This is a genomic window from Stenotrophomonas sp. MYb238 (assembly GCF_009496535.1).
In the GTDB taxonomy this organism is placed as follows: Bacteria; Pseudomonadota; Gammaproteobacteria; order Xanthomonadales; family Xanthomonadaceae; genus Stenotrophomonas.
Genome location: NZ_WIDL01000004.1, coordinates 171,996 through 228,802, shown reverse-complemented (window position 1 = coordinate 228,802; position 56,807 = coordinate 171,996). Strand labels below are relative to the sequence as shown.

General features: G+C 68.3%; 49 protein-coding genes (1 of these 49 only partly in view). 19 read left to right on the top strand and 30 right to left on the bottom strand.

Translation table 11 applies throughout. The annotated features are described in order from the left end of the window. Both CQ393_RS18165 and CQ393_RS04625 read left to right on the top strand, forming a co-directional pair. A partial coding sequence (locus CQ393_RS18165) for a hypothetical protein (RefSeq protein WP_228114258.1) occupies positions 1–222 on the top strand: 222 nt, incomplete at its 5' end. Between the two features lie 248 nt (positions 223–470). Next, positions 471–1,649: a benzoate/H(+) symporter BenE family transporter gene (locus CQ393_RS04625; protein ID WP_153190450.1), complete on the top strand. Its 1,179-nt coding sequence runs from the start codon at positions 471–473 to the stop codon at positions 1,647–1,649. A 151-nt stretch (positions 1,650–1,800) separates the two neighbouring features. On the opposite strand, the gene CQ393_RS04620 is transcribed toward CQ393_RS04625, so the two are convergent. From CQ393_RS04620 to CQ393_RS04605, 4 genes are all read right to left on the bottom strand, one after another. Next, positions 1,801–3,960 (bottom strand): lytic murein transglycosylase, encoded by a 2,160-nt coding sequence (locus CQ393_RS04620; protein WP_306767948.1) that lies wholly within the window; start codon positions 3,958–3,960, stop codon positions 1,801–1,803. 72 nt (positions 3,961–4,032) lie between these two features. After that, a complete protein-coding gene (egtD, locus tag CQ393_RS04615; protein ID WP_343199544.1) occupies positions 4,033–5,004 on the bottom strand; it encodes an L-histidine N(alpha)-methyltransferase in 972 nt (323 codons plus the stop codon). Continuing rightward, entirely contained in the window at positions 5,005–6,306 is a 1,302-nt protein-coding gene (gene egtB, locus CQ393_RS04610; protein ID WP_153190449.1) for an ergothioneine biosynthesis protein EgtB, read from the bottom strand. A 54-nt stretch (positions 6,307–6,360) separates the two neighbouring features. Further along, positions 6,361–6,756, bottom strand: a complete 396-nt coding sequence (locus CQ393_RS04605) for a YchJ family metal-binding protein (RefSeq protein ID WP_153190448.1) — start codon at positions 6,754–6,756, stop codon at positions 6,361–6,363. Positions 6,757–6,837: 81 nt separating this feature from the next. Between CQ393_RS04605 and CQ393_RS04600 the strand changes: the two genes are divergently transcribed. Further along, entirely contained in the window at positions 6,838–7,614 is a 777-nt protein-coding gene (locus CQ393_RS04600) for a TSUP family transporter (protein ID WP_153190447.1), read from the top strand. A 100-nt stretch (positions 7,615–7,714) separates the two neighbouring features. Then, complete coding sequence (locus CQ393_RS04595; protein ID WP_153190446.1) at positions 7,715–8,458, top strand: SDR family NAD(P)-dependent oxidoreductase; 744 nt, start codon at positions 7,715–7,717, stop codon at positions 8,456–8,458. Positions 8,459–8,556: 98 nt separating this feature from the next. Here the strand turns inward: CQ393_RS04595 and CQ393_RS04590 are convergent, their stop codons facing one another. The 10 genes from CQ393_RS04590 to CQ393_RS04545 all read right to left on the bottom strand — a co-directional run bounded on the left by CQ393_RS04590 (position 8,557) and on the right by CQ393_RS04545 (position 16,631). Continuing rightward, positions 8,557–8,700, bottom strand: a complete 144-nt coding sequence (locus CQ393_RS04590; RefSeq protein ID WP_153190445.1) for a hypothetical protein — start codon at positions 8,698–8,700, stop codon at positions 8,557–8,559. An 86-nt stretch (positions 8,701–8,786) separates the two neighbouring features. Then, on the bottom strand, positions 8,787–9,164 hold the full coding sequence (locus tag CQ393_RS04585; RefSeq protein WP_153190444.1) for an MAPEG family protein: 378 nt from the start codon (positions 9,162–9,164) through the stop codon (positions 8,787–8,789). 159 nt (positions 9,165–9,323) lie between these two features. Further along, positions 9,324–9,923, bottom strand: a complete 600-nt coding sequence (gene folE / locus CQ393_RS04580; protein ID WP_153190461.1) for a GTP cyclohydrolase I FolE — start codon at positions 9,921–9,923, stop codon at positions 9,324–9,326. A 135-nt stretch (positions 9,924–10,058) separates the two neighbouring features. After that, complete coding sequence (locus tag CQ393_RS04575) at positions 10,059–10,697, bottom strand: RpiB/LacA/LacB family sugar-phosphate isomerase (protein ID WP_153190443.1); 639 nt, start codon at positions 10,695–10,697, stop codon at positions 10,059–10,061. 31 nt (positions 10,698–10,728) lie between these two features. Beyond that, positions 10,729–11,484 (bottom strand): 2-dehydro-3-deoxy-D-gluconate 5-dehydrogenase KduD, encoded by a 756-nt coding sequence (gene kduD, locus CQ393_RS04570; RefSeq protein WP_153190442.1) that lies wholly within the window; start codon positions 11,482–11,484, stop codon positions 10,729–10,731. Positions 11,485–11,686: 202 nt separating this feature from the next. Continuing rightward, a complete protein-coding gene (locus CQ393_RS04565; RefSeq protein WP_153190441.1) occupies positions 11,687–12,745 on the bottom strand; it encodes a LacI family DNA-binding transcriptional regulator in 1,059 nt (352 codons plus the stop codon). 202 nt (positions 12,746–12,947) lie between these two features. After that, the gene (locus tag CQ393_RS04560; protein ID WP_153190440.1) at positions 12,948–14,231 is read right to left on the bottom strand and encodes a TRAP transporter large permease; all 1,284 of its coding nucleotides are present in this window, start codon (positions 14,229–14,231) and stop codon (positions 12,948–12,950) included. A 3-nt stretch (positions 14,232–14,234) separates the two neighbouring features. After that, positions 14,235–14,753 carry a TRAP transporter small permease gene (locus CQ393_RS04555; protein WP_153190439.1) on the bottom strand — a complete coding sequence of 173 codons (519 nt, stop codon included), beginning with the start codon at positions 14,751–14,753 and terminating at the stop codon, positions 14,235–14,237. 12 nt (positions 14,754–14,765) lie between these two features. Further along, a complete protein-coding gene (locus tag CQ393_RS04550) occupies positions 14,766–15,770 on the bottom strand; it encodes a TRAP transporter substrate-binding protein (RefSeq protein ID WP_153190438.1) in 1,005 nt (334 codons plus the stop codon). A 36-nt stretch (positions 15,771–15,806) separates the two neighbouring features. After that, positions 15,807–16,631, bottom strand: coding sequence for a 2-keto-4-pentenoate hydratase (locus CQ393_RS04545; RefSeq protein ID WP_194269592.1), 825 nt, complete (start codon positions 16,629–16,631; stop codon positions 15,807–15,809). A gap of 165 nt (positions 16,632–16,796) precedes the next feature. On the opposite strand from CQ393_RS04545, the gene CQ393_RS04540 reads away from it, so the two are divergent. The 3 genes from CQ393_RS04540 (at position 16,797) to CQ393_RS04530 (ending at position 20,028) form a co-directional block, all read left to right on the top strand. Beyond that, positions 16,797–17,759 (top strand): alpha/beta hydrolase, encoded by a 963-nt coding sequence (locus CQ393_RS04540; protein ID WP_306767947.1) that lies wholly within the window; start codon positions 16,797–16,799, stop codon positions 17,757–17,759. After that, complete coding sequence (locus CQ393_RS04535; protein WP_153190436.1) at positions 17,756–19,363, top strand: carboxylesterase/lipase family protein; 1,608 nt, start codon at positions 17,756–17,758, stop codon at positions 19,361–19,363. The genes CQ393_RS04540 and CQ393_RS04535 overlap by 4 nt, the downstream gene beginning before the upstream one ends. A gap of 68 nt (positions 19,364–19,431) precedes the next feature. Continuing rightward, the gene (locus tag CQ393_RS04530; protein WP_153190435.1) at positions 19,432–20,028 is read left to right on the top strand and encodes a cysteine dioxygenase family protein; all 597 of its coding nucleotides are present in this window, start codon (positions 19,432–19,434) and stop codon (positions 20,026–20,028) included. A 233-nt stretch (positions 20,029–20,261) separates the two neighbouring features. On the opposite strand, the gene CQ393_RS04525 is transcribed toward CQ393_RS04530, so the two are convergent. Together CQ393_RS04525 and CQ393_RS04520 are read right to left on the bottom strand one after the other, a co-directional pair. Continuing rightward, positions 20,262–24,068 carry a LamG-like jellyroll fold domain-containing protein gene (locus tag CQ393_RS04525; protein ID WP_153190434.1) on the bottom strand — a complete coding sequence of 1,269 codons (3,807 nt, stop codon included), beginning with the start codon at positions 24,066–24,068 and terminating at the stop codon, positions 20,262–20,264. Positions 24,069–24,206: 138 nt separating this feature from the next. Beyond that, a complete protein-coding gene (locus tag CQ393_RS04520; RefSeq protein WP_153190433.1) occupies positions 24,207–26,960 on the bottom strand; it encodes a TonB-dependent receptor in 2,754 nt (917 codons plus the stop codon). A gap of 272 nt (positions 26,961–27,232) precedes the next feature. Between CQ393_RS04520 and CQ393_RS04515 the strand changes: the two genes are divergently transcribed. After that, positions 27,233–28,255: a sugar kinase gene (locus tag CQ393_RS04515; protein ID WP_153190432.1), complete on the top strand. Its 1,023-nt coding sequence runs from the start codon at positions 27,233–27,235 to the stop codon at positions 28,253–28,255. Further along, a complete protein-coding gene (eda, locus tag CQ393_RS04510) occupies positions 28,242–28,880 on the top strand; it encodes a bifunctional 4-hydroxy-2-oxoglutarate aldolase/2-dehydro-3-deoxy-phosphogluconate aldolase (RefSeq protein WP_153190431.1) in 639 nt (212 codons plus the stop codon). Before CQ393_RS04515 ends, eda begins: the two co-directional genes overlap by 14 nt. Positions 28,881–29,123: 243 nt before the next feature. Here eda and CQ393_RS04505 read toward each other — a convergent pair whose 3' ends face one another. Beyond that, a complete protein-coding gene (locus tag CQ393_RS04505; RefSeq protein ID WP_228114278.1) occupies positions 29,124–31,226 on the bottom strand; it encodes a TonB-dependent receptor in 2,103 nt (700 codons plus the stop codon). Positions 31,227–31,428: 202 nt separating this feature from the next. Between CQ393_RS04505 and CQ393_RS04500 the strand changes: the two genes are divergently transcribed. The 3 genes from CQ393_RS04500 to CQ393_RS04490 all read left to right on the top strand — a co-directional run bounded on the left by CQ393_RS04500 (position 31,429) and on the right by CQ393_RS04490 (position 34,453). Continuing rightward, a complete protein-coding gene (locus CQ393_RS04500; protein WP_343199539.1) occupies positions 31,429–32,631 on the top strand; it encodes an amino acid aminotransferase in 1,203 nt (400 codons plus the stop codon). A 270-nt stretch (positions 32,632–32,901) separates the two neighbouring features. Next, on the top strand, positions 32,902–33,915 hold the full coding sequence (locus CQ393_RS04495) for a class 1 fructose-bisphosphatase (protein ID WP_153190428.1): 1,014 nt from the start codon (positions 32,902–32,904) through the stop codon (positions 33,913–33,915). A 112-nt stretch (positions 33,916–34,027) separates the two neighbouring features. Next, complete coding sequence (locus CQ393_RS04490; RefSeq protein WP_194269590.1) at positions 34,028–34,453, top strand: nuclear transport factor 2 family protein; 426 nt, start codon at positions 34,028–34,030, stop codon at positions 34,451–34,453. Positions 34,454–34,468: 15 nt separating this feature from the next. On the opposite strand, the gene CQ393_RS04485 is transcribed toward CQ393_RS04490, so the two are convergent. Continuing rightward, positions 34,469–35,560: a PA0069 family radical SAM protein gene (locus CQ393_RS04485; protein ID WP_153190426.1), complete on the bottom strand. Its 1,092-nt coding sequence runs from the start codon at positions 35,558–35,560 to the stop codon at positions 34,469–34,471. A 113-nt stretch (positions 35,561–35,673) separates the two neighbouring features. Between CQ393_RS04485 and cls the strand changes: the two genes are divergently transcribed. The 3 genes from cls (at position 35,674) to CQ393_RS04470 (ending at position 38,321) form a co-directional block, all read left to right on the top strand. After that, positions 35,674–37,134: a cardiolipin synthase gene (cls, locus tag CQ393_RS04480; protein WP_153190425.1), complete on the top strand. Its 1,461-nt coding sequence runs from the start codon at positions 35,674–35,676 to the stop codon at positions 37,132–37,134. Positions 37,135–37,290: 156 nt separating this feature from the next. Further along, on the top strand, positions 37,291–37,569 hold the full coding sequence (locus CQ393_RS04475) for a hypothetical protein (protein WP_228114257.1): 279 nt from the start codon (positions 37,291–37,293) through the stop codon (positions 37,567–37,569). Next, a complete protein-coding gene (locus tag CQ393_RS04470; protein WP_153190424.1) occupies positions 37,566–38,321 on the top strand; it encodes a pyridoxine 5'-phosphate synthase in 756 nt (251 codons plus the stop codon). Before CQ393_RS04475 ends, CQ393_RS04470 begins: the two co-directional genes overlap by 4 nt. Positions 38,322–38,537: 216 nt before the next feature. Here the strand turns inward: CQ393_RS04470 and CQ393_RS04465 are convergent, their stop codons facing one another. The 12 genes from CQ393_RS04465 to dnaA all read right to left on the bottom strand — a co-directional run bounded on the left by CQ393_RS04465 (position 38,538) and on the right by dnaA (position 51,607). Next, positions 38,538–38,933, bottom strand: coding sequence for a biopolymer transporter ExbD (locus CQ393_RS04465; protein ID WP_153190423.1), 396 nt, complete (start codon positions 38,931–38,933; stop codon positions 38,538–38,540). A gap of 126 nt (positions 38,934–39,059) precedes the next feature. Further along, positions 39,060–39,470 (bottom strand): biopolymer transporter ExbD, encoded by a 411-nt coding sequence (locus CQ393_RS04460; RefSeq protein WP_055768671.1) that lies wholly within the window; start codon positions 39,468–39,470, stop codon positions 39,060–39,062. 3 nt (positions 39,471–39,473) lie between these two features. Next, entirely contained in the window at positions 39,474–39,899 is a 426-nt protein-coding gene (locus CQ393_RS04455) for a biopolymer transporter ExbD (protein ID WP_153190422.1), read from the bottom strand. 45 nt (positions 39,900–39,944) lie between these two features. Further along, positions 39,945–40,688 (bottom strand): TonB-system energizer ExbB, encoded by a 744-nt coding sequence (gene exbB / locus CQ393_RS04450; RefSeq protein ID WP_153190421.1) that lies wholly within the window; start codon positions 40,686–40,688, stop codon positions 39,945–39,947. Positions 40,689–40,772: 84 nt separating this feature from the next. Further along, positions 40,773–41,294: an energy transducer TonB gene (locus tag CQ393_RS04445; protein ID WP_153190420.1), complete on the bottom strand. Its 522-nt coding sequence runs from the start codon at positions 41,292–41,294 to the stop codon at positions 40,773–40,775. A gap of 146 nt (positions 41,295–41,440) precedes the next feature. Beyond that, positions 41,441–42,634 (bottom strand): tetratricopeptide repeat protein, encoded by a 1,194-nt coding sequence (locus CQ393_RS04440; protein ID WP_153190419.1) that lies wholly within the window; start codon positions 42,632–42,634, stop codon positions 41,441–41,443. A gap of 153 nt (positions 42,635–42,787) precedes the next feature. Further along, positions 42,788–43,594: a M48 family metallopeptidase gene (locus CQ393_RS04435; RefSeq protein ID WP_153190418.1), complete on the bottom strand. Its 807-nt coding sequence runs from the start codon at positions 43,592–43,594 to the stop codon at positions 42,788–42,790. A 74-nt stretch (positions 43,595–43,668) separates the two neighbouring features. Continuing rightward, entirely contained in the window at positions 43,669–44,511 is an 843-nt protein-coding gene (locus CQ393_RS04430; RefSeq protein ID WP_153190417.1) for a CPBP family intramembrane glutamic endopeptidase, read from the bottom strand. A gap of 73 nt (positions 44,512–44,584) precedes the next feature. Next, positions 44,585–47,044, bottom strand: a complete 2,460-nt coding sequence (gene gyrB / locus CQ393_RS04425) for a DNA topoisomerase (ATP-hydrolyzing) subunit B (protein WP_153190416.1) — start codon at positions 47,042–47,044, stop codon at positions 44,585–44,587. 110 nt (positions 47,045–47,154) lie between these two features. After that, positions 47,155–48,255 carry a DNA replication/repair protein RecF gene (gene recF, locus CQ393_RS04420; protein WP_153190415.1) on the bottom strand — a complete coding sequence of 367 codons (1,101 nt, stop codon included), beginning with the start codon at positions 48,253–48,255 and terminating at the stop codon, positions 47,155–47,157. A gap of 597 nt (positions 48,256–48,852) precedes the next feature. Next, on the bottom strand, positions 48,853–49,953 hold the full coding sequence (dnaN, locus tag CQ393_RS04415; RefSeq protein ID WP_153190414.1) for a DNA polymerase III subunit beta: 1,101 nt from the start codon (positions 49,951–49,953) through the stop codon (positions 48,853–48,855). Positions 49,954–50,275: 322 nt separating this feature from the next. Then, positions 50,276–51,607, bottom strand: coding sequence for a chromosomal replication initiator protein DnaA (gene dnaA / locus CQ393_RS04410; protein WP_153190413.1), 1,332 nt, complete (start codon positions 51,605–51,607; stop codon positions 50,276–50,278). Positions 51,608–51,860: 253 nt separating this feature from the next. Between dnaA and rpmH the strand changes: the two genes are divergently transcribed. From rpmH to CQ393_RS04390, 4 genes are all read left to right on the top strand, one after another. Next, positions 51,861–52,001: a 50S ribosomal protein L34 gene (gene rpmH, locus CQ393_RS04405; RefSeq protein ID WP_006404565.1), complete on the top strand. Its 141-nt coding sequence runs from the start codon at positions 51,861–51,863 to the stop codon at positions 51,999–52,001. Positions 52,002–52,039: 38 nt separating this feature from the next. After that, entirely contained in the window at positions 52,040–52,501 is a 462-nt protein-coding gene (gene rnpA, locus CQ393_RS04400) for a ribonuclease P protein component (RefSeq protein ID WP_343199534.1), read from the top strand. Beyond that, entirely contained in the window at positions 52,501–54,213 is a 1,713-nt protein-coding gene (yidC, locus tag CQ393_RS04395) for a membrane protein insertase YidC (protein WP_153190411.1), read from the top strand. The genes rnpA and yidC overlap by 1 nt, the downstream gene beginning before the upstream one ends. 203 nt (positions 54,214–54,416) lie before the next feature. Then, positions 54,417–56,807 carry the 5' portion of a polysaccharide deacetylase family protein gene (locus CQ393_RS04390; protein WP_153190410.1) on the top strand. It continues 270 nt past the right edge of the window, so 2,391 of the gene's 2,661 nt are visible here — the first part of the coding sequence; it begins with the start codon at positions 54,417–54,419; its stop codon lies beyond the right edge, outside the window.

The window sequence follows — 56,807 nt, the reverse complement described above, 5'->3', positions numbered from 1 at the left end:
GCCTTCTTCGTAGGCTGCGACGTTTCCGTCCAGCGAGCCGCCCATTATAGCCGGCTTTTCCGCTTCGTCAACACCTCTTTCGAGGCCGACTCCGCTCCTTCATCCTCAACCCCGAAGGGCTTCCGGCGAAGCGAGCCGCCTATTATGGCAGGCTTTTCATTCACGTCAACACCTTCTTTCGAGGGAGTTGCCGCCGCTTCGTGGTCCCTGTCACCGAAGTGACCGGCGCCGTGAAGCGAGGGAGCGAATTCTAGACATCTTTGTGAAATGTGCAATCACTTTTTGCGGCTCCGCCGCAAAAAGTCCGTTGGCGCCAGAATCGGCAAGGCCTGGGGCCGGGCAGCGCCGGTCGGCCGTTCCCCGGGACGCCGCAACGAGGACGCCGCTTCCCCTATATAAGCGGCGAGTGCAGGCGACTGGCGGTATCGCTGGGCCACAATGCGGGCTCTTCCCCCGCTTCCGACCGCACGATGGCCGATCCCGCACCGCGCTCGTTCTTCCGTGATCTTTCCCTACCGGCCATCGTGGCCGGTTTCATCACGGTGCTCGTGGGTTTCGCCAGTTCGGCGGTGATCGTGTTCCAGGCGGCGCAGTCGCTCGGGGCAGGGCAGGCCGAGATCGCCTCGTGGATGTGGGCGCTGGGCCTCGGCATGGGCGTGACCTGCATCGGCCTGTCGCTGCGCTACCGGATGCCGGTGGTGACGGCCTGGTCCACACCCGGCGCGGCGATGCTGGTGGTCGGCGCCACGGCGCTGCCGCTGTCCGATGCGATCGGCGCTTTCGTGCTGGCGGCGCTGATGGGCGCGCTGGCCGGCTTTTCCGGCGTGTTCGAGAAGGCGATGCGGCGCATCCCGGTGTCGCTGGCCTCGGGCATGCTGGCCGGCGTGCTGCTGCGTTTCGGGCTGGACGTGTTCGTCTCGGTCGGCACGCAGCCGCTGCTGGTCCTGGCGATGTTCGCCACTTATCTGGCAGGACGCCGGCTGTTCCCGCGTTACGCGGTGATCGCGACCCTGCTGGTCGGCGTGGCGATCGCCGGCAGCCAGGGGTTGATGCATACCGAGCAAGTGCGGCTGCAGCTGGCGCGGCCGCTGTTCACCGTGCCCACGCTGTCGTGGGCGGCGGTGTTCGGCATCGCGTTGCCGCTGTTCATCGTGACCATGGCCTCGCAGAACGTGCCGGGCGTAGCGGTGTTGAAGGCCTCCGGCTACGACGCGCCGATATCGCCGGTGGTGGGCTGGATCGGCGTGGTCAATACGATGCTGGCGCCGTTCGGCGGCTACGCGCTGAACCTGGCGGCGATCACCGCGGCGATCTGCATGGGCCGCGATGTGCACGAGGACCCGGCACGCCGTTATCCCGCCGCGGTGAGCGCGGGCGTGTTCTATATCGTGATCGGGCTGTTCGGCGCGACGGTGGCCGCCGTGTTCGCCGCATTCCCGAAGGAGCTGATCGCCACGCTGGCCGGTATCGCGCTGCTGGGCACCATCGGCAACAGCCTGGCGGTGGCGTTGAAGGACGAAGGCGAGCGCGAACCGGCGCTGGTGACGTTCCTGGTGACCGCTTCGGGGCTGTCGATGGCCGGGATCGGGTCGGCGTTCTGGGGGCTGGTAGCGGGCGCGGTGACCTTGCTGGTGCTACGGCGGCGGTGAGGATTTCCTGCGTTTGAAACCCTGCCCTCACCCCAACTCCTGCTCCGCGCCCAACCCCACACCAGCGGCGTGGGCGCTCAACCGCACGCGCTAGTGCGCGCAAGCCGTGCGGTTTCGCGCCGGTGAGAGAGGGGGCTCGGGAGCAACGGCGTTATAGCGGCTTGACCTCGAACACCTGCTTCAGGGTGTGGCGGCCGCCCGGCGCCAGTTCGATCACGTCCGGGCCGACGTTGCCGGCTTCGACGCAGACGTAGTTGCGCCAGCCGGGGCCGATGTCCTCCATCTTCGCGGCGGCCGCTTCGCCGGCGTTCCAGACGACGGCGGTACGGCTGCCGCCGGTGGTGATGTCGATGCTGCGGCCGAAGCCCGGATCGCGCAGCACGTAGTGGCCGCGCGCCTGCGTATAGATGCGGTCGCTGCGGCCGGGATCGCGCGGGTCGCGCAGGTTCCAGTCGCCCTGCTGGACGTGGGTGTTGCCGCCGTCGAGCTTGTCCAGGTAGGTCAGGCCATCCAGCCCGGTTACGTCGACCTTCAGCGCGTCGCTGACGTCGAAGTAGTTGTGCAGCGCCTGGGTGAAGACGACCGGCTCGCTGCCGGTGTTCTCGGTTAGCAGTTCCTGTTCCAGCGTGCGGCCGATGCGCAGCTTCATGGTCAGGCGCAGCGACAGGCCTTCCAGCACCGGCGGCGCCAGCGTCAGCACCACGGTGCCGTCGGCCTCGCGCTGCGCGTCGCGCAGTTCCCACGGCACGGTGCGTACGAAACCGTGCGACGGCACATCGTTGCCCTGCCCCTGTTTGGCGAAATACGGCCAGCACACCGGACTGCCGCCGCGGATCGGCGTGGGCGGCTGCTTCGCGGCGGGCGAAAGCCACATCACGTCGCGGCCACCCCTGGGCACGAACGACAGCAGCTGGCCGCCGAACACGCTGATGGCAGCGGTGGAGAACGGCGTTTCCACCTTCCAGGCGGTAAAGCCGTTGAAGTCGCCTGTGCTCAGGCCCTGCACATCCTTCATCGAAACTCCGCTCCGTACGATTGCTGACTGGACGAACTGTGGGTAATCGGCGGGCAGCCGGAAGACCGTGGGCGCCGCCGGCTTCGCATCGCGCAGCGCCTGCAGGATGCGGGTACCGGCGCGCCCGTCGGCGGCCTGCCAGCCCAGCCGCTGCTGTTCGGCACGGATGGCGCGCCGGGTGGCGTCGCCGACCATGCCGTCGGCGGCGCCGATGTCGTGGCCGCGCGCGAGCAGCAGGGTCTGCAGTTCGCGCCGCTCGCCGCGGCCCAGGCCGGGATCGTCGGTGGGCCAGGCCGCCACCAGGCCGTTGCCGCCGCGCAGGCGGTCGGCCAGGGTGGCGATGGCCAGCGCGTAGCTCTCGGCCGCGTTGTAGGAATAGATCGCGTCGTAATTGCGGAACACCAGCAATGCCGGGCCCTTCGCACCCGCCGGCAGCAGCAGCGCGGCGGCGCTGTCGTCGGCCACCGCCGCGACCTGCAGCGCGCCGCCATCGGCCTGCGTGACGCCCAGCGCGCGCCATGCCGCCAGCGTCCTGCGCTTGGTGCGCCCGGCCAGGGTGGCGTCGAAGCCGGCGGGAATGCGCACTTCCACGCCCCATGGCTGGCCGCTGCGCCAGCCCGACTGCTTGAGGTAGTTGGCGGTGGAGGCCAGTGCATCGGGGATGCTGGCGACCAGGTCGCGACGGCCGTCGCCGTCGCCATCGACCGCGATGCGCGCATAGGTGGACGGCATGAACTGGGTCTGGCCGAAGGCGCCGGCCCAGGAACCGGTGAGGCCGTTGGCCACGAGGTCGCCGCGGTCGATGAGCTTGAGCAGCGCCAGCAGTTCGCCGCGGAAGAACGGCTGGCGCCGGCCATTGCAGGACAGCGTGGCCAGCGACTGCAGCAGCGGGCGCTTGCCGGCGATGCGGCCGTAGTCGCTCTCCACGCCCCACACCGCGACCACGGTGGCCGGATCGACGCCGTACTCCGCGGCGACGCGGTCGAGCAGGCCGTGATGGGTGGCGAGCATGGCGCGGCCATCGGCCACACGCTGCGCATCCACCAGGACGGCGAGGTAATCCCAGATCGGCGTGGTGAACTCGGGCTGCGCGTCGAGCAGGGGCAGCACGCTCATGTCCGGCGCGACGTCTGCGAAAAGACCGTCGATGCGTTCGCCGGCCATGCCCTGGGCGATGGCCGCGTCGCGCAGGCGCGTGCCGCAGCTGCCGAAATCGGCGAGGGCGGCGTGCGCCGGCGCCGCCACGGCGAGCGCGCAGGCCAGGCCCAGTGCCGGCATCATCCGGATCGATTTCATGCAACGGCTCCTGCGACGCCACACCCTGGAACGAAGCCCGATGATAAGAGGCACCGGGCCCGGCGTGGGAGTTCAGGCGGGCTGCAGCAGGCGCAGGCCGAACATGCGCCCGGCCGCATCCCACGCGCCGCGCACCCGCAGGCCGGCCGCCGCCGCCATCGCGGCGAACTGCGCGTCGTCGTACTTGTGGCTGTATTCGACGTGCATGGCTTCGTCGCGCTCGAACCCGAACGCCTGTCCGGCCACGTGCACCACCTGCGTACGCAGGCTGACCAGCGACGTCTCGATGCGGCGCCGGGCGCTCGCGTAGCGGGCACGGTGGACGAAGCCGGAGAGATCGAAATCGCTGTCGATCTCGCGGTTCAGGCGCGCCAGCAGGTTGAGGGTGAAGGCGGCAGTGACGCCGGCCACGTCGTTGTAGGCGGCCTCGATGACGTCCGGATCCTTGTCCAGGTCGATGCCGATCAGGGCAAGGCCCTGCGGTCCCATCGCCTGGCGCATCCCGCTCAGGATCGACACCGCCGCCGCCTCGGTGAAGTTGCCCAGGGTCGATCCCGGGAAGAACAGCAGCGTGCGCCGCGACGAGCGCTGCGGCGGCGGCAGCGGCGGCAGCGCGGTGAAGTCGGCGCAGACCGGCAGCATCTCGATGGCCGGGAAATCCACCGCCAGCGCGCGGACGCTGTCCAGCAGCGCGGTGCGCGAGATTTCCACCGGCGTATAGGCCACCACGTCCTGCAGCGCCTGCAGCAGCAGCCGCGTCTTGCGGCCGCTGCCGCTGCCGTATTCCACCACGCGCGCCTGCGGCCCCACCTGCGCGGCGATCTCCGGCAGCACCTGCGGCAGCAGTTCCAGCTCGGTGCGGGTCAGGTAGTACTCCGGCTGGCGGGTGATGCATTCGAACAGTGCCGATCCACGCGCGTCGTAGAAGTACTTTGATGGCAGCGCGCGCGGCCGCACCGCCAGGCCGGCGAGCACGTCGGCGGTGATGGTGGCGCGGTCGGGGCGGCGGTCGACCAGCGCGGCCTGCGGCGGAGCCGGCGCCACTCAGCTGTCCCTGGCCAGGCGCAGGCCGGCGAACTGCCAGCGCGCCGGGGGCGGGAAGAAGTTGCGGTAGCTGGCGCGCACGTGCGCGGCCGGCGTGGCGCAGCTGCCGCCGCGCAGCACGAACTGGCCGCACATGAACTTGCCGTTGTATTCGCCCGCGCTGCCCGGCAACGGCTGGAAGCCGGGATAGGCGCCATAGGCGCTGGCGGTCCATTCCCAGACGTCGCCGAACAACTGCCGCGGCATGCCCGGTTCGGCGGCCGCCGCCGCGGCCGGATGCAGCAGGCCGGCATCGGCAAGGTTGCCGGCAACCGGCAGCGCCGCGGCCGCCGCTTCCCATTCGAATTCGGTGGGCAGGCGCGCGCCGGCCCAGCGGGCGAAGGCGTCGGCCTCGAACCAGCCCAGGTGGCAGACCGGCGCGTCCGGGTCCAGCGCGCGCCAGCCACCCAGGGTGTATTCGCGCTCCAGCGCTTCGTCCCAGTACAGCGGACGGCGCCACTGGCCGGCCTGCAGCTGCGCCCAGCCGTCGCTCATCCACAGCAGCGGGTCGCGGTAGCCGCCGTCGTCGACGAAGGCGCGGTATTCGGCGTTGCTCACCGGACGGTCGGCCAGCGCATGCGCCGGCACCAGCACGCGGTGCCGCGGCGATTCGTTGTCGTAGGCGAAGCGCGCGTGCCCGGGCCAGGCCGGCACGCCGATCTCGACGACGCATTCCGGGCTCTCGATCCACAGCGCCGAGCCGCCCGCCGCCGCCGCGGCAGGCAGCGGCAGGTCGTCGCGATAGGCCGGCTGCAGCGGGTTGCTCCACAGCGCATGCTTGATGTCGGTCAGCAGCAGTTCCTGGTGCTGCTGCTCGTGCTGCAGGCCCAGCAGCAGGTGCTGGCGCGCCTGGGCGTCGAGATCGCCGGCATGCAGGCGCTGGCCGATGCGGTCGTCGACCTGCATCCGGTATTCCAGCACCTGCGCCAGCGTCGGCCGCGACAGCAGGCCGCGCTGTGCCCGCGCATGGGCCCGGCCGATGCTCTGGTAGTAGCTGTTGAACAGCACCTGCCATTGCGGGTGCAGCGGCCGGTAGTCGACGCGCAGGCCGAGCACGAACTGTTCGAAGAACCAGGTGGTATGCGCCAAGTGCCATTTGGCCGGGCTGGCGTCGGGCATGCTCTGCACCATCGCGTCTTCGGCCGAGAGCGGCGCGGCCAGGGCCAGGCTGGCCTGGCGCACGGCGCGGTAACGCTCCGCCAGCGTGGGTGGCGTCGTCGCAGCGCTGGAGGTCTTCAGCAGTGCGGCACTGGAAATCTGCATGCCGCCAGCTTAGCCATGGCGGGTGAGCGCGGTGTCATGGACACCGCGCGGCGCTCAGGCCAGCGCGTCGAGGTAGTACCAGCGGCCGTGCTCGCGCACGAAGCGGCTGTGCTCCTGCAGGCGCACGGCGCTACCGCCGCCGATGCGGTAGCGGGCGACGAATTCCACTTCGGCGGTGTCGGCGCCGGTGACCCGGTGGCGCTTCACGTCCAGGCCCAGCCATTGCGTGCGCTGGCCGGGCGCGTCATCCAGCGACAGCGTCGCCGGCCGCGTGTCGGCATGCCAGGTCGCCAGCAGGTAGTCGGCGTCGCCGGCGACGTAGGCGCTGTAGCGCGAGCGCATCAGCGCCTCGGCATCGGGTGCGGCCTCGCCGGCATGCCAGCGCGCGCAGCAGCGGACATGGGCGAGGCCGGAGCCGCAGGGACAGGGAGACGCGGGGGCGATGTGCATGCGCGCATTTTCCCATCCATGTCGCCGCCGCCGCCAGCCGGCGCAGGCGTATGCTGTCGCGCCCCCCGTTCAGGTCCAACCATGCTGGAACTCCTGCCCACCGAGCTGCCGTGGCTGCTGGCCATCGCCTTCGTCGCCGGGCTGGTGGATGCCGCGGTGGGCGGCGGCGGGCTGATCCAGCTGCCGGGCCTGTTCACCGTGCTGCCGCAGCACACGCCGGCCGCCCTGCTGGGCACCAACAAGTTCAGTTCGGTGTTCGGTACCGGCGCGGCGGCCTGGCGTTACGCGCGCTCGGTGCGGTTCCCGTGGCGGCCGGTGCTGCTGGCCGCGGCGACGGCGTTCGCCTTCGCTTTCCTCGGCGCCACCGCGGTCAGCCTGCTTTCCAAGGACGCGGTGCGGCCGCTGGTGCTGGCGCTGCTGATCGTGATGCTCGGCTACACGCTGGCGAAGAAGGATTTCGGCGCCCTGCACCGGCCGCGCACGGTCGGCCGCCGCGAACTGGGCATCGCGCTGGTCATGGGCGCGGTGATCGGCTTCTACGATGGTTTCTTCGGGCCCGGCACGGGCAGTTTCCTGATCTTCCTGTTCATCCGCTTCTTCGGCCTGGATTTCCTGCGCGCCTCGGCCGCCTCGAAGGTGGTGAACCTGGCCACCAACGTCGCCGCGCTGTCGTTCTTCGTGCCCAGCGGCAACGTGCTGCTGGCCTTCGCGGTGCCGATGGCGGCGGCCAACGTCGCCGGTTCGGTCACCGGCACGCGCCTGGCGCTGCGCGGCGGCACGCCGCTGATCCGCAGGCTGTTCCTGCTGCTGGTGGTGGTGCTGATCGCGCGCATGGCCTGGGATACGTTCGCCGGCTGAACGCAACGCGACGGTGTTTGATCGAACGCAACGCCGTCACCACGGCCGATGCGGATGATGGTCCCATGGCGGCCCTCCCTCGCCGCCCTGGAGACCCCCCATGCAACTGGATTTTTCCGGCAAGGTCGCCCTGGTCACCGGTGCCGCCTCGGGCATCGGCGAGGCCGTCGCCCGGCAACTGGCCGCCAGCGGTGCCCAGGTCGTCGTCGCCGATCTGGACCGCGGTGCCGCCGAGCAGGTGGCGTCGGGCATCGGCGCGCAGGCCCGCGCGCGCCAGCTCGACGTCAGCGACGCCGACGCGGTACGGCAACTGGTCGAAGCCACCGTGGCCGAGTACGGCGGCCTGCACCTGGCGGTGAACAATGCCGGCATCGGCGGCGCCAGCCTGGCCACCGCCGACTATCCGCTGGAGGAATGGCACCGCGTGCTCGGGGTGAACCTGCACGGCGTTTTCCATTCGATGAAGTACGAGATCGCCGCGATGCTGGCCGGTGGCGGCGGCGCCATCGTCAACATGGCCTCGATCCTCGGCAGCAACGGCTGGGCCGGCTCGACCGCCTACGTGGCGGCCAAGCACGCCCTGGTCGGCATGACCAAGACCGCGGCGCTGGAATACTCCGCGCGCGGGCTGCGCATCAACGCGGTCGGCCCGGGCTTCATCGACACGCCGCTGCTGGCCGGCATGGAGCGCGCGGCCTACGACGGGCTGGTGGCGCTGCATCCGGCCGGGCGCCTGGGCACCGCCGAGGAGGTGGCCGCGCTGACCTGCTTCCTGTTGTCGGACCAGGCCTCGTTCATCACCGGCAGCTATCACCTGGTGGACGGCGGCTTCTCGGCGCGCTGAGTGCGCCGCAGCGGGAGCCCGATCGCCGGGCATCGCCGGCAACGACAAAGGGAGCCTCGCGGCTCCCTTTGTTTTCCGCCGTGCCGGCCCGGTTCGCGCTAGTGCTCGGCGTCGAGCTGGGCCAGCCGGCGCGCGGCGGCGTCATGCACGTCCAGCAGGTCGGCGCGGATTTCCCAGAGACCGGCCACCAGCAACAACACCAGCCATGGCCAATGGCGGCGGAACAACGAACGCTGTTTCATCGCGACCTCCTGTCGTCGGGGTGTCCATCTATGGAAGGGATCGGTGGTACCGGGCAATGCAGACTCCCGGCGGCCAGCACCCTGTCCTAGCGCAGCAACGCGCCGGCCAGCGCCATCACCACCAGCGCCAGTAGCGGCAGCATCGACAGCGCGAAGCCCAGCGCGCGGCTGGACGGCGCGCTCACGTAGGCGCGCCAGTAGATGAAACGGCCGACCAGGTACACCGCACCGATGCCGGCCACCGAGGCGGCCGGCCAGAAACGGGCGGCGACGAACAGCGCCGGCAGCAGCGCGACCATCAGCTCCAGGGTGTTCATCTGTACCCGGTAGGCGCGCTCGAAGCCCTCATGGCCGACCACCGCCGGCGCTTTCACCCCGTAGCGGCCGCGGGCACGGCCGACCATGGCGCCGAAGAACAGGTACTGCACGATAACCAGCATTGCGATCAGTTCGACGTAGTGCATGGGGTTCTCTCAGAGGTAAAGCCGCTCTCCCAGCGGGAGAGGGGTTGGGGTGAGGGCACGGGCAAAACCTCGCGGTATCTGATGGGACCAAGCTTCGCCCGTACCCTCATCCGCCCCTTCGGTGCACCTTCTCCCGGAGGGAGAAGGAATACCGGCAGCTCAGCGCCGCGCCTGGCCCACTTCGATGAAGCGCAGGAACTCGGCGCGGGTGCGGGCGTCGTCGTGGAAGCTGCCGCGCATGCGCGAGGTGACCATGCTGACGCCGCGCTTGTGGATGCCGCGGGTGGTCATGCACTCGTGCGAGCCTTCCACCACCACGCCCACGCCCAGCGGCTGCAGCACGTCCTGGATGACGTCGGCGATCTGCGCGGTCATCTTCTCCTGCACCTGGAAGCGGCGCGCATAGGCCTCGACCACCCGCGCCAGCTTGGAGATGCCCACCACGCGGCCGCTGGGCACGTAGCCCACGTGCACGCGGCCGATGATCGGCGCCATGTGGTGCTCGCAGTGGCTTTCGTACTCGATGTCGCGTAGCACGATCATCTCGTCGTAGCCGGCCACTTCCTCGAAGGTGCGCGCCAGGTAGTCGCGCGGGTCCTCCTGGTAGCCCTTGAACCAGTCGCCGTAGGCCTCGGCCACCCGCCGCGGGGTGTCGAGCAGGCCCTCGCGGGCGGGATCCTCGCCGGCCCAGCGCAGCAGCGTGCGCACGGCCTCCTCGGCCTGGGCCTGGGTGACGGACGGGTTCTTGGAGTCGGCCATGGGTGACGGCGCCTGGATTTCGGGGGTGGACATGCTACCAGCCGGGTGCGGCCGGGGCATCGGCGGCGGCGTGGCCCGGAAACGACGAAGGCGCCCGCGGGCGCCCTCGTCCATCGCCTCGGTGCCCTGCCCCCCTTACTGGCCGAGCACGCCCTTCACGTAGGCCACGATGTCCGCGTCCTGCGCGTTGTCGAAGAACGCCTTCTGGAAGCGCGCGCCGCCGACGGCCTGCTTCACCAGTTCGGGGTCGATCGACTTCAGGCCGGCGATGAAATCCTTCGAGGCGCCCTGCTTCACCTGCGCCAGGATGCCGGCGTTGGTCATTTGCGACTCGCGGCGCTCGGCCGGGTAGCCCTGGCCGCGCTCGCCGCCGAAGGCCTTCTCGAAGATGTAGCGGATGTTGATCTCCGCGCCCCAGCCGTAGCCCTTGGCGAACGGCAGCGCCAGCGCGTTGCCGTTGTTGACCTGGGCGAACAGGAAGGCGTCGGTCGGCTCGATGCAGTAGCCGCAGTACACGCCCGGCCAGGCGTTGAGCGACATCATCGCACCCTGCCCGGTGCCGCAGCCGGCGACGACGAAGTCCACCGCCTTCGAGTTGAGCAACAGCGCGGCGCAGATGCCCAGGTGGATGTAGGTCAGGCGGTGGTCGTTGTCGCCGTCCATGCCGACGTTGAACACCTCGTGGCCCTGCGCGGCGGCGACGGTGTCGAGTTGTTCCAGCACCACCGGGTTCTTGGCGGCCTGGCTGAATTCCTGCATCAGGGCGATCTTCATTGCGTGACTCTCTGTTCGATGGGGGAAGGGATCAGCGCGCCAGCCAGCCGCCGTCGACCGGGATGACCGCGCCGTTGACGTAGTCCGAGGCGCTGGAGGCCAGGAACACGGCGGTGCCGCCCAGGTCTTCCGGCCTGCCCCAGCGCCCGGCCGGGATGCGGTCCAGGATCGCCTTGCTGCGGTCCTCGTCGGCGCGCAGCTGCGCGGTGTTGTCGGTGGCCATGTAGCCCGGGGCGATGGCGTTGACGGTCACGCCCTGCTGCGCCCACTCGTTGGCCAGCAGCCGGGTGATGCCGGCGATGCCGCTCTTGGAAGCGGTGTAGGACGGCACGCGGATGCCGCCCTGGAAGGACAGCATCGAGGCGATGTTGATGATCTTGCCGCGGCCCTGGGCGATGAAGTGCTTGCCGGCGGCCTGGCACATGAAGAAGGCGGACTTGATGTTGACGTTCATCACGTCGTCCCAGTCCTTCTCGCTGAACTCCACCGCGTCGGCGCGGCGGATCAGGCCGGCGTTGTTGACCAGGATGTCCAGCCCGCCGAGGCCCTCGACGGTCTCGCGCACCACCCGTTCGACCGGCTCGATGCTGATCAGGTTGGCCTCGATGTTGAGGAAGCGGCGGCCCAGCGCGCGCACCTTCGCGGCGGTTTCCTCGGCCGGGACGATGCCGGCGCCGGCGATGTCGGCGCCGGCGGCGGCCAGCGCCAGCGCGATGCCCTGGCCCAGGCCGGTATTGGCACCGGTTACCAGCGCGACCTTGCCTTCGAGGCTGAACGGATTGGTCATGGTGTTCCTCTCCCTGATGCGGTGATACGGGGTGGTTGCGGCGCCGAGCCTTGCCCGTCGGGGCGATGCGGCCGGCCGTGGTGCGGGCCTCGTCATGGGTGGACCCGCCGATGCGCTGCGGAGCCATCATAGCCAATTAGGAAACCGGTGTCATTTTGCAGCGCGGGATGCTCTCTTCCCTTTCCGGAATAACGACTTGGGGTCAATCCAGGGGCGGCTGGCAGGAATCGCGCACGATCAGGTGCGGGCGCACGCTGGCGATCTGCAGTGCGGCCTGGCCCTCGGGCTGGATCAGCATCGCCGCGGCGGTGCGTCCGGTGTCGCGGGTATTGCGCCGCACCGAGGTCAGCGACGGCCACAGCCGCGAAGCCAGCGGACTGTCGTCGTAGCCGACCACCGACAGCTCGCGCGGGATGTTGATGCCGGCGCGCATGGCGACCTTGTAGACGCCAGCGGCCATCTCGTCGTTGCCGGTGAAGATCGCGGTCGGGCGCTGCTTGCCGAGCAGCAGCTTCTCGGCCGCGGCCACGCCCGATTCGAAGGTGTAGCCGGCCTCGATGATGCGCGCCGGCGGCAGTTCGATGCCGCGCCGCTCCAGCGCGTCGATGAAGCCGGCGGTGCGCTCGTGCGCCGAACGGTAGGCCGACGGGCCGGTGATCAGGGCGATGTCGCGGTGGCCGAGCGAGAGCAGGTAGTCGGCGGCCTCGGCGGCGCCGTCGCGGTCGTGGGTGATCACCATCTGCGAGGTGTCGTCCAGCGCCAGCGAGGCGATGCGGGTGTAGCGGCAGCCGATCTCTTCGAGCATGTCGGCCAGCGCCTGGTCCTCGGAGGCGCGCGGCACCAGGATCACGCCGTGCAGCTTCTGCTGCTGCACGAAGCGCTTCACGCCCTCGATGTAGCCGGGGCTGCGCGTGTCGCAGGGGTGCACCACCAGCTCGAAGCTGGAGCCGCGCAGCGCGTCGAGCGCGCCGTACTGCATGTCCACCACGTACTGCGCGGTGGGGTTGTCGTACACCATGCCGATCAGGAACGAGCGCCGGAACGCCAGCCCGCGCGCCAGCGGATCGGGCGCGTAGCCGACCTCGCGCATCAGCGCCTCGACCTTCTCGCGGGTGTCTTTGCGCACCAGCGGCGAGTTGTTGATGATCCGCGACACCGTCTTCTTGGAGACGCCGGACAGGCGCGCAATGTCGTTGATGGTCGCGGCCCGGCCCTGGGGCCGGGTCGTGGCGTCGGAATCGGCCTTCTTGCGCAATGACATGTCCTTGCAAACCATCCAGCGGAACGGGTTCTGGCGAAGCCGCGCCCGGCGAGGCACGGCGATGTGGGCGGCGCGGCGGCGTCCCGCCGGTGCCGGCGGCGTGCGCCGGCGGCAGGGACGGAAACCCGCGCCAGGCGGTGATGTTAGCCCGAGACGCCGCTCCGGGCCGGAAACATCGGCCCGGTCACGCCCGTGACGGCGCTCAGCCGCGCAGTAGCGCCGGCAGCCATAGCGACAGCTGCGGGAAGAACGCCACCACCAGCAGCACGCCCAGCCCGGCCAGCCAGAATGGCCAGATCGTCCGCATGCTCTGGCCCACGGTGATCTTGCCGATGGCGGTGCCGATGAACAGCACCGAGCCCACCGGCGGCGTCACCAGGCCCAGGCCGCCGGTCAGCACCAGCACCAGGCCGAAGTGGATCGGGTCGATGCCGTAGGCCCTGGCCACCGGCAGGAAGATCGGCGTGCAGATCAGGATCATCGGCGCCAGGTCCATGAAGGTGCCCAGCAGCAGCAGCATCACCACGATCATCAGCAGCACCATGAACTTGCTGTGCGCGAACGACTGCAGGAACGCCACCGCCGCCGACGGCACCTGCAGGTAGGCCAGCAGCCAGCCGAACACCGCCGCGGTGGCGATCACGAACAGGATCACGCCGGTGCTGCGCGCGGCGTGCACCACCGTGGCCATGAACGCCTTCCAGCCGAGCTGGCGGTACAGCACGGTGGTGACCAGCAGCGCGTAGACCACGGCGATGGCCGCCGACTCGACCGCGGTGAAGATGCCGGCGCGGATGCCGACGAAGATCAGCGCCACCAGGCCCAGGCCGGGCAGGGCGGCGACCAGCCGCAACAGCACCGCGCGGATGCCCGGGAAGGCTTCCACGCCATAGCCGCGCCGGCGCGCCACGGCGTAGCCGGTGACCATCAGCACCACGGTCATCAGCAGCGCCGGCACGATGCCGGCGGCGAACAGGTCGGCGATGGACAGGCCGCCGCCGGCCGCGGCCGAGAACAGGATCAGGTTGTGCGACGGCGGCACCAGCAGCGCCACCAGCGCCGCGGTGATGCTGACGTTGACCGCGAAATCGCGGTCGTAGCCGCGCTTGACCATCTGCGGGATCATCGTGCCACCGACCGCCGAGACATCGGCGATGGCCGAGCCGGACACGCCGCCGAAGAACAGCGAGGACAGGATCGACACCTGGCCCAGGCCGCCGCGCAGGCGCCCGACCAGCGATGCCGCCAGCGCGATCAGGCGTTCGGAGATGCCGCCGCGCATCATGATCTCGCCGGCGAAGATGAACAGCGGAATGGCGATCAGCGACGCCGAGCCGGTGCCGGCGGAGATCTGCTGCACCAGTACCACCGCCGGCAGGTCCAGATAGAGCAGGGTGGCCAGCGCCGCGGCGGCCAGGGCATAGGCCACCGGCACGCCAATCAGCAGCAGCGCGCCGAACACGAGGAACAGGATTGCGATGCCCATGATTCAGCGATCTCCTTCGGCGGCGGCCGGGCGCAGCGCCTGCACCGCCCGGTTCAACGCGAACACCACCATCAACGCGCCGCCGATGCTCAGCGGCAGGTAGTTCACGCTCTGCGGCAGTTCCGCGCCGGCGGCCTTGATGTGCAGGCCATCCAGCCACAGCAGCCAGCCCCACCAGGCGATCACCGCGCCGATGCTGGCGACCACCAGCGGCACCAGCGCATCGACCACGCGCTTGACCTGCGGGTTGAGGTGGTCGGCCAGCAGGAAGAAGCCGAAATGGCGGTTGGTATGCACGCCGGCGGCCGCACCCATGCTCATCGCCGTGCTCAGCAGCAGCAGCGTGACCGGCTCGGTCCAGCTCGGCGAATCGTTGATGACGTAGCGGGCGAACACCTGCCAGCCCTGCACCACCACCAGCCCGAGCAGGGCGACGACGGCGACGTGGATGACGAGGTTGGCCAGCATTTCCAGCGCGCGTTGCGCGCCGGCCAGTGTGGGGGTTGCGGTGGCTTCGGACATGCGCGGCGTTCCTCAGGCGAAATCGCGGATGCGGCGGTGCAGGGCGGCGATGTCCGGCTGGCGCAGGTAGTCGCGCAGCAGCGGCGCGGCGGCACCGCGGAACGCGGCGATGTCCACCGCGTTGGCCTTCACGCCATGCGTCAGCACCGCCTGGCGGGCCTTGTCCTCGGAGGCGTCCCACTCGGTGCGCATCACCTGCACCGACTGCCGCGCCAGGTCCAGCAGCAGGCGGCGGTCGCCGGGCGAGATCGCGTCGAAGCTGCGCCGCGACATCAGCAGCACGTCCGGCGCGTACGAATGCTGGCTTTCCGACCAGTAGTGCGCGGCCTCGAAGTGGCGGCTGGAATGGAAGCTGCGCATGTTGTTCTCGGCGCCGTCGATCATGTGCGTCTCCATGCCGGAGAACGTGTCGCCCAGCGACATCGGCGTCGGGTTGGCGCCGAACAGGCGCATCAGCTGCAGGAAGATGTCCGAGCTGGCCACGCGCAGCTTCAGGCCGTGCAGGTCGCGCGGTTCCACGATCGGGTGCTTGGTGTTGTAGAAGCAGCGCGCGCCCGAGTCGTAGATCGCCAGGCCGACCAGTCCGCGGTTCTCGAAGCCGGCCAGCACCGCGTCGGCGATGCCGCCGTCCAGCGCGCGGCGCATGTGCGCGACCGAGTCGAACACGTAGGGCAGGCACAGCGCCTGGGTCAGCGGGAAGGCATTGTTGAGCGCGCCGGAATAGACGCGGGTGATGTCGATGGCGCCGAAGCGCGCCATGTCGATCGCCTCCGACTCGCGGCCGAGCTGGCCGGAGTGGTACTGCGCCAGCCGCAGCCGGCCGCCGGTCGCGCGCTCGAGCTCCTGCCCGATCCACTTGACCGCGGTGACCGTGGGGTAGTCCGCCACGTGCACGTCGGTGGCGGTGAGCACGCGCCCGTCGCCGCCGGCCTGGCGGCCGCTGCCCGAACAGGCCACCAGCGCCGGCGCGGCAAGCGCGCCCAGGCCGGTGGCAAGGAAACCTCTGCGATTGATCATCGAACCCCCTCCACGCATACCCGCCGTGCGCGCCGGTCAGCCGGCGGCCACGGCCCTGCAGGAAATCTCGCCGTAACCCTCGAAGCGGATCACGGCCTGCTGGCCGACCGCGATGTCGTGGATGCCGGTGGCGTTGCCGGTGGCGATCAGATCGCCCCGGCGCAGTGGGCGGCCACGGCGCGCCGAACGCGCCAGTGCGAAAGCATAGGCGGCACGCAGGCCGCCGGGCAGGTTGTTGGCGCCGCCGATGCCGACCACGTTGCCGTCGATCTCAGTGCGCGCCAGCAGCCGCGCTTCGTCCAGCCGCGTCCAATCGGCGATTTCGGTGCCCAGCACCAGGCCATTGTTGTTGCCGAAGTCCGAGACGACCACCCGCGGCCCCAGCACGTTGATCGTCGCCAGCGGGCTGCTGGCCACCTCCACGCCGGTGAACATGCGTGCGGGCAGGGCGGCAGTTTCGTCCGGCGTCCAGTCGAGCTTGTCGGCGGGGGCGTCGGCGTCGAGCTGCAGCACGTACTCGGCCTCGACCGCGGCGAAACCGCCGGCGCCGGAAAACACGGGGATGTCCACGATGCCACCGGTAGCATTCCAGCGCTGGCGCGAGAACACCGGACCCAGCAGGCGCTCGTCCCCGGACCCATCGCGGCGCTCGGCGGCGATGTAGCCGACCTTCCAGCCGACCACGGCGTCGTCCCAGCGGCCGATGGCCAGGTCCTGCACCTGGTACGCGGTGACCAGATCGACCGGGATCGCGCCGGGGAAATCGGCGAGCGAACGTCCCGCGCGACGCGCCTCCACGAACTGGCGGGCGATGTCGTCCAGCGCGGCGGACGGGTCCTGTCGGCCTTGATCGTTGCTCAAGTGGCTCTCCTGGTGGCGTTGCTGCACCGCCCATCGACAGTGCTGTGGGTGCTGTATATGGTAAACCGGTGTCATATGGCAATACGCAACGCATCACGGCCCCACCGGCCCCGCATCGCGAGATTTCCCATGTCCCCGTACAGTGTCCGCAGATCGTTGTTATTGATGGCTTTTCTTGTAGTTTCCGGATTCTCTACCGGGACCGCGGTCGCCAGCATCGATGGTGAACCGGTACCGGGATCGGCGCAACGGATCGCGCTGTGGCCGACCGGATTGGCACCGGGGGACAAACCGCTGTCGCAGGCGCCGCAGGTCGTCGAGCGCAGCGCCGATCCGGCGCTGCCGGACCGCTACGTCACCCATGTCAGCGAGCCCTGGCTGGTCGTGTACCGGCCGGCCCGGCCCAACGGCACCGCGCTGCTGGTCGCGCCCGGCGGTGGCTACCAGCGCGTGGTGCTGGACAAGGAGGGCTCGGCCTTGGTGCCGGCCTTCGTCGACCAAGGCGGCATCACCCTGTTCGTGCTGCGCTACCGCCTGCCGGGCGAAGGCCGCGAGGATCGCGATGCGGCGCTGGCCGATGCGCAGCGCGCCATGCGCCTGATCCGCGCCCGTGCCGGCGAATGGCAACTGGATCGACGGCGCATCGGCGTGATCGGCTTCTCCGCCGGCGGGCACCTGACCGCGCGCCTGGGCAACGGCTTCGACCAGCCCGCGTATCCGGCCACCGATGCCATCGACCGCGTCAGCGCGCGTCCCGACTTCCAGCTGCTGATCTATCCGGTGATCGACATGGCCGGCGCGGACGCGCACCCCGGTTCGCGCGAACGGCTGCTCGGCCCGCGGCCGGAACCGGCGTTGCAGCGGCGCTACTCGATGCAGCACCAGGTCCGCGCCGATACGCCGCCGACTTTCCTGGTGCACGCCGGCGACGACGACGCGGTCCCGGTCGGCAACAGCTTGGGCTTCTACGCCGGGCTACGCCGGGCCGGCGTGCCGGCCGAGCTGCACGTGTTTGCGCACGGCGGGCACGGCTTCGGCACGCGCGGCATCGCCGGCCTGACCGCCGCCGCGTGGCCGCGGCTGGCGCTGGACTGGATCGCCGCGCAGCGGACGGAGCGCGCGCCATGAGCGCCACGCCCGCCGACCCGCGGCGCCGCGATTTCCTGCGCGCCGGCACGCTGTGTTCGCTCGGCGCCGGACTGGCCACCGCGCTCCCGGCCGCGGCCGCACGCGGGCAGGCCAGTCCGATCGCGCGTCTGCGCGGCGGCCGCGTCGCCGGGCAGACCGAGCAGGGCATCCATGTCTTCCGCGGCATTCCCTACGGCGCCGATACCGCACCGCGGCGCTTCCAGCAGGCGGCGCTGGAAGCGCCATGGCACGGGGTGCGCGATGCGCTGGCGTGCGGCCCGGCCGCGCCGCAGACCAGCGGCGAAGGCCCGGGCAGCGAGGATTGCCTGTATCTCAACGTATGGACGCCGGCCCTGCGCGATGGCGGCCGGCGCCCGGTGCTGGTGTACATCCACGGCGGCGCCTACAACAACGGTTCGGGCAGCGATCCGCTGTACGACGGCGGCAATCTGTGCCGGCGCGGCGACGTGGTGGTGATCACCGTCAACCACCGCCTCAACCTGTTCGGCTACCTGTACCTGGCCGGCCTCGGCGGCGATGCGTTCGCCGATTCGGGCAATGCCGGCCAGCTCGACCTGGTGCAGGCGCTGCAGTGGGTGCGCCAGCACGCGGCCGAGTTCGGCGGCGACGCCGGCAACGTCACCGTGTTCGGCCAGTCCGGCGGCGGCGCCAAGATCGCCACGCTGATGGCGATGCCGGCGGCGCAGGGACTGTTCCACCGCGCCTGGACGATGAGCGGCCAGCAGGTCACCGCCGCCGGCCCGCGCGCGGCCACCCAGCGCGCGCGACGCGTGCTGGAACACTTCGGCCTGCGCGACCCGCAGGCACTGCGCACGCTGCCGATGGAAAAACTGCTGGAAGCGGTGAAGCTGCGCGATCCATCAACGGTCGAGGACACCGGCCTGTACTTCGGCCCGGTGCTGGACGCGCGCCACCTGCCCGTGCATCCGTTCTGGCCGCAGGCACCCGCGCAGTCGGCCGGCATCCCCATGGTCATCGGCAACACCCACGACGAGACCCGCGCCTTCCTCGGCCACGACGACCGCAACTTCGCGCTGGGCTGGGACGAACTGCCGGCGAAGCTGGAGAAGGAACAGTTCGTCGACCTGCTGCCGTCGGTGGTGATCGCCGCCTACCGGCGGATGTATCCGCACTACACGCCGTCGGAGGTGTTCTTCGCCGCGACCACCGCCGGACGCTCGTGGCGCGGCGCGGTGGAGGAACTGGAGGCGCGCGCGCGACAGGGCGCACCGACCTGGGCCTACCAGCTGGACTGGTACGACCGCGGCGGCGAAGCGGAGCGGCTGCGCGCCTTCCACACGCTGGACATCCCATTGGTGTTCCACAACACGCAGCAGCCCGGCTCGCGCACCGGTGCCACCGCCTCGGCCACGCGCATGGCCGAGGCGATGAGCGGCGCGCTGCTGGCCTTCGCCCGCCACGGCGATCCCAACCACGGCGGGCTGCCGCGCTGGGAACCGTATTCGCTGCAGCGCCGGCAGACCCTGGTGTTCGACGACGACAGCCGCCAGCAGGACGATCCGCGCGGCGGCGAACGCCGGCTGTACGCGCAGGTGCCGTTCGTGCAGCGCGGTACTTCATGAATCGGACATGCCTTCAGCCGGTGTGGATGGCGAACGGAATGTTCACCGGTTTGCCCTAGACTGGCGGCATGATTTCAGATGCAACCGGATATCCCGACTTCATCGGCCGTGAGCGGCTGGTGGCGGCCATCGACGCGGCGCTGGCCGCACCCGATGTCGCCACTACGGTGGCGCGGATTGAACAGGCGCTGCGGCAGGCCATCGCCGATCCCGCGATCGTGCTGCCCGGCTGCGTGCACGAACCGATCACCGACCACTACGCGCGCCGCGAGCTGTATCGCAGCGCGCGCCACGGCTACAGCATCGTCGCCATGACCTGGGGACCGGCGCAGGGCACGCCGCTGCACGACCACGACGGCCTGTGGTGCGTGGAAGGCGTGTGGCAGGGCGCGCTGCACATCACCCCGTACCGGATGCTGGAAAGCGGCGACGATGGTGCCCGCTTCCAGCCCCTTCCGACCCTGGCCGGCCAACGCGGCAGTGCCGGCAACCTGATCCCGCCGGACGAATTCCACGTGCTGCGCAACGCCAGCGACAGCGGCATCGCGATCTCGGTGCACGTCTACCAGCGCCCGATGGAGCACTGCACGGTGTTCATGCCCGATCCCGGACGCGACGGCTGGTACCGGCGCGAAAGCCGGTTGATGCAGACGGATACGCCATGATGCGGAGCATCTCTCCCTCGGCGGGAAGGCGCGGCTGACGCACCACAGGCACGCGTGCCTTGGAGCGCCCGGGCCGTTGGCGCAGGGCGGAGCGCCGGATCGAAGTGTGGGTACGGGCGAAGCCTCCGCGATGGTCGGCGGCGTGAGGCTTCGCCCGTACCCTCATCCGCCCCTCCGACGTACCTTCTCCCGATGGGAGAAGGGAACGTCCGGCGGTATCGGCTGATCCCCGCTTACCGCAGCGGCAGGCGGTTGTTGAGCAGCGTCACTTCCTCCGCGTCGCCTTCCTGCAGCACCCGCACGCTGGCACCGTTGCGGTCGAAGCCTGCCGGCAACGCCAGTTCCACCGTTGCCGTGCGCGGCTGCAGATCCAGCGGCGCTTCCAGCGCGGGGATCGCGACGCGCGCCACTTCGCGGCCGCGCGCGTCCTCGATCACCGCCTGGCCGGGACGGGTGGCGACATGGCCCAGGCTGTGCACGGTGAGCCGCACGCGCCCGTCCACGATCTGCAGGTCGCCGCGACCGATGCCGAGGTCGGCGCGCGTTTCCACCGGCGTGCCCGCCGCGACCCGTTCGAACTCGAACACCTGCGCCTGCTTCGGCGCGAAACGCAGCGTGGTCGAAGCGCTGCGCTCCAGCGCCACCTCGCGTACCTGCGCCCTGCCGTCGATCCTGTCGTCGCCGTCGCGGTCGGTGCCGCTGGTGATGCGCCAGGTGCCGGCGGCGATGTTCCAGCCGGTCATCGCCGCGTCCACCGGTTTGTCGCCCATGTTCCAGGCGATCACCTTGAAGCGCTCGCGCGAGGGCGCGTGCACCAGCAGCGCCACCTGCTCGGCGGCGCCCGGCTGGGCGAAACGCCAGCTCACCGCATGCCCGGGGAAGCTCTGGTTGCGCTTGAGCGCGATGCCGCCCAGGCGCAGGCGCTGCAGGAACTCGCTCGGCGCCTCGACGCGGTCGCTCCACCAGTGGCCCTCGGTGTTCATGTACTCGCGCTGCGCCTTGGCCTGGATGCCCTCGGCATGCAGGGTTTCCAGGTAGGTCTTGTCGCCTGTCAGCTGCCACGCGGTGACGGCGGCGAATCCGGCATCGCCCTTGTCGGCGGCGGCGACCAGCTGCCGGCCCCAGTCCTGCTGGCGGCCGAGCGCGTCGATGATGTTCTCGCCCAGGTTGGACAGCGCGCCGGGGCCGCCGCGCAGCACGCGGTAGTCCAGCGCCTCCAGGTACTTGTCATCGCCGCTCCAGCGCCAGGCCGCCCAGAACGTGTGCATGACGTCGCCACCGCCCGAACCCTGGTTCAGTTCGCCGCCGCGGGTCTTGCCGGTGGCCCAGTTGATCTCGTTCGGCAGTGCCCAGCGGCCCTTGTCGTCGGTGTAGGCGTGGGCGAGATAACTGTCGGCCAAGCCGGTGACCAGCCGGCGGCCGGTGGGATCGGCGTTGTACTCGCCCATCAGGAACGCCGGGTGCAGCGCCGGGAACGAATACGGCTTCTGCCATTGCCAGTTCGGCTCGCGGTAGACCTTGTTGCCGCCATACCAGTTGCTGGAGAACAGCAGGTGTCCCTGCGGGTTGCGCAGGACGATACGTTCGTCGAAGGCGCGCACCGTCTGCATCAGCCGCTCGACGGTCAGCGGGTCGCCCCAGTTGAGGTAGAGCATGGCGCTGTTGGCGTTGATGCCCTCCTCGTAGGCGTGCAGTTCGTCGGTCTCGATGGTGCTCAGGCCGTTGGCAAACATGCCGTTTTTGTACACCGCGTCGGACAGCGCGGTCAGCGAGGCATTGAGCCGGTCCGGCTCCACGCCCATCAGCGCCAGCCCCGGCCATTGCTGGGTCAGGTCGGTGTCGTCGGAAATGCCGCCGCCGAAATCGCCGTATTCGACCTGGCGGTTGTCGATCCACCAGTCGACGAAGCGGCGCACGCGCCTGAGGTCTTCCACCTGCCGGAACGCCCACAGCGGCACGCCCTTGGGCGGCTGCGGCTGCTGGAACGGCGGCCGGCCCTGGCTGTTGTAGCTGATGTAGTTCCAGTACAGGCGGCCCAGCTCGTGCTCCGGGTCCACGCGCAGCAGGTCGCTCAGGTCGGCATACACGCGCGCGTACAGGCGCTGGCGCTTGGACGTGGTGTGCTCTTCGACCAGGAAGCCCCAGTTGTCGCGCACCTGGTTGAAGCGGTCGGCGACGTGCTCCTTGAGCGCTTCCCTGCGGTCCTTGAATACCAGCCGCACCTCCGCGCCGTCCAGCGAAGCAGCGTTGAAGCCGGGCGCGGCCGAGGCGATGGAAATCCACAGGCTGTCGGCGGTGAGGATGCGGTCGCGCAGGTCCAGCCACAGCGTGCGCTTCTGTCCGGGTTTCACCGAGACCGACACGTCGATCATGTCGCGCGCTGGCCAGATCGGATCCTTGATGCGGATGTCCAGCGGGATCACCCCGCCTTCCGGGCCGTCGTGCGTGGCCGGCAGGTCCAGCGCCGGCAGGTCGATGGCGATGCCGTCCAGGCCGTCGTGCATGTTCTCCCAGCTGTAGGCCCAGCTGCGGATCAGCGGCTGCGCCGCCGGCGCGTCGCCGACGCCGGAAGGCACCAGCACGTGCACGATGGGCCGCGGATGCGCAGGCAGCGAGCCGGCCGTGCGCGTGCGCGAACCGGCCCCCTTGGGCAATGCCATCACCACACTGCGTTCGTCCGGTGCGAAGCGGCCATCGATGTAGTCGCGCAGCGCGGCGACGTTGGTGTAGTCCGGCAGCACGCTGCTGTCGATCAGGTAGCGCTGCTTGACCGTGCCTTCCGGCTCGGCGGCGTCGCTGACGCGGTAGCCCCAGATTTCCTGGATGGGCGTCTCCTGCGCGGCGTTGGCGAAGCGCAGGGTGCCGCCGGTCTGCGCGGCGAATTCGTCGACGCTGCGCACCACGCCCTTCGGCCGGGTGAAAAGCGTTCCGGCACTGCCCTGCAGTTCGCCGAACGCCGCGCCGCGGATCTCGATGCGGTTGACGGTTTCGCCCTCGGGCACGGTCAGATCGAGGTGCTGGCCGCCTTCGACATAGGTGTTCCAGTCCGGCAGCTGGAAGTAGTCGTTGCGGCCGGGCAGGCGCGAGCGGTTGTAGACGCCGGGCCAGGTGGTCTCGGCGATGCCATCGGTACCCTTCCACATCCACTGCTTCTTGTCCCTGACGTCGGCGAACTCGACCTTGCGGATCGTCGTCGTCGTGGCGGTCAGTGCCGGCGGCGGCGCACCTTCCCAGCCATGGCGGTGCCACCATGCACGCTGCGAAACGGTCGCGGTTTGATCCGCACGCGGTTCCGCGTTGCGCGCCAGCGCGGCCACGTCGCCGCCGTCGAGCATGCGGTCGTAGACGCGGATCTCGTCCACGTCGCTGCCGCGCAGGAAGTTGTAGCGGCTCTGTACCTGGTAGGGCGCCATCACCCGCCCGGCCAGCCCGAGTTGGTCGAGCGCGGCGTCGTAGTCGCCGGTGGTCTCCACGCGCGCCACCTCGCGGCCGCCGAGGAACAGGCGCGCGCCCTTGTCCTCGTCCCAGGCGAAGGCGATGTGCTGCCATTGTCCGGGCGACGGGTTCTTTTCCAGCCGGAAGGAAACGCGGGTGCGCGCCAGGTTGGCGTCGGTAACGAAGGCGTCGAAACCGTGGCCGTTCCAGTCGATGCGCAGCCAAGTCATGTCCCAGCTGCTGTGGTCGGCGTAGCCGACGCGGAAGATCACGAACGGCGCTTCGCCCACCACATAGCGCGAGCGCCAGAAAAAGGACAGGGTGCCGCGCTCGGCGCGGATGTTGCCCGGCGCGTTCCACGACAGCACGCCGTCGTCTTCCCAGCGGATCGCGCGGCCATGTGCGCCGTCATCTACCAGGCTCACCTTGTCCTGGAAGTTGGGCACGGCATCGCCCTGCGCCTGGTCGGCGACGAAACCCTGGTCGGCCGAGACGCGGAACAGCAATTGCGCCGGGGAAGAAAGCGCCGCCGCCGGGAGAGCAGCGGACAGCGCGGAAGCCAACAGCAGGAGGCGGAGCGGAGAACGGGCGGAACGTCGTGACATCGTGCGTCTCTTGGAAACGTGCGTGCGGTTGCCGGTAGCGCACGCGGTGGGCCAAGTTAGCGACGCCGACGCGCCATCACATCCTGCGTCGCACCATCCAGGAACCCTCCCGGCAGCGCGCCGGGAGGGCATCGCGCATCAGAACCTGTAACGCAGGCCCAGCGTGTAGGTGCGCCCGGTCTGGCTGTACTCCAGCGGCAGCGATACCGACGGGTTGGCCACCCACGATTCCTGCGCCTCGTTGGTCAGGTTGGCGCCTTCCAGGCTGAGTTCCAGCTGGTCGCTGATGCGGTAGTGGATCGACGCATCGAGGATGGTGGTGCCGCTCTGGCCATGCACGCCGTTGGCCTCGCTGTTGAAGCCCGCCTCGGTGCCCGGCACCTGGATCAGGTAGTCGTTGCGGTTGGTGGCCGAAACGCGCCCGGAGAAGCTCGTGCCTTCGTAGAACAGGGTGGCGTTCCACGAGTTCTTGGACTGGCCGGTCATCGCCGCCTTCTGCGCGGCGGCGCCGGAAGACAGCAGGTACTGGATGTCCGAATCGACGTAGGTGTAGTTCAGCTGCGTGCCGAAGTTGCTCCACTTGCCGGGCAGGAAGGTGAAGGGCTGCACGTAGTTCAGTTCCACGCCCTGCAGCTTGCCGCCCGGGGTGTTGATCGGCACGGTGAAGGTGAATTCGTCGCTGGGGCTGGCGTTGAGGTTGTCCAGCAGGCTGGCCGGCAGGCCGCTGTCGGCGTAGACGCGGGTTTCGCGGGTGTTCTGGATGTAGCTGCCGATGTCCTTGTAGAACAGGGTCGCGCCGAGCATGGCGCCTTCATCGAAGTACCACTCCAGGCCCAGGTCGTAGCTCTTGGCGCGCACCGGATCGAGCATCGGGTTGCCGCCGCTGACCGTCCTGGCGCTGCCGCTGACGTTGACCGTCACGCCCGGGGTCAGGCTGCCCAGGCCCGGGCGCGACATCACCTTGGCCGCGGCGAAACGCACCAGGAAGTCCGGGGTGATTTCGGCCACCACGTTCAGCGACGGCAGGGTGTCGTTGTACTCGCGGGTCACGGTGGCGGCCACCGGGGTGCCGCTGGCGGTGGCGACGCCCGTGGAGGTCTGCTTGGTCCTGACATGGCGCACGCCGAAGTTGCCGTACACCGGGATCGAGCCGATCTCGGTGGAGAACTTGCCCATCAGCCAGCCGCTGCGGTCCTGCTCCTCCACGCCGCGCATGCTGGCGGCGTAGTCGCTCAGCGCGTAGATGCCCTCGCCGCTGAGAACGCCGAACATGTCGGCGATGGCACCGAAGTTCGGCACCACCCACTTGCCCGGCGAACCGGCCAGGCCGCTGAGGCTGGCCAGCTCGGTCATGTCGACCGGCACGATGCGGGTGCCGCTGGTGAAGTTCGGCAACGAGGTGGCTTCGTTGGCGGTGCGGCGGCGCTCCATCGAGTCGAAGCTGTAGTTCTTGGCCTGTACGCCGCCGCTCAGCGTGAACGACGGGCCGGCGATCCAGGCGAAATCCAGCTCGCCGTTGTGGAACTCGTTGGTCACGTAGTTCTGGCGCAGACGGATGGTGGACAGGGTCCAGCCATTCGGGTCGGTCGGGTTGATGCCGTAATCGAACACCGGCTTGTTGGCGTTGCCACGGTAGTCGTAGCTGTAGCCCTGCACGTTCAGCTTGTCCATCATGATGGTCGCCTGGACCGGGTTGTCATGCTTGGACCGCGAGGTGCCGACCCTGCCGCTGAGGGTGAAGCTGTCGGTCAGCCTGTGCTCGCCATCGAGACTGACCTGGTAGAAATCCGTACTCCATTCGTCGTGGCGGTTCTCGGCGCGGATGTCGACGTTGTCCATCTGCGCGTAGACCAGCGCGCCGTTGCGTACTTCGCCGGCGTTGACCAGGATTTCCTTCTTCCCCAGCGCATCGGACTTGCTCAGGCCGTTGGCCTCGATGTACTTCTCGTCGCGCTTGGCGTCGATCTTCGAGTACAGCGCGTCCAGGCTGAAGGTGGTGCGGTCGCTGGGCTTGAACTGCAGCGAACCGGTCACGCCCAGGCGCTTCTGGTCATGCTCCATCAGCGTGTAGCGCGGGAAGCGCGGCGCATAGACGTCGGACTTCAACGCGTCCTTGAACGCGGAGTTCGGACTGAAGCCGCCATTGGTGGTGCCGCCGGCCCAGCGCACGGTGCCGGTGCCTTCCTCCACGGTATCGCGTTCGGAGTACGCCACCGACAGCAGCGCGCCGACCTTGCCGTCGGCCCAGCTGTTGGCGATCAGGCCGGCGAAGCGCGGCATCGCCGCCTGCGAGGCGTCGTTGTAGGCGGTCTGCACATTGGTCACGAGGGTGAAGCCGTCGTAGTCGAACGGCCGCGCGGTGCGCAGGTCGACGGTAGCGCCGAGCGAGCCCTCCTCGACATCGGCCGAGGCGGTCTTGCGCGCGATCAGCTGCGAGAACAGGTCCGAGGCGAACACGTTGAAGTCGAAGCCGCGGCTGCGGTTGGTGCCGCCCTGACCATCGCTGCTGCCGACGGTGCTCAGCGCTTCCATGCCATTGATGCGCACGCGGGTGAAATCCGGGCCCAGGCCGCGCACGGTGATCTGGCGGCCTTCGCCGCCGTCGCGGGTGATGACCACGCCGGGAATGCGCTGCAGCGATTCGGCCAGGTTGCTGTCCGGGAACTTGCCGATGTCCTCGGCGACGATGGCATCGACCACGCCGGCCTCGCCACGCTTGATGTCCAGCGCCTTCTCGACGCTGGCCCGGTAGCCGGTGACGGTCACGGTGTCCAGTTCGGTGGCGGCGGTGCCGGCGTCCTGGGCCGCCGCCGCGCCCGTCTGCAGCGCCAGTGCGATCGAGAACGCGAGCAAGGTAACCGGTGTCTTTTTCTGCTTGCCGTGTGGATACATGTGCTTCCCCTCTCCAAAGGTTTACATGCGAAGCGGTGCTTTCTGTAGTGCCAAAGGCTTATGACACCGCTGGTCAAAACCGAAAGTAGCAGGAGCCTCGGGAGGGAGCATCTTGCACTGCAACAGGGCAGGAAAGCCTTGCAAGCCATTGTCTTTGGGACATTCCTGCACCGTTCCCCGACAGGAACAGGGGACATTGGCCGCAATATGACACCGATGGCCAAACTATCGTGCCATCATTCCCGCCCGTGTAGACCGCGACAGGAGTCCCGATGAGTTCCCCCCGTGTTGTCTGTTTCGGCGAGCTGCTGCTGCGGCTCGGCGCGCCCGGCCACCAGCTGCTGCTGCAGAGCCCGTCGCTGGAGGTGCATTGCGGCGGCGCCGAGGCCAATGTCGGCGTGTCGCTGGCGCATTTCGGCCACGACGTCGCGATGATCGGCGTGGTCGCCGACAACCCGCTGGGCGCGGCGGTGACCGGCGAGCTGCGCCGGCATGGGGTGGACACCGGCCGGGTGCGTCGCGGCGAGGGCCGCATGGGGCTGTACTTCCTGACCACCGGCGCCGGCCACCGGCCCAGCGAAGTGGTCTACGACCGCGCCGATTCGGCCTTCGCCAACGCGCGCGCCGATAGCTACGACTGGCCGGCGCTGCTGCACGGCGCGCAGTGGCTGCACCTGTCCGGGGTCAGTCCGGCGCTCGGCGCCGAGGCGGCGCAGGCCACGCTGGCGGCCGCGCGCGCGGCCAACGCGGCGGGCATCAAGGTCTCCTTCGACGGCAATTTCCGGCCGAAGCTGTGGGAACGCTGGGGCGGCGACGCCCGGGCGATCCTGCGCGACCTGTTCGACTGCGCGCACATCGTGTTCGCCGACCACCGCGACATCGGCGTGGTGCTGGGCGGCGAGTTCCCGCAGGCCGACGCGCAGGCGCGCGTGGACGCGGCCGCGGCGATGGCGTTCGCCGCCTTCCCGCGGCTGCAGTACATGGCCTGCACCCAGCGCATGGCGCACAGCGTCGGCCACCACTCGCTCGGCGCGATGCTGCTCGGCCGCGACGGTGCCCGTGCGGTCGCGCCGGCCGAGGAACTGACCGACATCGTCGACCGCATCGGCGGCGGCGACGCCTTCGCCGCCGGCGTGCTGCATGGCCTGATCGAGGGCTTCGACGCCGAGGCCACGATCCGCTTCGGCCTGGCTGCCGGTTGCCTGAAGCACTCCATTCCCGGCGATTTCAACCCGGTCGGCGTGGCCGACGTGATGGCCCTGGTGGGCGAGGGCAGGTTCGATGTCCGGCGCTGATCCGCGCGTGCGCGCCGTGCTCAAGCTGGCGCCGGTGATCCCGGTGTTCACGCCCGACGGCATCGACGACGCCGTGCAGGTGGCGCAGGTGCTGTTCCGCGGCGGGCTGCCGGTGATCGAGGTGACGCTGCGCACGCCCACCGCGATGGAGGCGATCAAGGCGATGGTCGAGGCCGTGCCCGACGCGGTGGTCGGCGCCGGCACCGTGCTCGACGCGCGGCAGATGGAGCAGGTCAAAGCCATCGGCGGTCGCTTCGCGGTGTCGCCGGGCGCCACCGACCGGCTCTACGCCGCCGCGCGCGCTACCGACCTGCCGTTCCTGCCGGGCGTGGCCACCTCGTCGGAACTGATGCGCGGGCTGGAGCAGGGCCTGGACACGTTCAAGTTCTTCCCGGCGGTGCAGGCCGGCGGCGCGGCGATGCTGGCGGCGTGGAACGGCCCGTTCGGCGACGTGCGCTTCTGCCCGACCGGCGGCATCGGCGCGCAGACCGCCGCGCAGTTCCTGCACCTGCCCAACGTGCTGTGCGTCGGCGGTTCGTGGCTGACCACGCGCGACCTGCTGGCGGCGCGCGACTGGGCCGGCATCGAGCGGCTGGCGCGCGAGGCGGCGGTGCTGCCCGGCTGAGATACCAAGGGCCTTGTGCACCCGGAATCACCGCACGAGCGCCCGTAGGAACGCCCGTAGGAGCGCACTTCAGTGCGCGATGGAGCTGTATCGGGAAAGCTCCATCGCGCACTGAAGTGCGCTCCTACAACACGCTCCGCCAGAAACTTTCCCGCTGAACTCCCGTGCCGGGCACGCCCGGCACCTGCGACTGCCCGCCATCGAACATCCGCAACGGGACGGCATGCACCCGCCCGCAGGCTCTCAGCCGTCGTCCGACGCCGCCGGCCGCGCCCACTGCCATTCCAGGCCCAGCGTCCAGCCACGGCCCGGGCCCGGTTCGTAGTAGCGCTGGTTGCCGTCGTTGACGATGACCGAACCGATGTGGCGCCGGTCCAGCAGGTTGTCCACGCGCGCGAACACGCGCAGCGGGCCGCGCGTGGTCCGCCATTGCCGCACGGCTTCCAGGTTGAGCAGCGCATGGCCCGGCGCGCGGGCATCGCCCAGGTCGTTGGCGGGCGTGGCGCCCGCGGCCACGGTTTCCACGGCCAGTTGCCACGGTCCCGGTTGCCAGCGCCAGCGCGCGTGGAACTGCTGGCGCGGCACGCCCGGCAGCGCGGTGCCGGCCGCCACCGGGTTGCGCGGCAGGGTGCAGGGCGCGGGCAGGCCGGTGCAGGTCAGGTAGCCTTCGCGCACGCTGGCCTGCAGCCAGGTCCAGGCCAGCTGCAGCTGCTGGGTATCGCCGACGGGCTGCAGCCAGCCCAGCTCCACGCCCTGGCGGCGGGTGGCGCCGATGTTGCGGTAGCTGCTGCGGCCGCCGCGGTTGCTGGCCACGGCCAGCTCGTCGTCGGTGTCGGCGCGGAACAGCGCCAGCTCCAGCCGCGCGCCGGCCTGCGTGCGCCACTTGGCGCCGAGTTCGACGTTGCGGCTGGTGGCCGGGGACAGGTCCAGCGCCAGCCCGGCGCCGCCATCGGCGCGGTAGCCCAGCTCGTTGAAGGTCGGCGTCTCGAAGCCGCGGCCGGCCGAGGCATACAGGCGCAGGTTCTCGCCGGCACGGAACACCAGCCCGGCCACCGGCGTGGTGGCCGCGTAGTCGCGACGGCCGCTGTCGTCGGGATTGCCGGCGCCGATGTAATGGTCGTCGGACCGGAACCGCACCCGGCTGTGGCGCGCCCCGGCCAGCAGCGACCAGCGCGGGCCGATTTCCCACCAGGCCTGCGCGAACTGGTCCACGTTGCCGACGCGGTCGTGCTGGTCGCGCCGCAGCCGGCCCCTGACGCCCAGCGTATCGCCGACGAAGTTCTCATGGCCGGTGCGGTGCTGCTGCTGGCGGTCGGCGTTGGCGCCGATCATCAGTTCCAGCGGCCGGCCGGCCAGCGCGCCATGCCAGGCCCAGCGCGCATCCACGCCGCCATAGCCGCCGTCCAGGTCGATCACCCCGCCCGAATGCAGCGGGCTGGCCTGCGCCGATGGCGGGATCGCCAGGAACTGCTCGACCGTGCGCTGCCCGGCGTAGGCCATCAGCCGCCAGGTCCGGCGCCCGCGATCCAGCGTGTACACCGCGCCGGCCTGCGCCTGCCGCACCGATTTGCGGGTGTCGTACTGGGTGGCGACGGCGGTGGCCTGGCGCGGGTCCTGGCGCACCTGTTCGCGGCTCAGGCCCAGCGGGTCCTGCGCGTGCGGGGCATCGAGCACGTTGAACAGTAGGTCCAGGCGCTGGCCCGGCGCAAGGTCGAACCCGAGCCGCGCGTTGAGCAATCCGCGCCGCGCCGCGCTGTGTTCGCGCCAGCCATCGGTGCGGTAGTGGCTGGCGGCGATGTTGTAGCGCATGGCGTCGGCCTGGCCCCGGAGCTGCAGGCCGAAGCTGCGGCTGTTGTCGCTGCCGACGGCGGTACGCAGCCGCCACGGATCGCCTGCCTGGCCATCGGCGCTCCACAGCTGCACCACGCCACCAGAGGAGTTGCCGTACAAGGCCGAGAACGGACCGCGCAGCACGTCGATGCGGTCGGCGCCGAGCAGGTTGAAATGCGACAGCTGGCCCTGGCCGTCGGGCAGCGTCGCCGGCACGCCGTCGGCCAGCAGCCGCACGCCGCGCACGCCGAAGGTGGAGCGCGCGCCGAAACCGCGGATCGACAGCTGCGTGTCCTGCGCCAGGTTCTGCCGCTCGCGCGCCAGCAGGCCGGGCACGCCGCCCAGGGCCTCGGAGACCAGCGCGCCCCGGCCGTTGCCCGCGTCCACGCCGAGGGTGGTCATCGACGCAGGCAGGTCGAAGTCGTCGACCGCATGGACGCGCGCGGCCTGCACCTGCACGGCATCCAGCGTGGCCAGCGCCGGGCCGGCCAGCGTTGTCGCCGGCGCCGCCAGCATCGATCCCGTCAACAGCAACCACCGCCCGTTTCGCTTCATGCGGGCATCATCGCCCATCGCCGCCGATCGCTGCACCGCGCGCTGACGGTTCCGCCTGAAACCCTGCGGCCAATGGTCCGCGGCCCTGTTAGGATGGGGCGGTTTGACCGCGCCGCGCGGTCGTCCCGAACTTCCCCCTCCCGCCACCGTGACGAGTACCGCCGTGTCCTTCTTTGCAAACGTGGAACAGGTTCCTGGCGACCCGATCCTGGGTCTGACCGAGGCTTACAACGCCGACCCGCGCCCGACCAAGGTCAACCTTGGCGTCGGCATCTATTACGACGAGGACGGCCGCATCCCGCTGCTGCGCGCCGTGCATCTGATCGAGCAGCAGCTCGCCGCCGAGGCCAAGCCGCGCGGCTACCTGCCGATCGACGGCCTGCCGGCCTACACCCAGGCCACGCAGAAGCTGGTGTTCGGCGAGGGGTCGGAGCTGATCGCCGCCGGCCGCGTCGCCACCTCGCAGACCATCGGTGGCAGCGGCGCGCTGCGCGTGGGCGCGGACCTGCTGCACAAGCTGCTGCCGCACGCCACCGTCGCCATCAGCAACCCGAGCTGGGAAAACCACCGCGCCGTGTTCGGCGCCGCCGGCTTCGACGTGGTCGATTACACCTATTTCGACAACGCCAGCCACGGCCTGGATTTCGCCGGCATGATCGCCGACCTGCAGAAGCTGCAGCCGGGCACCGTGGTGCTGCTGCACGCCTGCTGCCATAACCCGACCGGCGCCGACCTTGACACCGCGCAGTGGCAGCAGGTCGCCGCGCTGCTGAAGGACCGCCAGCTGTTCCCCTTCATCGACATGGCCTACCAGGGCTTCGACAAGGGCATCGAGCAGGACAGCCAGGCCGTGCGCATCATCGCCGAGGCCGGCATTGACAGCTTCGTCGTCGCCAATTCGTACTCCAAGTCGTTCTCGCTGTACGGCGAGCGCGTCGGCGCGCTGTCGGTGGTGGGCCCGGACGCGACCTCGACCAAGGCCGTGCAGTCGCAGGTCAAGCGCATCATCCGCACCATCTACTCCAGCCCGTCCACCCATGGCGCCGCGCTGGTGGCCGGCGTGCTGGGCAGCGCCGAGCTGCGCGGCATGTGGGGCGCCGAGCTGACCGAAATGCGCGAGCGCATCCATGCCCTGCGCGCCGGCATGGTGCAGAAGCTGGCCGCCCTGGGCGCGCCGGAATTCGGCTTCATCCAGCAGCAGGCCGGCATGTTCTCCTACTCGGGCCTGAGCAAGGCGCAGGTGGACCGCCTGCGCGACGAGTACGGCATCTACGCCGTGGGCACCGGCCGCATCTGCGTGGCCGCGCTGAGCCAGAGGAACCTGGACTACGTGGCCAAGGCGGTCTACGAGGTCAGCCGCGGCTGATCCAGCCACGGCGCCGCAACGGAAAAGCCCGGGATTTCCCGGGCTTTTTTGTACCCGCGTGCCGCGCTCCCGTAGGAGCGACTTCAGTCGCGATGGAGCTTTACCGGTAAAGCTCCATCGCGACTGAAGTCGCTCCTACAGAGGCGCCACCTGCACGGGACAGGCGCGCGGGCGCCATGTCCGCACCAGGACAAACCCTGGCCTGCGTTCGCAAATATCCGGACAACCCGCGACAATGGCGCCCCTTTTGTCCGAAGGTAGCTCCCGACCATGTCCCGCACGTCGCTGACCCGCTTCCTGATCGAAGAACAGCATGCCCGGCGCATCAACGCCGACCTGCGCCAGCTGGTGGCGGTGGTGGCCCGCGCCTGCACCAGCATCTCGATCGCGGTGAGCAAGGGTGCGCTGGGCGGCGTGCTCGGCGACGCCGGCACCGGCAACGTGCAGGGCGAGGCGCAGAAGAAGCTGGACGTGATCTCCAACGAGATCCTGCTCGAGGCCAATGCCTGGGGCGGCCACTTGGCCGCCTGCGCGTCGGAGGAAATGGACCACAGCCAGCCGGTGCCGTCGGAGTATCCGCACGGCGACTTCCTGCTGCTGTTCGATCCGCTGGACGGCAGCTCCAACATCGACGTGAACGTGTCGGTGGGCACCATCTTCTCGGTGCTGCGCGCGCCGGCCGGCGTGGACAAGCCCGGCGACGAGCATTTCCTGCAGCCGGGCGTGGGCCAGGTCGCGGCCGGCTACTGCATCTACGGGCTGAGCACGATGCTGGTGCTCAGCGTCGGCCACGGCACCCACGCCTTCACCCTGGACCGCGAGACCGGCGAGTTCGTGCTGACCCAGCGCGGCATGCAGGTGCCGGCCGACACGAAGGAGTTCGCCATCAACATGTCCAACCAGCGCCACTGGGAAGCGCCGATGCAGGGCTACGTGGCCGACCTGCTGGCCGGCCGCGAAGGCGTGCGCGGCAAGGACTTCAACATGCGCTGGATCGCCTCGATGGTGGCCGACGTGCACCGCATCCTCACCCGCGGCGGCATCTTCATCTATCCGTGGGACAGGAAAGAGCCGTCCAAGCCGGGCAAGCTGCGGTTGATGTACGAGGCCAACCCGATGTCGATGCTGATCGAGCAGGCCGGCGGCGCGGCGACCGACGGGCGCCGGCGCATCCTCGACATCCAGCCCGACCAGCTGCATCAGCGCGTGCCGGTGTTCCTCGGCTCGCGCAACGAGGTGGCCGAAGCCACCCGTTACCACCACGAGCACGACGTGCAGGCCTGAGCCTGCGCCCGGCGGGGCCGCATCCGGCATGGCACGCCGGCCATGCCATGCGGCACTACCCGGCCGCGCCGGCTGCGGCCATCATCGGCGCCGGCTTCCCAGGAACCTGCCGATGCGTGCACTGATCGCCCCGCTGCTGCTGTTTCCGCTCCTGGCCTGGGCGCAGACGCCCACACTCGAGCAGGCCGACACCGACTGGAACCGCCTGCGCCTGCAGGGCGACGCATCGGCGTTGGCACCGCTGCTGGCCGAGGACTGGCTGCTCACCCATTCCGACGGCCGCGTGCAGCGCAAGGCCGACTACCTGCAGGAACTGGCCACGCGCCAGCGCCGCAACACCCGCATCGACAACCAGGACGTGCAGGTGCGCCGCTACGGCGATACCGCCATCGTCACCGGTACCAGCGTGCAGGCGGCGGTCAGCGACGGCCAGCCCTGGGAAGGGCGCTTCCGCTTCACCCGCGTGTGGGTGCTGCGCGAAGGCCGCTGGCAGATGGTGGCCTCGCACTCGTCGCGGCTGGGCGAAACCCGGCCCTGACGGCGGCCACGCGGCTCAGAACAACTCGCCCTGCGGCGAGGCCTTGCGCGGCGGCGCCGGCGCCACGAAACGGCTGCAGTCCAGCCATGGCCACTGCTCGCGCGAGGCGTTGAAGCCCAGGCGCTTGCTGGCCAGCGCGAAACGCCGCGCCAGCAGCTGCGCGTAAACGCCTTCGCCGCGCATGCGCTTGCCGAACCGGCTGTCGTAGTCCTTGCCGCCGCGCAACTGGTTGATGGTGCTCATCACGTGCTCGGCCCGCTGCGGATGGTGCGCCTGCAGCCAGTCGTGGAACAGCGGCGCCACCTCGTAAGGCAGGCGCAGCAGCACGTAGCCGGCACTGCGCGCGCCGGCATCGCGCGCGGCTTCCAGCACCGCTTCCAGTTCGGCGTCGTTGACCCAGGGAATCACCGGCGCGACCATCACCCCCACCGGGATTCCCGCCTCGTGCAGGCGCCGCATCGCCCGCAGCCGCGCATGCGGCGCGGAGGCGCGCGGTTCCAGTTTCGCCGACAGGTGCGGGTCCAGCGAGGTCACCGAGAAGTGCACGTTGACCAGACGCTGCTCCGCCAGCGGTGCCAGCAGGTCGATGTCGCGCTCGACCAGCGCGTTCTTGGTGATCAGCGAGAACGGATGGCGGGTTTCCAGCATCACCTCGATCAGCTGGCGGGTGATCCCCAGCCTGCGCTCGACCGGCTGGTAGGCGTCGGTGTTGATGCCTAGGGCAATCGGCTTGACCACGTAGCCGGGCTTGGCCAGCTCCCTGCGCAGCAGCTCGGCGGCGTTGGTCTTGGCGAAGATCTTGGTCTCGAAATCCAGCCCCGGCGACAGGTTCAGGTAGGCGTGGGTAGGCCGCGCGAAGCAGTAGGAGCAGCCATGCTCGCAGCCGCGGTACGGATTCACCGACTGGTCGAAACCCACGTCCGGCGAGGTGTTGCGGCTGATGATGCTGCGCGCGACTTCCACGCGCACATCGGTGCGCAGGCGCGGCGCGGCGAATTCCTCGCCCTCGTCGGCCAGCCAGCCATCGTCGACGGCGTCGGTGGTGGTGGTTTCGAAGCGGCCGGGCAGGTGGCTGCTCGCACCGCGGCCCTTGATCGGAGTCGGCATCATCGCGCTACGCTAGCGCGGGCGCGTCGCAGATGCAGCGACGCGGCGTTCATGCAGGTGCACGCGGCGGCCCATGTCGCGCGCCGCGCACCGGCCATGGCTAGAATCGCGGCATGCGCGAAACCCTGCACAGCCTCTGGACCAGCGTGTCCTCCATCCCGCACGCGGCCCAGGTCCTGGCGGCCACCTACGTGGTGTACCTGGTGCTGCTGGCCTGCTACATCCTGCTGCAGAAACGCGAGCCGGTGGCGACGCTGAGCTGGATCCTGTCGCTGGCGGCGCTGCCCTACATCGGCCTGTTCGTGTTCTACGTGTTCGGCCCGCAGAAGATCGTGCGCCAGCGGCTGCGGCGCGGGCGCTCGCGCGAGGGCATGGAGGCCTACAACACGGTCTGCCCGGCGGACGTGCACTGCACCGAGCTGGCGCGCATCGGCCAGGCCACCACCGGCCTGCCGCCCAGCACCGCGACCGCCGTGGACTGGCTGGTCGATGGCGGCGCGACCTATGCGGCGATCCTGGAGGCGATCGCCGGCGCGCGGCGCCACGTGAACCTGGAGTACTACATCTTCGAGCCGGACCATGCCGGCACCGCGATGCGCGACGCACTCGTCGAGCGCGCCAGGGCCGGGGTCACGGTGCGCCTGCTGCTGGACGCGGTCGGCTCCTCGCGGATCAGGCGCCGCTTCCTGCAGCCCCTGCTCGAAGCCGGCGCGGAAGTGGTGTGGTTCCACCCGCGCCAGCTGCTCAAACCGTTCAAGCGTCCCTGGCTGAACCTGCGCACCCACCGCAAGCTGGTGGTGATCGACGGCCGGATCGCCTTCACCGGCGGCATCAACATCACCGACGCCGAGGACGACAGCCGCAACCCCGATGCCTACCGCGACCTGCACACGCGCCTGGCCGGCCATGTCGTGCGCAGCCTGCAGCTGGTGTTCCTGGAGGACTGGATCTACGCCAGCGGGCAGGGCATGACCCGTTTCGACCGCGAGGACCTGTTTCCTTCCGACAGTCCCGCGCGCGAGGACGGCACGGTGCAGGCCCAGGTGCTGGTCTCCGGCCCGGATTCCTCCTGGGAGGCGATCCACCGCCTGCACGTGGCGGCGATCCACGAGGCCTCCCGCCGCGTATGGCTGGTGACGCCGTACTTCGTCCCCGGCGAAGCGGCGCGCATGGCGCTGACCTCGGCCGCGCTCGGCGGCCTGGACACGCGCCTGCTGGTGCCGCGGCGCAGCGATTCTCTGTTCGTCACCCTGGCCGGGCGCTCCTACTACGACGAGCTGCTGCAGGCCGGGGTCAAGATCTACGAGTACGGCCCGCGCATGCTGCACACCAAGGCCTTCATCGCCGACGACGACACCTGCATCGTCGGCAGCGCCAACTTCGACCACCGCAGCTTCCGCCTGAACTTCGAGCTGTCGATGCTCTACCACGACCGCGGACTGACGGCGGAGCTGGAGGCGATCCTGGAACAGGAGTTCGCCCGGGCCACGCCGGTGCTGCCCGACCGCCGCTGCCCGCTGTGGCGGCAACGGCTGCCCGAGGCGGTGGCCCGCCTGGCGTCGCCGCTGCTGTAGCAGGGGCTGCGCGCGGCCGCGCATGCCACCGGCCAGGGTACCCGGCCGCCACCTCCATGCCCGGCACCGCGCGTGCGCAGGACGTCGCTGGGTCCTGGCGCGTGGAAGCGGCCCCGGGCGGACCGCTACACTGGGTGCCCTATCGGGGAGACCGTCATGTATTGGCTGTTCCTGCTGCTCGCACTGGGCGCCTTCGTCCTTGCCATCACGACCACGCAGACGTGGCTGCTGCTCCTGTCGCTGCTCGCGGCGCTGCTGCTGTTCCTGCTGTGGATGAAAGGACTGTACGCGGCACGCTTCGGCGGCACCGCCAGCCAGACGCCCCGGGCGCTCCACCCGGCCGAGCTGCAGGCCCTGCGCGAACAGCTGGGGCCGGGCAGGACCGCGACCGTTGCCCCTTCTTCCCCCGCATCCGAAGAACACCCGCCGTCATGACCCGTCTCAGCGTCAACGTCAACAAGATCGCCGTCCTGCGCAACTCCCGCGGCGGCAACGACCCGGACGTGCTGCGCGCGGCGACCGCCTGCCTGGACGCCGGCGCGCACGGCATCACCGTGCATCCGCGCCCCGACCAGCGCCACATCCGCGCCGACGACGTGCACGCGCTTTCCGCGCTCACCCGCGAACGCGGCGTGGAGTTCAACATCGAGGGCAATCCGTTCGCACCGCCGCGTCCGGGGTATCCCGGGCTGCTGCCGCTGTGCGCGCAGACCCGGCCGGCACAGGCAACGCTGGTGCCCGATGGCGACGGCCAGCTCACCTCGGACCATGGTTTCGATTTCGCCCGCGACGGCGAGCGCCTGCGCCCCCTGATCGCCGCATTGAAGGACGTCGGCTGCCGGGTCAGCCTGTTCGTCGATGCCGGCAACCCCGCAATCGCAGCCGCCGCGGCGCTTGGCGCGGACCGCATCGAACTCTATACCGGCCCCTATGCCGAAGCCTTCGCCGCCGGCACTCCAGACGCGGCGATCGCCCTGTTCGCGGATGCGGCCAGGCGTGCGCAGGCGGCGGGGTTGGGCGTCAACGCCGGCCACGACCTGTCGCAGGCCAACCTCGGCCGTTTCCTGCACGACGTGCCGCAGGTGCTGGAAGTCTCCATCGGCCACGCCCTGATCGGCGAAGCGCTGTACGACGGCCTCGACGCCACGGTGAGAGCATATTTGGCGGTAATCGCGCGCGGCTCCTGAGAGCGTCGCCGGCAACAACGCGCGGCCGTGTTTGTGGGAAGCGACGCGTTGTAGGCAGCGCGGCCCCATGAACTTCGCGGATGCGGTCTTCTTCGACCTTCAAGTACCCAGCCGTCCGATTACGGACGGCACGCATTCGTAGCTTCTCGTCGTCATAAAAAAACGCCCCCGGCTAGCGGGGGCGTTTTCCAGTCGCGTCATGACTTGGGTATTGCGTTACTGCACGAAACCGATCTTCTTCATCTGGGCGTTCTTGGCCTGGGCCAGGATCTTGGCCATGACCTCGTACTCCGAATCCGGATTGGCGTCGATGCGAAGTTCCGGCGGGTTGGCCGGATTCTTCCTTACTTCTGCCTCCATCCTCTGCTGCAACTCTTCCAGGGCTACCTGGCTTTTGTTCCAGTAGATCCGGTTGTCTGCATCCACGCGCAGATCAATCGTCTGCGGTGTGCCGTTGCTTACTGTTGCTGGCTTGGCAGTCCGCTGCGGTAGATCCACGGTAATCGGGTGCATCATCCACCTTGCAGTTACTACAGTGGCGGCAAGCCAACCCAGCGCTGCCAGCACAACCACCAGTACAACCACCATGACAACCTTGCTCGACTTCGCCATGCAAAGCTTCCCCTGCTTTGTTATCTCGGAACCTTAACAGCTCATAAGGCCGGACTGCAAAGGCAAAAAAAAACGCCCCCGGCTAGCGGGAGCGTTTTCCAGTCGCGTCATGACTTGGGTATTGCGTTACTGCACGAAACCGATCTTCTTCATCTGGGCGTTCTTGGCCTGGGCCAGGATCTTGGCCATGACCTCGTACTCCGAATCCGGATTGGCATCGATGCGAAGTTCCGGCTGGTTGGTCGGATCCTTCTGTACTTCTTCTTCCATCTTCTGCTGCAGCTCGTTCACGTTCACCGGGCTGTTGTTCCAGTAAACCTGATTGCTCGCATCCACGCGCAGATCAATCGGCGGCGGCGGCTCGCGCAGCTGCGGCGGCGGGTTGATGACCCGCTGCGGCAGGTCCACGGCGATCGGGTACGTCATGATCGGCGCAGTCACGATGAAGATGATCAGCAGCACCAGCATCACGTCCACGAGAGGCGTGACGTTGATGTCGGCCATGGGGCCCCTGTTTCCACCACTACTGAATGCCATCGCTTATTGCCCCTTTTCTTTGGTGGCAACGAAACCGACGTCCAGCATGCCCTGGCTCTGCGCGATCTTGGTCACTTCGTTGATCACGCTCATCTTGGTGGTCTTGTCACCACGCAGATTGAGCGGCGGCTGCGGCGTCTGCTGGGCAGCAGTGGCGAAACGCGATTCCAGGGTCTCCTTCGACACCGGCTCATCGTTCCAGTAGAGCGAACCGTCTTCCTTGACCGCCACCGTGATCGGCCCGGAACGCTTTTCGGCGTCGTCCGGGTTGATGTACAGGTTGGCCTCGGGCAGCTCTACCTTGACCTTGTGGGACATCAGGGGAGCCGTGATGATGAAGATGATCAGCAGCACCAGCATCACGTCCACGAGGGGCGTGACGTTGATGTCGGCCATGGGGCCGCCGCTGTTACCACTACTGAAAGCCATAACGGGCTCCGTCTATATCGTTGCGAGGACTGCTCTGCTGCCGGCTCAGCGAACGCGCGAGCCGGTGGCGAAGAAGTCGTGCAGATCGTGCGCGAAGGTGTCGAACTTGCTGACGGTGGCGCTGTTGATCTTGCTGAAGAAGTTGAAGGCGAACACGGCCGGGATCGCGACGAACAGACCGATCGCGGTCATGATCAGCGCTTCACCCACCGGGCCGGCAACGGCGTCGATCGAAGCGGAGCCGGTGGCACCGATCTTGATCAGCGCGCCGTAGATGCCCCACACGGTACCCAGCAGACCCACGAACGGAGCGGTCGCGCCGACGGTGGCCAGCAGGATCATGCCGCCCTGCAGCTTGTTGGATTCGCGGGTGACGGCCTGACGCAGGGCGCGGTCGACGAACTCCGAACGGCTCAGGGTCTCGGCGGCGCCGGCCTGCTGGTGGTGCGCAGCAGCCTGGGCGGCGTCCAGGGCGATCTTGGAGAACGGCTCGGAAGCCGGCTGCTCTTCCATCGCGCGGATGGCGTCCTGGGCATTGGCGGCATCCCAGAACATGCCCGGCACGCGGTCGGAAGCCGACTTCAGGCGGGCGGTACGGAAGATGTTGATAACGGTCCAGTACCAGGACATCGCCGACATCGCGACCAGGGTCAGCAGCACGACCCAGGAAACCGCGAAGTCACCCGGCTTGGAGGTCATTTCGTGAATCAGATGCTCGAAGCCCATCTGCGAGAGCGCGTTGTTTGCGTTGCCCCCGGCAGCAGCGGCGATGAAGATTTCCTGCAGCATGACGCTTACCTTTGTTGTGTGTGGTGTTAAAGGGTATAGCTAAAGTCGAACGGTTCCCGCTGGCGGCCCTTGGCCGCCGGAGGATCAGCTCAGCGCAAAGTTGACCGGGACGCGCACGCGACCAGCCGCCTTTTGTCCATTGATGACGGAAGGGTTGAACTTCCACTTGCGTGCCGCGTCCATGGCGGCGCGGTCGAGGTCACGGTTACGGCTGGACTTCTCGACGGACACATTGGTGACGTTGCCGCTGGCGTCGACATCAATGATGAGGATGACCTCGCCCTGGATGCCGGCGCGGAAGGCGGCCGGCGGGTAACGCGGCGGGTTCATGTTCTTGGACGAGATGTCCACGCTGGCCTGGATGTCGGTGACCTGGGCCGGCGGCGACGGCGGCGGGGGTGGCGGCGGCGGAGCGTCGACCAGGGTCACCATGACGTTGCGTTCCTTCTCCGTAGCGGCCTTCGGGGCCACGGCCGGGATCAGGAGCATCATCAGGGCTGCCAGATGGAGTGCGATTACGAAGGCGATGCCGGCGATGCGGGGCCAGCTCAGACCCTTGTCTTTCTCGCCGTCATACCTGTGGTGGAAAACCAGTTGTTCCGTCATGCGCCAAGAGCTCGTTAGTGGGGCCGGGGCGGCGTTGTTCCGACGCCCCTGATTCAGCGGTGCATGACACCGCAGGAACCTCCAAGCTTATACCAATCCTGACCAGCTGCGCATCACATCTGCAGCTGTTCAGGCGTTATTCCCGCTTACTTCAGGTTGATGATCTTGTCTGCATCGGCCGGATTCTTCACACCTTTAGCCTTTGCGTCCCGCGCAGCCTGCTTGGCTTCGGGAATCCGTCCTTCGGCATGCAGCACACGCGCCAGATTCAGGTAGGTCTCGCCATCCTTGGAAAGCGGGGCGGCCTTCTGCCACGCCTCGATGGCCTGCGGGATCTGGTCGGAGTAGTAGTACGACTGCGCCAGCGCCAGGTAGACCTGGTAGTCCGGCTTGAGGATGCCCTTGGACAGGCCCTCGTTGATCACCGCAATGACGTCCTTTTCCTTGTTCTCGGTGTTGGCGTAGATCGAGTACAGCTGCTTGTACTCGCGCTCTTCGCTGAGCTGTCCGGTCGCGCGCAGCTTGTCCATCACCGCGGCGGCCTTGTCCATCTGGTCGGCCTGCATGTACATGCTGGCCAGGTTGATTTGCGCTTTCTTGTCGGCCGGGTTCTTCGCGGCCAGGGCCTCGGCTTCCTTCACCGCTTCGCCGGTCTGGCCGGCTTCGGCGTAGGCGGCCATCAGCAGCTGGTTCCAGTTGTCCTTGGGCTCGGGCGAAGCGGCGATGGCCGCCTTCAGCACCGGGATGGCCTCGGCGTACTTCTCGGTCTGGTACAGCGCCTGGCCCTTGATGATCAGTTCCTCGGGCTTGTGCGACTTGGACTCGGCCAGGTACTTGTCCAGGTTGGCCAGGCCTTCGGCGTACTGCTCGTCCTGCAGCTGCAGCTGGGCCAGCATCAGCATGGCCTGGAAATGGCCGTTGTTGTCCAGCTGGTTCAGGGCGACGGCCTGCTGCAGGTACTGCTTGGCGGCGGCGGTGTCGTCCAGGTTGTAGGCGGCCTGCGAGGCCAGCTGGTTGGCCACGGCCTTGTCGTAGTCGTTGGCGTCGCCGGAGGCGAGGATCTCGTCGGCCAGCTTGCGGGTTTCCTCGTACTCGTCCTTGTTGTAGGCGGCGAAGAGCTTCTGCAGCTTGCTGCCCATCTTCGAGGACGACTTGGCCTTGGGCTCCTCGCGGGTCGCTTCCGGATACAGCACTTCGGCCTTGGCCGAACCGCGGTTGCGGCGTTCGCCCGAACGTTCGGAGGAGCGCGCCTGGGCGGCAGCATCGGCAACCACAACGCCGCCGAGCACGGTAGCGATGAGGACGGAAAGCAGGGCCTGCTTATGGCTGCGGGAGATCATGGGTCACCTCGATGAAACCGCGGGGGCGGTGCTGTAAACGGACGGTCTGGGAAGACGGAGCCGCCAAACGTAACAGAAAATTTTTGACGGAGAAATCACTTCCATTGCTGTACTGCACCAATGTCCAGGGCGGAGCCGGGCCATGTCCAAGGGTCAACCACAGCGCGGTACCCGTCCAGCCTGCCGCGCCTGCCGGTAGACAGGCTCCAGGGAAGCGACGTCGCGCTGCAGTTCGCGGATCCGGTTGGCCGGATCGGGGTGGGTGGAAAGCCATTGCGGCGAACGCGCGCCGCCCGCGGCCATCATGTTCTGCCACAGGCCCACGGCCTGGGCCGGATCGAACCCGGCCTGGGCCATCAGGCGCTGGCCGACCACGTCGGCCTCGCTTTCCTGGGTGCGGGAGTTGGGCAGCAGGATCAGTCCCTGCGCGCCGATGCTGCCGAACTGGTTGACCGCACCGGCAGCGGTATCGCCATAGGCGGCCCCGGCCAGGGCGCCCAGGATGCCCAGGCCCACCTGGGTGTTCTGCTGGCGGGTCAGGCGCTCCTCGTGGTGCCGCGAGATCACATGGCCGATCTCATGACCCAGCACCGCCGCCAGCTGGTCCTGGTTCTTGGCGACGCTGAAGATGCCGGTGTTCACGCCGACCTTGCCGCCGGGCAGGGCGAAGGCGTTGGGTTCCTTCTCCACGAACAAGGCCGTTTCCCAGCGCACGCCTTTGTACTGTTGCGGCAGTTGCGCCACCAGCGCGTTGACCACGCACTGCACATAGGCATTCTGCCTGCCGTCGCTGCTCAGGGTCTGCTTGGCCTTGGTCTCGGCGAAGGCCTGCGCACCGAGCTGGTCCAGCTGCTGCTGCGACACCCCGCCAACGATCTGGCGGCGGCCGGTGGGCGAGGTGGTCGTCGCACAGGCGCCCAGCAACAGCGCGATGGCAACGCCGAACAGCACGGGTTTCATGGTGGATTTCCCCTCGTTCATGTCCGCAGTGTGCGAGCGCCCGGCTTAAATTTCCGTCAATCGGTCAACACCGATTACTGGATGCCGAAGAGCACCAGCGCGGCCAGGGCCACGGCATTGTTGAGCGTATGCGCGGCGATGGCGGCCCACAAGGTCCCGGTCCTGCGGTACAGCCAGGCGAAAGCGACGCCCATGCCGCCATAGACCAGCCACAACTGCAGGATCTCGGGCAGTCCGTTGTCGCTGGTGCCGGGTATTTCGTGGATGAACGCAAAGGCGGCGCCGCTGAGCACCATGCCCAGCCAGGGACGGCCGGCGGCCCACAGACGGCCGAACAACACGCGCCGGAACAGCAGTTCCTCATACGCCGGGGCCAGAAACACCGCGAAAGCGACCAGGAACACGGGATAGTGGGCCAGCGCCTGCTCCATCAGCGGCAGGTTGGTCGGCACCGGGTCGATACCGACCTGCTTCCCGGCCCATCCGATCAGGCTGCTGCCGGCGAACACGCCGATGGCCACCAGCAGGGTCCATCCCCAGGTGGAACTCCGCCGCACGGCGGCCAGGGACGAGGCGCGTTCGGCCACCGAGGCGCGACGCCGCCAGAAGTAGAGCACCAGGGCCGTGGCGCCGGTGGAAACCAGCGCGATCAGCATCTGCGCCAGGGCACCCGGCTGGCCCAGCTGCGAGCCCAGCTGGGTCGCGTCCGGCGCACCACCGCCATCGCGCGCAAGCGCCAGACCGACCTCGAAACCGCGCCACAGTCCCCATGCCAGGCCACAGAACAGGCTCAGGCCCAGCAGGATGCACGCAGCCAGCAGGACATCCAGTCCGAATCCCAGCAGGGGAGAACCTTCGCGGGATACCGGCGGCGTGCCGGGCGGGACGGACAACGGAACCGGCGGTGGTACGGACATCGTGATCCTGGGACGGCAGCGGGAGAAGCGGGCAGGCACGCAGTTCCGCGCCTGCCCGTGTTGCCGGATTGTGTCAGATATCCAGATTGGTGACCTTCAGCGCGTTGTCCTCGATGAAGTCGCGGCGCGGTTCGACCACGTCGCCCATCAGGGTGCTGAAGATCTGGTCGGCGGCCACCGCGTCCTCGATGCGCACCTGCAGCAGGCGGCGGGTATCGGGGTTCACGGTGGTGTCCCACAGCTGTTCCGGGTTCATTTCGCCCAGACCCTTGAAGCGCTGGATCTGGCGGCCCTTCTTGGCTTCTTCCATCAGCCAGGCCTGGGCCTGGGCGAAGCCGGTGACTTCTGCCGAGCGGCTGCCGCGGTTGATGGTGGCGCCTTCACGGATCAGGCCGTGCAGCAGCTGCGAGGCCAGGTGCAGCGGACGCAGCTCGCCGGATTCGAACGCCGCCAGCGGCAGCACCTGGATGTGCTCCTCGCCCATGTGGCGGCGGGTGACCAGCACCGCGGCCGGGCGCTGTTCGGTCGGCTCCTGCAGGACCAGGCTGAAACGCGGCGTGCCCAGGCTGCCCTGGTTCAGGCGTTTGGCCAGCGCGTCCAGGCCTTCGCCGGCGGCGGCGCTGCGCAGGTGCTCCAGGTCCATCGGGGTGAAATCCACCAGCGCCTCGAGCAGGCTGCGGTCGTAGCGATGGGCATTGCGGTCGATGGCGTCCTGGGCGCTGGCGTAGGTCATCAACAGCTTCTCCAGCGCCACGCCCTCGATCGGCGGCTCGCCGGCGGCGGGTACCAGCGAGGCATTCTCCACCGCGCTGTTGGCCAGGTAGGCATCCAGCGCCGGGTCGTCCTTCAGGTACAGCTCGGTCTTGCCCTGCTTGATCTTGTACAGCGGCGGCAGGCCGATGTAGACGTAGCCGCGCTCGATCAGCTCCGGCATCTGCCGGTAGAAGAACGTCAGCAGCAGGGTGCGGATGTGGGCGCCGTCGACGTCGGCGTCGGTCATGATGATGATCTTGTGGTAACGCAGCTTGTCCGGGTTGTACTCGTCGCGGCCGATGCCGGTACCCAGCGCGGTGATCAGGGTACCGACCTGGTCGGAGGACAGCATGCGATCGAAGCGCGCGCGTTCCACGTTGAGGATCTTGCCGCGCAGCGGCAGCACGGCCTGGTTCTTGCGGTTGCGGCCCTGCTTGGCCGAGCCGCCTGCCGAGTCGCCCTCGACGATGAACAGTTCGGACAGCGCCGGATCCTTTTCCTGGCAGTCGGCCAGCTTGCCGGGCAGACCGGCGATGTCCAGCGCGCCCTTGCGGCGGGTCAGGTCGCGCGCCTTGCGCGCGGCCTCGCGGGCGCGGGCGGCGTCGACGATCTTGCCGGCGATGGCCTTGGCTTCGTTCGGGTTTTCCTGCAGGAACTCCTCCAGGCGCGCGCCGAAGGCGTTTTCCACCGCCGGGCGCACGTCGGAGCTGACCAGCTTTTCCTTGGTCTGGCTGGAGAAGCTCGGGTCCGGCACCTTCACCGACAGCACCGCGATCATGCCTTCGCGCATGTCATCGCCGGTCAGGCTGATCTTGGCCTGCTTAGCGATGCCGTTCTGCTCGATGTAGTTGTTCAGCACGCGGGTCAGCGCGCCGCGGAAGCCGGCCAGGTGGGTGCCGCCGTCCTTCTGCGGGATGTTGTTGGTGAAGCAGTACATCGTTTCCTGGTAGGAGTCGGTCCACTGCAGCGCCACTTCCACGGTGATGCCGTTGTGCTCGCCGGTGACCGAGATGACGTTCGGATGCAACGGCGTCTTCAACTGCGCCAGATGCTCCACGAAGCTCTTGATGCCGCCTTCGTAGTGGAAGTCGTCGCGGCGGCCTTCGCCGCGCTCGTCGACCAGGATGACCTTGACGCCCGAATTGAGGAACGAGAGCTCGCGCAGCCGGCGCGCCAAGATCTCGTAGTGGAACTCGACATTGCCGTGGAACGCCACGGTCGATGGCCAGAAGCGCACGGTGGTGCCACGCTTGGTCGTGGTTCCCAGCTGCTTGAGCGGGCTGACCGCGGCGCCGTTGCTGAACTCCTGCTGGTAGTGGAAACCGCCCTGGAAGACATCCACCAGCAGCTTCTGCGACAGCGCGTTGACCACGCTGACGCCGACGCCATGCAGGCCGCCGGAAACCTTGTAGCTGTTGTCGTCGAACTTGCCGCCGGCATGCAGGACCGTCATCACCACTTCGGCAGCGGACACCTCGCGGCCCAGCTTCTGGCTCATCTGCTCGTGCTTGCCGACCGGGATGCCGCGGCCGTTGTCCGAGACCGACACCGAACCATCGGCGTGGATCGTGACCAGCACGTTGTCGGCATGGCCGGCCAGGGCTTCGTCAATGGAGTTGTCGACGACTTCGAACACCATGTGGTGCAGGCCGGTGCCATCGTGGACGTCGCCGATGTACATGCCGGGGCGCTTGCGCACAGCCTCCAGGCCTTCAAGGGCGGTGATGCTGTTGGCGTCGTAATTGCCGTTGCTGGCCGGGGTGTTCTGTTCTTCGCTCATCGCGCTTGCCGTTGGCTCCACAGGTCACGCGCCGACCCGAAAGGCCGGGGCGTGAGTAAAGAGGGGATCGTTGCAAGTATACCAGCCGGGCCCGTACGCACCCGGAATGGTCATTGCAGCACTTGGATACCGCCGTGTTCCACGTGGAACACGGCGGCAGGGCGCAGCTGTTCTTCCAGCGCGGTGGGTGGCTCCGTCGCGGTGATGAACACCTGCGCAGGTGTGGTCGCCAGCCGCTGCACCACGCGCTGCTGGTGGTCGCGATCAAGTTCCGCGCCGAGATCGTCGAGCGCGATCACCGGCCACTCGCCGCGCTGGGTCGCATAGTCGTCGGCCTGCGCCAGCAGGCAAGCCAAGGCGGTGAGCTTGGCCTGCCCACGGGAAAGCGCGTCGCGTCCGGGAATATCGCCGTAACCGACGGTCCAGTCGGCCCGATGGGGTCCGACCGACGTATGCCCCACCGCGCGGTCGCGATCGCGCGACATGAGCAGTGCATCGGCCAGCGACATTTCATGCCGGCGCCAGCCCGGCTGCAGTTCGATGCCCTGTAACTGTAGACCCGGCGCAAGATCGGCGGCGATGCTCACGGCCCGCTCCTGCAGACGCTCCAGGTAGTGCTGCCGTCTTGAAGTCAGGGGAACGCCTGCCTCGGCCAGTTCATGGTCCCAGGCATCGAGCTGCCGGGGCGCGGCTCCCGCCTTGAGCAGGGCGTTGCGTTGTTTCAGGGCCCGGGTGTAGCGGCGCCAAAGCGGGAGAAAATTAGGTTCCACGTGGAACAAACCCCAATCGACGAAGCGTCGCCGCGGTTCGCTGCCTCCACTGACCAGGGCATGGCTACCCGGTTCGAAGGTCACCACGGCCAGCGCGGCGCACAGCGTCCCCAGCTGGGCGACATCCTCGCCATCCAGGCGACCTTTCCAGGCCTGGCCTCCGTGACGCAGTCCGGCCCTGCGAACCCGCCCCTCCGGTCCCACCCCGGCCTGTTCGCGCCATTCGACAAAGACGTCAAGCGCTTCGGCGCCTTTCTGTACCAGCCCATCGCGAACCCGGCCGCGGAAACTGCGCCCGTAGGCCATCAGATGCAGGGCTTCCAGGAGGCTGGTCTTGCCCGCTCCGTTCGCGCCGGTGATCAGGTTGATCCCGGGACGGGGAGCCAGTTCCACGGAGTCGAACCGACGGACGCGGTTCAAGGAGAGACGGACGATGTGCATTGACGCTCGGGAGGAAACGCGATGTCCCGGCAGTTCCAGTCCGGGCAGGAGCAGCCAGCTTAAAGCATCCTGCCCCGTGAACCGTCCATCGCGTGAGCCGGATCATTCCTGCGGCCAGCGCAGCCTCCGCTCCTGTATCCGGTCCGATGCCGAAGGCCTGCGGACAGCCCGTGCACAGGGTCTTGGCAACCTGTGGATGATTTTCATGTTTTTGCCCGCGGTCCCCCTTGTTCACAGCTATCCACAGGGCTATCCCCGGCATTTCCATAGGGGTTTCGACAGCGGTATTTCTTTTAAAAACAACAAGATGTCCGAGTTTCACATGAAATCTGGCTCTACCAGCATCACCAAGCTTCTGATTTATTCCCAGATTTAAAGCTTTGGAAGAATGTGAATCGGCAATCAGGTGAGATCTAAGCGAAAGGCCACTTCATCAGAATTGGAAACATGGATTTTTGAGAGCAGATCAGTGTTCCACGTGAAACATTGAAGAACATGGTCGCCTTACTCCGAACAGCAGACTTCCTAGCCTGAAACGACAGACAAAAAAAAGCCCGGCATCAGCCGGGCTTAGGTTCCACGTGGAACGTGTTTTTGTCAGAGCCGCAGCGGCATGACCACGTGCCGGGATTTCTCGCTGCTGGCTTCACGTACCAGTGCCGAGGAATTGGAATCACGCAACTGGATCACGACGTGCTCATCCCGTAGTGCCGAGAGAGCATCGAGCAGGTAGTTCACGTTGAAGCCGATGGCCAGATCACTGACCTGGGTTTCGGCCTCGATCTCTTCCTGCGCCTCCTCTTGCTCAGGATTGTGCGCGCTGATCTTCAGCTGGCCCGGCGTGACCTCGACGCGGACGCCGCGGTACTTCTCGTTGGACAGGATCGCTGCACGCTGCAGCGACGCGCGCAGGGTCTCGCGGTCCACCTTTACCTCGCGGTCGGCGCCGATCGGGATCACCGCTTCGTAATCCGGGAAGCGGCCATCGATCAGCTTGGAGGTGAAGGTCACATCGTCGCGCTTCACGCGCACGTGGCTGCGGCCCACTTCCAGTTCCACCTCGCGGTCGCCGCCTTCGAGCAGGCGCTGCAGTTCGGTCACGCCCTTGCGCGGCACGATGATCTGGCGCTTGGAACCGGTGCTGTTCTCCAGCGCGGTCTCGCACAGCGCCAGGCGATGACCGTCGGTGGCCACGCAGCGCAGCAGCTGGTCGCGCAGGTCGAACAGCAGGCCATTGAGGTAATAGCGCACGTCCTGCTGGGCCATGGCGAAGGCGGTCCGCTCGATCAGCTCCTTCAGCGCCGCCTCGGGTACCGCCACGCGCTCGGTGGCCTCGACTTCGTCCACCGACGGGAAATCGTTGGCCGGCAGCGTGGCGAGGGTGAAGCGGCTGCGCCCGGCCTGCACGGTGATCTTCTCGCCGGTCTGCGACACGGTCACGCGGCTGCCGTCGGGCAGGGCACGGATGATCTCGAACAGCTTGCGTGCCGGAATCGTGGTTTCGCCGTCCTGCGCGTCTTCGACCGCAATGCGGGAAACCATTTCCACTTCCAGGTCGGTACCGGTCAGCGACAGCTGGCCGCCCTGCACCTGGACCAGGAAGTTGGCCAGGACCGGAAGGGTCTGGCGGCGTTCGACCACGTTGACGACCTGGGCCAACGGCTTGAGGAAGGCTTCGCGCTGCAGTGTGAAACGCATGTGGTTTCGTGCCCCTATGCTTTTAAAAGATGTGGGTTAAATCAAAAGCTTGGTGGTGCTGGTAGAGCCAGATTTGGTTTAAAACACACCCAAGTGTTTGTTTTAAAAGGATTTCATTGGAGCGAAACCCTCTGTATTACTGGTCCGGAACGGGTGGGGAAAGTTGTGGATAACCTTGCGTCGATCCTGAAGCGCATTTTTATCCACAGATTCCCCAACGTCTGCCCCCGAATGATGCACCGTTTTGTGCGATGACGCCTGCATGGCGCCGATGCATCATTCGCTGACCCTGTCGCCTCTTCATTCCCGGTGTCCCGATGGCTTACTCACTCAACTTGCGGATGAGCTTGTCCCAGTCCTCGCGCAGCTTGCCGTCGGTCTCCATCAGCGTGCGGATCTGGCGGCAGGCGTGCAGCACCGTGGTGTGGTCGCGGCCGGCGAAGGCATCGCCGATTTCCGGCAGGCTGTGCTCGGTCAGCTCCTTGGTCAGCGCCATCGCGACCTGGCGCGGACGCGCCAGCGAACGGGTACGGCGCTTGGACAGCAGGTCCTTGATCTGCAGGCCGTAGTAGTCGGCCACGGTCTTCTGGATGTTGGGAATGCTGATCGCCTGCTGCTGGGCGCGCAGCAGGTCGCGCAGGGTTTCCTGGGCGAACTCGGTGGTGATGGCGCGGCCGGTGAAGTTGGCGCGCGCGGTCAGCGTGTTGAGCGCGCCTTCCAGGTCGCGCACGTTGCTGCGCATCTTCTTGGCGATCAGGAACGCCACGTCGTCCGGGATCTCGGCGCCGCGCTCGCGCGCCTTGGCCAGCACGATGGCTGCGCGGGTCTCGAAATCCGGCGGTTCGATCGCTACCGACAGGCCCCAGGCCAGGCGCGATTTCAGCCGCGCTTCCAGACCCTCGACTTCGCGCGGGTAGCGGTCGCAGGTCAGGATGATCTGCTGCTTGCCGTCGAACAGCGCGTTGAAGGTGTGGAAGAACTCCTCCTGCGTGCGGTCCTTGCCGGCGAAGAACTGGATGTCGTCGATCAGCAGCGCGTCCACCTGCTGGAACTGGCGCTTGAACTGGTCCATCGCCTTTTCCTGCAGCGCCCGGATCATGGCGCTGAAGAACTGCTCCGAACGCAGGTAGAGCACGCGCGCGGCCGGATTGACCTGGCGCATCGCGTTGCCGGCGGCCAGCATCAGGTGGGTCTTGCCCAGGCCGGTGCCGCCGTACAGCAGCAGCGGATTGTGCGCGCGGTCGCCGGGCTTCTGCGCCGCCTGAAAGGCAGCGGCCAGGCCCAGCTGGTTGCTGCGGCCTTCCACGAAGTTGGCGAAGGTGTAGTGCGCATCCAGGTTGCCGTTGAACGGCACCACCGGCGCAGCCGGAGCCGCCGTGCCAGTCGTGGCAGCCGTGATCGGCGCCGGTTCGGCCACGCGCGGGCGCGAGCCGATTTCCAGCTGCACCTCGGCGATGTCGGCGAAATAGCGCAGCAGCTCGTTGATGCGCGGCAGGTAGCGCTCGCGCACCTGGTCGACGATGAAGGCGTTCGGGGCGTACAGCACCATGCTGTCGGCGCGCTGGTCGGCCTGCAGCGGCTTCAACCAGGTGTGGACATCTTCCGGCGGAAATTCCGCTTCAAGACGTTCGATACAACGGGACCAGGCATCCATCGGAAATAATCATCGAAGGCACGCGGGACGGGCGCAGGAAGCCGCCCGGCCACGTGCCGGAAAGGGGGAAAGTGGATGGCCCAGACTACCACCGCGCGGCGGGGGCGGGAATGCTTGTCCCTGACTTGTTCACAGATCCATCCACAGCCTGTGGATGAAACCCTTGCAGGGAAAGCATTACAGCGCTTGACGCGATGGGGGGAGGGTCTATAGAATTTCCGGTTCTTTCCGTCCCATTCATACAGGTGCCCCCATGGCCACCAAGCGCACGTTCCAACCCAGCAACCTCAAGCGCAAGCGCGATCACGGCTTCCGCGCGCGTATGAAGACCGCTGACGGCCGCAAGATCCTGTCGCGTCGCCGCGCCAAGGGCCGCAAAGTCCTCAGCGCTTGATTGCGTCGCCGCCCCGTGCGGCAGATGCAAATCCGATCGTGAGCAGCACCGACCCGCGCAAGCGATTTCCTCGCTCTGCGCGGGTTCGTACGCGTGCCGAATATACAACGGTCTTCAACGGCGCCCGCCGTGTATCCGACCCATTGATGACACTGCACTGGCTGAAAGGGGACACCCCCGCCCGGCTGGGCTTGGCCGTGTCGCGCAAGGTCGATACACGGTCGGTGGGCCGCAACCGCATCAAGCGTGTGCTGCGTGACGCCACACGCCACCTCCGGGCAGACATGGCCGGGGGTGACTATGTCGTGGTCGCCCGCTCGGCGGCCAAGCTTGCCGACAATCGGCAGATCCGCGAGGCGTTCGTACGTCTGCTCCGCCGTGCCGGTGCATTGCCCGCGGTGATCACTGACGGCACAATGCCGCCGCGCGAGGGCAACGAACCCTCTTCTTCCTTGAACGCGCCGGGTTCACCGCCCGGTCGAGCCGAGCCTGCCTGCTGATGAACCAGACCCGTGTATTCCTGATTTTCGCCTGGCTGATGGTGGCGGTGCTGCTGTGGATGGAGTGGGGTCGCGAGAAGAACGCGCCGGATCCGGCCACTGTCGCCACGAGCCAGCCGGCGGTGCCGGCCGCCAACGACGCCGACCTTGCGCCGCCGGCCGCCGGCAACGTGCCGCAGGCTTCCATTCCGGGCCAGGCGCCGACCGCGGTCGCCCCGGCGGCCACGCTGGAGCCGGTCACCACCGCGCCCCGCGTCACCGTCACCACCGACGTGCTGAAGCTGGTGCTCGACGGCCGCAGCGTGCTCGACGCCGACCTGCTGCAGTTCCCGCAGACCAAGGCCGCCGGCAGCCCGCCGGTGCAGCTGCTCACCGAAGAGAAGGCGCATCCCTACAGCGCCACCAGCGGTTGGGTGGGGCAGGGCGGTTCGGCCGCGCCGGGCGCCAATGGTTTCCAGCCGGCGCAGGCTGCGAAGGAATACACCCTGGCCGACGGCCAGGGCGAGCTGCAGGTGCCGTTCGTCTGGAACGGCCCGGACGGCGTCAGCATCCACCGTACCTACACCTTCAAGCGCGGCGACTACGCCATCGGCGTCAAGGATGAAGTGGTCAACGCCGGCGGCGCGCCGTGGCAGGGCTATGTATTCCGCAAGCTCGACCGCGTGCCGGCGATCCTCAGCCGCAGCATGACCAACCCGGATTCCTTCAGCTTCAACGGCGCCACCTGGTACGACAAGGACAAGAAGTACCAGCGTCGCCCGTTCGCCGATTACCTGGAGGACGGCAACCTCAACCAGACCGTCAGCGGCGGCTGGGTGGCGATGCTGCAGCACCACTTCTTCACCGCGTGGATTCCGCAGCCCGACCAGGCCTCGCTGTACCTGCTCTCGCAGAACGGCCCGCGCAACGTCATCGAGGCGCGCGGCCCGGGCTTCACCGTGGCACCGGGCCAGAAGGTGAGCACGCAGGCGCGCCTGTGGGTCGGCCCGAAGCTGGTCAACCAGATCGCCAAGGAAGATGTGCCCGGTCTGGAGCGCGTGGTCGACTACAGCCGCTTCTCGCTGATGGCCATCATCGGCCAGGGCCTGTTCTGGGTGATGAACCAGGTCCACAAGCTGGTCGGCAACTGGGGCTGGTCGATCATCGGTCTGGTGATCCTGCTCAAGCTGGCGCTGTTCCCGCTGGCCAACGCGCAGTACAAGTCGCAGGCCAAGATGCGCAAGTTCCAGCCGCGCATCGCCCAGCTCAAGGAACGCTATGGCGACGACCGCCAGAAGTTCCAGACCGCGATGATGGAGCTGTACAAGAAGGAAAAGATCAATCCGATGGGCGGCTGCCTGCCGCTGCTGATCCAGATGCCGATCTTCTTCGCCCTGTACTGGGTGCTGGTGGAGTCGGTGGAACTGCGCCAGGCGCCGTGGTTCGCGTGGATCCAGGACCTGACCGCGCGCGATCCGTACTTCATCCTGCCGGTGATCAACGTGGCGGTGATGTGGTTCACGCAGAAGCTGACGCCGGCGCCGGGCATGGACCCGATGCAGCAGAAGATGATGCAGTTCATGCCGCTGGTGTTCGGCGTCATGATGGCCTTCATGCCGTCCGGCCTGGTGCTGTACTGGGTGGTCAATGGCGGCCTGAGCCTGGCCCAGCAGTGGTGGATGACCAAGAAGCACGGCGAGCACGCGCCGCCGGCCAAGGCCGAAGCCAAGTAACCGCGAAAGCCCGCCGCAAGGCGGGCTTTTCGTATGGGCGGCGCGATCCGGCATTCCCTGTAGGAGCGACTTCAGTCGCGATGGGGCATTGCCGGGAAAGCCCCATCGCGACTGAAGTCGCTCCTACGGGAATTGTTGGCGATGCCAGCGGGGTTGGCCCTGCTCCACTAGAATCTTCCGGCCTCCGCCTGTCATCGCCTGCCATGTCCCGTCTTCCTGCAATGCGCGCTTTCCTGCTGCCGATCGCCGTGTCCGCGCTGCTGGCCGGTTGCGGCGGCAAGCCGGCCGACCCGCAGCAACCGGCTGCGAATGTTGCCGGGCAGGCGGCAACGGACGACGGCGCGGCGGCACCGCTGCTCACGGCGCTGCGCCAACAGCTCGACAGCCACCGCCGTATCATCGTACTGCTGGCCGACGAGGAAACGCAGAACGACCGCGATCGCGCGACCTCCACCCGCATCGGCCAGCAGCTGTTCCATGACGGGCTGGAACAGCGCCAGGCGATCGCCACGCAGTTCGATGCGCTGCTGCGCACCCCCAGTCCGCAGCGCTTCGCCACGCTGGGCGTGGTGCTGGACTACATCGAATCGGCGCCGGACCTGTACGACGCCGATCGCCTGGTCTTTCGCGAAATGCTGCGCGACCTGCACGAGCGCGTCGGCGCCGATTCCTCGCTGCCGGCGGTCAAGCTGCACCAGCGCATCGGCGAGGACCTGGACGCGCTGGACGAGATCGAGCGCAACTACAACCAGGAAATCACCCGCATCTTCAGCCGCTTCGAGCGCACGCGCGCCATCGCGCTCAAGCGCGAGAAATGGGAGGACTACGTCGCCCACCTGCGCACGCAGTACGAGCGCGAGACGATCCTGCGCGACCACGGCGTGATCGAGCCCTATCCGATGTCGATGAAGGACAGCGAGCGCGAGATCTTCGGCCGCGACCTGCCCGCCAAGACCGTGGTGCTGACCTTCGACGACGGCCCGCACAAGGCCTACACCGACGAGATCACCGCCATCCTCAAGCGCTACGACGTGCCGGGCGTGTTCTTCGAGGTCGGCCGCAACATCGGCACCGTCGGTACCGACGGCAAGGTGACGCTGGGCGCGATGGCAGGCATCAGCCGCCAGCTGATGGCCGACGGCTACGCCGTAGGCAACCACAGCCTCACCCACGCCCAGCTCTCGCGCACCAGCGGCGACGCGCTGCGCGAACAGGTGCTGGGCACCGACGCGCTGCTGCGCCGTGTCGGCGACAGGCGCGCGCCGCTGTTCCGCTTCCCGTACGGCGCGCGCAACGCCGAAGGCCTGCAGCTGCTCGGCGAAGCCGGGCTGAAATCGATCATGTGGAACATCGATTCGATGGACTGGGCCGACCCGGTGCCGGAGTCCATCGTGCAGCGCGTGCTCGACCAGGTGCAGAAGGAGCAGCGCGGCATCATCCTGTTCCACGACATCCACGACCGCGCGGTGAAGGCGCTGCCGCAGATCCTGGACCGGCTGATCGCCGACGGCTACCAGTTCGCCGGCTGGAACGGCCGCGACTTCTCCGTCAGTCGCGCCCGCCGCGATGCCGGCAACGCGGCGACGGTCACCACCGGCTACGAGAAGTCATGGGCCATCGTCATCGGCATCGACGACTATGCGAAGTGGCCGAAGCTCGAATACGCCAGCCGCGACGCCCAAGCCATCGCCGACACCCTGACCGGCCAGTTCGGCTTCCCGTCCTCGCAGGTGATCGTGCTGAAGAACCGCGAGGCCACCCGCAACAACATCCTGGCCGCGTTCCACGATCGGCTGGCCGATGGCCGCACCCAGAAGAACGACCGCGTGTTCGTATTCTTCGCCGGCCATGGCGCTACCCGCCAGCTCGCCTCCGGGCGCGACCTGGGCTACATCATCCCGGTGGATTCGGACCCGAAGGAATTCGCCACCGACGCCATCGCCATGACCGACGTGCAGAACATCGCCGAGAGCCTGCAGGCCAAGCACGTGCTGTTCGTGATGGACGCCTGCTACAGCGGCCTGGGCCTGACCCGCGGCGGCGCTTCGTCGTCCTCTTTCCTGCGCGAGAACGCGCGCCGCACCGCGCGGCAGATGCTCACCGCCGGCGGCGCCGACCAGCAGGTCGCCGACAGCGGCCCCAACGGCCACTCGGTGTTCACCTGGGTGCTGCTGCAGGCGCTGTCCGGCAAGGGCGACCTCAATGGCGACGGGCTGATCACCGGCACGGAACTGGCCGCCTACGTCGCGCCGGCGGTGTCGGCGGTCTCGCGGCAGACGCCGGCGTTCGGCAGCCTGCCCGGTTCGCAGGGCGGCGAGTTCGTATTCCAGGTGCCGGACAGCCAGGAGTTCCTCAATGCCGACACCACCCAGCTCTCGGCCGACGCCATCGCGCTCAACAGCCGCGTCGATGCGGCGCAGGGCGGCAACGAGGCCGCGGTGAAGGTCGCCAACCTGCAGGGAGGCAGCAACACGCTGGTGGTGCCGGCCGCGGTGCCGACCTCCGACCGCCAGCGCGCCCAGCAGGCCAACGACCGCGGCCTGCAGCTGTACCGCGAGAAACGCTACGACGAGGCGGTAGCGCAGTTCACCGAA

Coding starts and splice junctions, on each gene's coding strand:
- CQ393_RS04625 (WP_153190450.1), top strand. CDS start 471: ATGGCCGATCCCGCACCGCGCTCGTTCTTCCGTGATCTTTCCCTACCG.
- CQ393_RS04620 (WP_306767948.1), bottom strand. CDS start 3,960: ATGAAATCGATCCGGATGATGCCGGCACTGGGCCTGGCCTGCGCGCTC.
- egtB (WP_153190449.1), bottom strand. CDS start 6,306: ATGCAGATTTCCAGTGCCGCACTGCTGAAGACCTCCAGCGCTGCGACG.
- CQ393_RS04605 (WP_153190448.1), bottom strand. CDS start 6,756: ATGCACATCGCCCCCGCGTCTCCCTGTCCCTGCGGCTCCGGCCTCGCC.
- CQ393_RS04600 (WP_153190447.1), top strand. CDS start 6,838: ATGCTGGAACTCCTGCCCACCGAGCTGCCGTGGCTGCTGGCCATCGCC.
- CQ393_RS04595 (WP_153190446.1), top strand. CDS start 7,715: ATGCAACTGGATTTTTCCGGCAAGGTCGCCCTGGTCACCGGTGCCGCC.
- CQ393_RS04590 (WP_153190445.1), bottom strand. CDS start 8,700: ATGAAACAGCGTTCGTTGTTCCGCCGCCATTGGCCATGGCTGGTGTTG.
- CQ393_RS04585 (WP_153190444.1), bottom strand. CDS start 9,164: ATGCACTACGTCGAACTGATCGCAATGCTGGTTATCGTGCAGTACCTG.
- folE (WP_153190461.1), bottom strand. CDS start 9,923: ATGGCCGACTCCAAGAACCCGTCCGTCACCCAGGCCCAGGCCGAGGAG.
- CQ393_RS04575 (WP_153190443.1), bottom strand. CDS start 10,697: ATGAAGATCGCCCTGATGCAGGAATTCAGCCAGGCCGCCAAGAACCCG.
- kduD (WP_153190442.1), bottom strand. CDS start 11,484: ATGACCAATCCGTTCAGCCTCGAAGGCAAGGTCGCGCTGGTAACCGGT.
- CQ393_RS04565 (WP_153190441.1), bottom strand. CDS start 12,745: ATGTCATTGCGCAAGAAGGCCGATTCCGACGCCACGACCCGGCCCCAG.
- CQ393_RS04560 (WP_153190440.1), bottom strand. CDS start 14,231: ATGGGCATCGCAATCCTGTTCCTCGTGTTCGGCGCGCTGCTGCTGATT.
- CQ393_RS04555 (WP_153190439.1), bottom strand. CDS start 14,753: ATGTCCGAAGCCACCGCAACCCCCACACTGGCCGGCGCGCAACGCGCG.
- CQ393_RS04550 (WP_153190438.1), bottom strand. CDS start 15,770: ATGATCAATCGCAGAGGTTTCCTTGCCACCGGCCTGGGCGCGCTTGCC.
- CQ393_RS04540 (WP_306767947.1), top strand. CDS start 16,797: ATGGCTTTTCTTGTAGTTTCCGGATTCTCTACCGGGACCGCGGTCGCC.
- CQ393_RS04535 (WP_153190436.1), top strand. CDS start 17,756: ATGAGCGCCACGCCCGCCGACCCGCGGCGCCGCGATTTCCTGCGCGCC.
- CQ393_RS04530 (WP_153190435.1), top strand. CDS start 19,432: ATGATTTCAGATGCAACCGGATATCCCGACTTCATCGGCCGTGAGCGG.
- CQ393_RS04525 (WP_153190434.1), bottom strand. CDS start 24,068: ATGTCACGACGTTCCGCCCGTTCTCCGCTCCGCCTCCTGCTGTTGGCT.
- CQ393_RS04520 (WP_153190433.1), bottom strand. CDS start 26,960: ATGTATCCACACGGCAAGCAGAAAAAGACACCGGTTACCTTGCTCGCG.
- CQ393_RS04515 (WP_153190432.1), top strand. CDS start 27,233: ATGAGTTCCCCCCGTGTTGTCTGTTTCGGCGAGCTGCTGCTGCGGCTC.
- eda (WP_153190431.1), top strand. CDS start 28,242: ATGTCCGGCGCTGATCCGCGCGTGCGCGCCGTGCTCAAGCTGGCGCCG.
- CQ393_RS04505 (WP_228114278.1), bottom strand. CDS start 31,226: ATGCTGGCGGCGCCGGCGACAACGCTGGCCGGCCCGGCGCTGGCCACG.
- CQ393_RS04495 (WP_153190428.1), top strand. CDS start 32,902: ATGTCCCGCACGTCGCTGACCCGCTTCCTGATCGAAGAACAGCATGCC.
- CQ393_RS04490 (WP_194269590.1), top strand. CDS start 34,028: ATGCGTGCACTGATCGCCCCGCTGCTGCTGTTTCCGCTCCTGGCCTGG.
- CQ393_RS04485 (WP_153190426.1), bottom strand. CDS start 35,560: ATGCCGACTCCGATCAAGGGCCGCGGTGCGAGCAGCCACCTGCCCGGC.
- cls (WP_153190425.1), top strand. CDS start 35,674: ATGCGCGAAACCCTGCACAGCCTCTGGACCAGCGTGTCCTCCATCCCG.
- CQ393_RS04475 (WP_228114257.1), top strand. CDS start 37,291: ATGTATTGGCTGTTCCTGCTGCTCGCACTGGGCGCCTTCGTCCTTGCC.
- CQ393_RS04470 (WP_153190424.1), top strand. CDS start 37,566: ATGACCCGTCTCAGCGTCAACGTCAACAAGATCGCCGTCCTGCGCAAC.
- CQ393_RS04465 (WP_153190423.1), bottom strand. CDS start 38,933: ATGGCGAAGTCGAGCAAGGTTGTCATGGTGGTTGTACTGGTGGTTGTG.
- CQ393_RS04460 (WP_055768671.1), bottom strand. CDS start 39,470: ATGGCATTCAGTAGTGGTGGAAACAGGGGCCCCATGGCCGACATCAAC.
- CQ393_RS04455 (WP_153190422.1), bottom strand. CDS start 39,899: ATGGCTTTCAGTAGTGGTAACAGCGGCGGCCCCATGGCCGACATCAAC.
- exbB (WP_153190421.1), bottom strand. CDS start 40,688: ATGCTGCAGGAAATCTTCATCGCCGCTGCTGCCGGGGGCAACGCAAAC.
- CQ393_RS04445 (WP_153190420.1), bottom strand. CDS start 41,294: ATGACGGAACAACTGGTTTTCCACCACAGGTATGACGGCGAGAAAGAC.
- CQ393_RS04440 (WP_153190419.1), bottom strand. CDS start 42,634: ATGATCTCCCGCAGCCATAAGCAGGCCCTGCTTTCCGTCCTCATCGCT.
- CQ393_RS04435 (WP_153190418.1), bottom strand. CDS start 43,594: ATGAAACCCGTGCTGTTCGGCGTTGCCATCGCGCTGTTGCTGGGCGCC.
- CQ393_RS04430 (WP_153190417.1), bottom strand. CDS start 44,511: ATGTCCGTACCACCGCCGGTTCCGTTGTCCGTCCCGCCCGGCACGCCG.
- gyrB (WP_153190416.1), bottom strand. CDS start 47,044: ATGAGCGAAGAACAGAACACCCCGGCCAGCAACGGCAATTACGACGCC.
- recF (WP_153190415.1), bottom strand. CDS start 48,255: ATGCACATCGTCCGTCTCTCCTTGAACCGCGTCCGTCGGTTCGACTCC.
- dnaN (WP_153190414.1), bottom strand. CDS start 49,953: ATGCGTTTCACACTGCAGCGCGAAGCCTTCCTCAAGCCGTTGGCCCAG.
- dnaA (WP_153190413.1), bottom strand. CDS start 51,607: ATGGATGCCTGGTCCCGTTGTATCGAACGTCTTGAAGCGGAATTTCCG.
- rpmH (WP_006404565.1), top strand. CDS start 51,861: ATGGCCACCAAGCGCACGTTCCAACCCAGCAACCTCAAGCGCAAGCGC.
- yidC (WP_153190411.1), top strand. CDS start 52,501: ATGAACCAGACCCGTGTATTCCTGATTTTCGCCTGGCTGATGGTGGCG.